The organism is Celeribacter baekdonensis B30 (assembly GCF_000299875.1).
Classification (GTDB): Bacteria; Pseudomonadota; Alphaproteobacteria; order Rhodobacterales; family Rhodobacteraceae; genus Celeribacter; species Celeribacter baekdonensis_A.
Genome location: NZ_AMRK01000004.1, coordinates 283,960 through 338,967, shown reverse-complemented (window position 1 = coordinate 338,967; position 55,008 = coordinate 283,960). Strand labels below are relative to the sequence as shown.

The 55,008-nt window shown below is 58.4% G+C and carries 60 protein-coding genes and 1 tRNA gene (2 of these 61 cut by a window edge); 18 read left to right on the top strand and 43 right to left on the bottom strand.

The window, feature by feature from the left end; translation table 11 throughout:
• Positions 1–63: the end of a tRNA 2-thiouridine(34) synthase MnmA gene (gene mnmA / locus B30_RS09775; RefSeq protein WP_009571889.1), read on the top strand. Its footprint begins 1,083 nt before the window's first position; 63 of the gene's 1,146 nt are visible here — the last part of the coding sequence; the start codon falls outside the window, past its left edge; the stop codon is at positions 61–63.
• A gap of 1 nt (position 64) precedes the next feature.
• On the top strand, positions 65–445 hold the full coding sequence (locus B30_RS09770) for a lysozyme inhibitor LprI family protein (RefSeq protein ID WP_009571888.1): 381 nt from the start codon (positions 65–67) through the stop codon (positions 443–445).
• Here B30_RS09770 and B30_RS09765 read toward each other — a convergent pair.
• The 14 genes from B30_RS09765 to pyrH all read right to left on the bottom strand — a co-directional run bounded on the left by B30_RS09765 (position 435) and on the right by pyrH (position 13,461).
• Complete coding sequence (locus B30_RS09765; protein ID WP_009571887.1) at positions 435–698, bottom strand: c-type cytochrome; 264 nt, start codon at positions 696–698, stop codon at positions 435–437. The two genes, B30_RS09770 and B30_RS09765, sit on opposite strands and share 11 nt — an antisense overlap.
• Before the next feature lie 57 nt (positions 699–755).
• On the bottom strand, positions 756–1,898 hold the full coding sequence (lpxB, locus tag B30_RS09760) for a lipid-A-disaccharide synthase (RefSeq protein WP_009571886.1): 1,143 nt from the start codon (positions 1,896–1,898) through the stop codon (positions 756–758).
• Complete coding sequence (locus B30_RS09755) at positions 1,895–2,713, bottom strand: LpxI family protein (RefSeq protein WP_009571885.1); 819 nt, start codon at positions 2,711–2,713, stop codon at positions 1,895–1,897. The genes lpxB and B30_RS09755 overlap by 4 nt, the downstream gene beginning before the upstream one ends.
• A gap of 10 nt (positions 2,714–2,723) precedes the next feature.
• Positions 2,724–3,524, bottom strand: coding sequence for an acyl-ACP--UDP-N-acetylglucosamine O-acyltransferase (lpxA, locus tag B30_RS09750; protein WP_009571884.1), 801 nt, complete (start codon positions 3,522–3,524; stop codon positions 2,724–2,726).
• 14 nt (positions 3,525–3,538) lie between these two features.
• Complete coding sequence (gene fabZ, locus B30_RS09745; RefSeq protein ID WP_009571883.1) at positions 3,539–4,003, bottom strand: 3-hydroxyacyl-ACP dehydratase FabZ; 465 nt, start codon at positions 4,001–4,003, stop codon at positions 3,539–3,541.
• A gap of 160 nt (positions 4,004–4,163) precedes the next feature.
• Positions 4,164–4,850, bottom strand: coding sequence for an OmpH family outer membrane protein (locus B30_RS21365; protein WP_009571882.1), 687 nt, complete (start codon positions 4,848–4,850; stop codon positions 4,164–4,166).
• On the bottom strand, positions 4,850–7,195 hold the full coding sequence (gene bamA, locus B30_RS09735; RefSeq protein ID WP_009571881.1) for an outer membrane protein assembly factor BamA: 2,346 nt from the start codon (positions 7,193–7,195) through the stop codon (positions 4,850–4,852). The genes B30_RS21365 and bamA overlap by 1 nt, the downstream gene beginning before the upstream one ends.
• 223 nt (positions 7,196–7,418) lie before the next feature.
• Complete coding sequence (locus tag B30_RS22650) at positions 7,419–7,550, bottom strand: hypothetical protein (RefSeq protein ID WP_269771042.1); 132 nt, start codon at positions 7,548–7,550, stop codon at positions 7,419–7,421.
• Between the two features lie 173 nt (positions 7,551–7,723).
• A complete protein-coding gene (rseP, locus tag B30_RS09730; protein ID WP_009571880.1) occupies positions 7,724–9,061 on the bottom strand; it encodes an RIP metalloprotease RseP in 1,338 nt (445 codons plus the stop codon).
• A 48-nt stretch (positions 9,062–9,109) separates the two neighbouring features.
• Positions 9,110–10,276 (bottom strand): 1-deoxy-D-xylulose-5-phosphate reductoisomerase, encoded by a 1,167-nt coding sequence (dxr, locus tag B30_RS09725; protein ID WP_009571879.1) that lies wholly within the window; start codon positions 10,274–10,276, stop codon positions 9,110–9,112.
• Between the two features lie 3 nt (positions 10,277–10,279).
• Complete coding sequence (locus B30_RS09720; RefSeq protein WP_009571878.1) at positions 10,280–11,011, bottom strand: phosphatidate cytidylyltransferase; 732 nt, start codon at positions 11,009–11,011, stop codon at positions 10,280–10,282.
• Positions 11,008–11,799 carry an isoprenyl transferase gene (locus tag B30_RS09715; RefSeq protein WP_100220084.1) on the bottom strand — a complete coding sequence of 264 codons (792 nt, stop codon included), beginning with the start codon at positions 11,797–11,799 and terminating at the stop codon, positions 11,008–11,010. The genes B30_RS09720 and B30_RS09715 overlap by 4 nt, the downstream gene beginning before the upstream one ends.
• 191 nt (positions 11,800–11,990) lie before the next feature.
• Positions 11,991–12,554: a ribosome recycling factor gene (gene frr / locus B30_RS09710; RefSeq protein WP_009571876.1), complete on the bottom strand. Its 564-nt coding sequence runs from the start codon at positions 12,552–12,554 to the stop codon at positions 11,991–11,993.
• Positions 12,555–12,723: 169 nt separating this feature from the next.
• Entirely contained in the window at positions 12,724–13,461 is a 738-nt protein-coding gene (gene pyrH / locus B30_RS09705; RefSeq protein ID WP_009571875.1) for a UMP kinase, read from the bottom strand.
• A 146-nt stretch (positions 13,462–13,607) separates the two neighbouring features.
• Between pyrH and miaA the strand changes: the two genes are divergently transcribed.
• Together miaA and B30_RS09695 are read left to right on the top strand one after the other, a co-directional pair.
• The gene (gene miaA / locus B30_RS09700) at positions 13,608–14,495 is read left to right on the top strand and encodes a tRNA (adenosine(37)-N6)-dimethylallyltransferase MiaA (protein ID WP_040402219.1); all 888 of its coding nucleotides are present in this window, start codon (positions 13,608–13,610) and stop codon (positions 14,493–14,495) included.
• Between the two features lie 120 nt (positions 14,496–14,615).
• The gene (locus B30_RS09695) at positions 14,616–15,557 is read left to right on the top strand and encodes an AraC family transcriptional regulator (RefSeq protein ID WP_009571873.1); all 942 of its coding nucleotides are present in this window, start codon (positions 14,616–14,618) and stop codon (positions 15,555–15,557) included.
• Positions 15,558–15,654: 97 nt separating this feature from the next.
• Here the strand turns inward: B30_RS09695 and B30_RS09690 are convergent, their stop codons facing one another.
• Positions 15,655–16,266 (bottom strand): lytic transglycosylase domain-containing protein, encoded by a 612-nt coding sequence (locus B30_RS09690; protein WP_009571872.1) that lies wholly within the window; start codon positions 16,264–16,266, stop codon positions 15,655–15,657.
• A 171-nt stretch (positions 16,267–16,437) separates the two neighbouring features.
• On the opposite strand from B30_RS09690, the gene ssb reads away from it, so the two are divergent.
• A complete protein-coding gene (ssb, locus tag B30_RS09685) occupies positions 16,438–16,965 on the top strand; it encodes a single-stranded DNA-binding protein (protein WP_009571871.1) in 528 nt (175 codons plus the stop codon).
• A 61-nt stretch (positions 16,966–17,026) separates the two neighbouring features.
• A complete protein-coding gene (locus B30_RS09680) occupies positions 17,027–17,239 on the top strand; it encodes a hypothetical protein (RefSeq protein WP_009571870.1) in 213 nt (70 codons plus the stop codon).
• Between the two features lie 28 nt (positions 17,240–17,267).
• Here B30_RS09680 and B30_RS09675 read toward each other — a convergent pair whose 3' ends face one another.
• Positions 17,268–18,275 carry a GGDEF domain-containing protein gene (locus tag B30_RS09675; RefSeq protein WP_009571869.1) on the bottom strand — a complete coding sequence of 336 codons (1,008 nt, stop codon included), beginning with the start codon at positions 18,273–18,275 and terminating at the stop codon, positions 17,268–17,270.
• Positions 18,276–18,658: 383 nt separating this feature from the next.
• Between B30_RS09675 and B30_RS09670 the strand changes: the two genes are divergently transcribed.
• Positions 18,659–19,483 carry a universal stress protein gene (locus B30_RS09670; RefSeq protein ID WP_009571868.1) on the top strand — a complete coding sequence of 275 codons (825 nt, stop codon included), beginning with the start codon at positions 18,659–18,661 and terminating at the stop codon, positions 19,481–19,483.
• A gap of 44 nt (positions 19,484–19,527) precedes the next feature.
• On the opposite strand, the gene aroB is transcribed toward B30_RS09670, so the two are convergent.
• Both aroB and B30_RS09660 read right to left on the bottom strand, forming a co-directional pair.
• Positions 19,528–20,661 carry a 3-dehydroquinate synthase gene (aroB, locus tag B30_RS09665; RefSeq protein WP_009571867.1) on the bottom strand — a complete coding sequence of 378 codons (1,134 nt, stop codon included), beginning with the start codon at positions 20,659–20,661 and terminating at the stop codon, positions 19,528–19,530.
• Positions 20,658–21,245, bottom strand: a complete 588-nt coding sequence (locus B30_RS09660) for a shikimate kinase (RefSeq protein ID WP_269771045.1) — start codon at positions 21,243–21,245, stop codon at positions 20,658–20,660. Before B30_RS09660 ends, aroB begins: the two co-directional genes overlap by 4 nt.
• Before the next feature lie 268 nt (positions 21,246–21,513).
• Here B30_RS09660 and B30_RS22370 point away from each other — a divergent pair, with 268 nt between their 5' ends.
• From B30_RS22370 to B30_RS09650, 3 genes are read left to right on the top strand one after another with little or no spacing between them, the layout of a single operon-like run.
• Positions 21,514–21,651, top strand: coding sequence for a hypothetical protein (locus tag B30_RS22370; RefSeq protein ID WP_085952027.1), 138 nt, complete (start codon positions 21,514–21,516; stop codon positions 21,649–21,651).
• A gap of 13 nt (positions 21,652–21,664) precedes the next feature.
• Complete coding sequence (locus B30_RS09655) at positions 21,665–23,260, top strand: hypothetical protein (protein WP_009571865.1); 1,596 nt, start codon at positions 21,665–21,667, stop codon at positions 23,258–23,260.
• Positions 23,257–24,198 carry a site-specific tyrosine recombinase XerD gene (locus tag B30_RS09650; protein ID WP_009571864.1) on the top strand — a complete coding sequence of 314 codons (942 nt, stop codon included), beginning with the start codon at positions 23,257–23,259 and terminating at the stop codon, positions 24,196–24,198. The genes B30_RS09655 and B30_RS09650 overlap by 4 nt, the downstream gene beginning before the upstream one ends.
• 40 nt (positions 24,199–24,238) lie before the next feature.
• Here the strand turns inward: B30_RS09650 and B30_RS22160 are convergent, their stop codons facing one another.
• A complete protein-coding gene (locus B30_RS22160) occupies positions 24,239–24,379 on the bottom strand; it encodes a hypothetical protein (RefSeq protein ID WP_009571863.1) in 141 nt (46 codons plus the stop codon).
• A 141-nt stretch (positions 24,380–24,520) separates the two neighbouring features.
• Positions 24,521–24,706 carry a hypothetical protein gene (locus B30_RS09645; RefSeq protein ID WP_009571862.1) on the bottom strand — a complete coding sequence of 62 codons (186 nt, stop codon included), beginning with the start codon at positions 24,704–24,706 and terminating at the stop codon, positions 24,521–24,523.
• Positions 24,707–25,040: 334 nt separating this feature from the next.
• On the opposite strand from B30_RS09645, the gene B30_RS09640 reads away from it, so the two are divergent.
• Both B30_RS09640 and rlmJ read left to right on the top strand, forming a co-directional pair.
• The gene (locus B30_RS09640) at positions 25,041–26,399 is read left to right on the top strand and encodes an HlyC/CorC family transporter (protein WP_040402113.1); all 1,359 of its coding nucleotides are present in this window, start codon (positions 25,041–25,043) and stop codon (positions 26,397–26,399) included.
• Positions 26,400–27,191, top strand: coding sequence for a 23S rRNA (adenine(2030)-N(6))-methyltransferase RlmJ (rlmJ, locus tag B30_RS09635; protein WP_009571860.1), 792 nt, complete (start codon positions 26,400–26,402; stop codon positions 27,189–27,191).
• A 176-nt stretch (positions 27,192–27,367) separates the two neighbouring features.
• Here the strand turns inward: rlmJ and B30_RS09630 are convergent, their stop codons facing one another.
• Complete coding sequence (locus tag B30_RS09630) at positions 27,368–28,984, bottom strand: helicase HerA-like domain-containing protein (RefSeq protein ID WP_009571859.1); 1,617 nt, start codon at positions 28,982–28,984, stop codon at positions 27,368–27,370.
• A 705-nt stretch (positions 28,985–29,689) separates the two neighbouring features.
• Here B30_RS09630 and B30_RS09625 point away from each other — a divergent pair.
• The gene (locus tag B30_RS09625; protein ID WP_009571858.1) at positions 29,690–30,316 is read left to right on the top strand and encodes an invasion associated locus B family protein; all 627 of its coding nucleotides are present in this window, start codon (positions 29,690–29,692) and stop codon (positions 30,314–30,316) included.
• A 74-nt stretch (positions 30,317–30,390) separates the two neighbouring features.
• Here B30_RS09625 and B30_RS09620 read toward each other — a convergent pair whose 3' ends face one another.
• The 4 genes from B30_RS09620 to B30_RS09605 all read right to left on the bottom strand — a co-directional run bounded on the left by B30_RS09620 (position 30,391) and on the right by B30_RS09605 (position 34,909).
• Positions 30,391–31,602, bottom strand: a complete 1,212-nt coding sequence (locus B30_RS09620) for a beta-ketoacyl-[acyl-carrier-protein] synthase family protein (protein WP_009571857.1) — start codon at positions 31,600–31,602, stop codon at positions 30,391–30,393.
• A complete protein-coding gene (locus B30_RS09615; RefSeq protein ID WP_009571856.1) occupies positions 31,599–31,865 on the bottom strand; it encodes an acyl carrier protein in 267 nt (88 codons plus the stop codon). Before B30_RS09615 ends, B30_RS09620 begins: the two co-directional genes overlap by 4 nt.
• A 169-nt stretch (positions 31,866–32,034) precedes the next feature.
• Positions 32,035–33,117: a UDP-3-O-(3-hydroxymyristoyl)glucosamine N-acyltransferase gene (lpxD, locus tag B30_RS09610; protein WP_009571855.1), complete on the bottom strand. Its 1,083-nt coding sequence runs from the start codon at positions 33,115–33,117 to the stop codon at positions 32,035–32,037.
• Positions 33,118–33,235: 118 nt separating this feature from the next.
• Positions 33,236–34,909: a L,D-transpeptidase family protein gene (locus B30_RS09605; protein ID WP_009571854.1), complete on the bottom strand. Its 1,674-nt coding sequence runs from the start codon at positions 34,907–34,909 to the stop codon at positions 33,236–33,238.
• A 633-nt stretch (positions 34,910–35,542) separates the two neighbouring features.
• Here B30_RS09605 and B30_RS09600 point away from each other — a divergent pair.
• Both B30_RS09600 and mprF read left to right on the top strand, forming a co-directional pair.
• Positions 35,543–36,112: a YcbK family protein gene (locus tag B30_RS09600; RefSeq protein WP_040402111.1), complete on the top strand. Its 570-nt coding sequence runs from the start codon at positions 35,543–35,545 to the stop codon at positions 36,110–36,112.
• A 256-nt stretch (positions 36,113–36,368) separates the two neighbouring features.
• Complete coding sequence (mprF, locus tag B30_RS09595) at positions 36,369–38,963, top strand: bifunctional lysylphosphatidylglycerol flippase/synthetase MprF (protein ID WP_009571852.1); 2,595 nt, start codon at positions 36,369–36,371, stop codon at positions 38,961–38,963.
• Between the two features lie 155 nt (positions 38,964–39,118).
• On the opposite strand, the gene B30_RS09590 is transcribed toward mprF, so the two are convergent.
• The 14 genes from B30_RS09590 to B30_RS09525 form a co-directional block, all read right to left on the bottom strand.
• Positions 39,119–39,195 (bottom strand) — tRNA-Arg (locus B30_RS09590).
• Between the two features lie 71 nt (positions 39,196–39,266).
• Entirely contained in the window at positions 39,267–40,484 is a 1,218-nt protein-coding gene (locus tag B30_RS09585) for a cysteine desulfurase (protein ID WP_009571851.1), read from the bottom strand.
• Positions 40,477–40,974, bottom strand: a complete 498-nt coding sequence (locus B30_RS09580) for a YIP1 family protein (protein ID WP_009571850.1) — start codon at positions 40,972–40,974, stop codon at positions 40,477–40,479. Before B30_RS09580 ends, B30_RS09585 begins: the two co-directional genes overlap by 8 nt.
• Before the next feature lie 3 nt (positions 40,975–40,977).
• On the bottom strand, positions 40,978–42,273 hold the full coding sequence (locus B30_RS09575) for a SufB/SufD family protein (protein ID WP_009571849.1): 1,296 nt from the start codon (positions 42,271–42,273) through the stop codon (positions 40,978–40,980).
• Positions 42,273–43,034 (bottom strand): Fe-S cluster assembly ATPase SufC, encoded by a 762-nt coding sequence (gene sufC, locus B30_RS09570; protein WP_009571848.1) that lies wholly within the window; start codon positions 43,032–43,034, stop codon positions 42,273–42,275. The genes B30_RS09575 and sufC overlap by 1 nt, the downstream gene beginning before the upstream one ends.
• Before the next feature lie 140 nt (positions 43,035–43,174).
• Entirely contained in the window at positions 43,175–43,444 is a 270-nt protein-coding gene (locus tag B30_RS09565; RefSeq protein ID WP_009571847.1) for a hypothetical protein, read from the bottom strand.
• Between the two features lie 153 nt (positions 43,445–43,597).
• Positions 43,598–44,164, bottom strand: coding sequence for a hypothetical protein (locus B30_RS09560; RefSeq protein ID WP_009571846.1), 567 nt, complete (start codon positions 44,162–44,164; stop codon positions 43,598–43,600).
• Positions 44,165–44,290: 126 nt separating this feature from the next.
• The gene (locus tag B30_RS09555; RefSeq protein ID WP_009571845.1) at positions 44,291–44,908 is read right to left on the bottom strand and encodes a hypothetical protein; all 618 of its coding nucleotides are present in this window, start codon (positions 44,906–44,908) and stop codon (positions 44,291–44,293) included.
• A 1-nt stretch (position 44,909) separates the two neighbouring features.
• On the bottom strand, positions 44,910–45,122 hold the full coding sequence (locus tag B30_RS09550) for a hypothetical protein (RefSeq protein WP_009571844.1): 213 nt from the start codon (positions 45,120–45,122) through the stop codon (positions 44,910–44,912).
• Positions 45,123–45,173: 51 nt separating this feature from the next.
• A complete protein-coding gene (locus B30_RS09545) occupies positions 45,174–45,356 on the bottom strand; it encodes a hypothetical protein (RefSeq protein WP_009571843.1) in 183 nt (60 codons plus the stop codon).
• On the bottom strand, positions 45,356–46,903 hold the full coding sequence (sufB, locus tag B30_RS09540) for a Fe-S cluster assembly protein SufB (protein WP_009571842.1): 1,548 nt from the start codon (positions 46,901–46,903) through the stop codon (positions 45,356–45,358). The genes B30_RS09545 and sufB overlap by 1 nt, the downstream gene beginning before the upstream one ends.
• A gap of 76 nt (positions 46,904–46,979) precedes the next feature.
• Positions 46,980–48,023, bottom strand: a complete 1,044-nt coding sequence (locus B30_RS09535; RefSeq protein ID WP_009571841.1) for a cysteine desulfurase family protein — start codon at positions 48,021–48,023, stop codon at positions 46,980–46,982.
• The gene (locus B30_RS09530; RefSeq protein WP_009571840.1) at positions 48,020–48,601 is read right to left on the bottom strand and encodes an NAD(P)H-dependent oxidoreductase; all 582 of its coding nucleotides are present in this window, start codon (positions 48,599–48,601) and stop codon (positions 48,020–48,022) included. Before B30_RS09530 ends, B30_RS09535 begins: the two co-directional genes overlap by 4 nt.
• A gap of 4 nt (positions 48,602–48,605) precedes the next feature.
• The gene (locus B30_RS09525; RefSeq protein ID WP_009571839.1) at positions 48,606–49,067 is read right to left on the bottom strand and encodes an Rrf2 family transcriptional regulator; all 462 of its coding nucleotides are present in this window, start codon (positions 49,065–49,067) and stop codon (positions 48,606–48,608) included.
• Between the two features lie 418 nt (positions 49,068–49,485).
• Between B30_RS09525 and B30_RS09520 the strand changes: the two genes are divergently transcribed.
• From B30_RS09520 to B30_RS09510, 3 genes are read left to right on the top strand one after another with little or no spacing between them, the layout of a single operon-like run.
• Positions 49,486–50,139 (top strand): alpha/beta hydrolase, encoded by a 654-nt coding sequence (locus tag B30_RS09520; RefSeq protein WP_009571838.1) that lies wholly within the window; start codon positions 49,486–49,488, stop codon positions 50,137–50,139.
• A gap of 25 nt (positions 50,140–50,164) precedes the next feature.
• Positions 50,165–50,434, top strand: a complete 270-nt coding sequence (locus B30_RS09515) for a hypothetical protein (protein ID WP_009571837.1) — start codon at positions 50,165–50,167, stop codon at positions 50,432–50,434.
• Complete coding sequence (locus B30_RS09510; RefSeq protein WP_051130604.1) at positions 50,418–51,635, top strand: HD domain-containing protein; 1,218 nt, start codon at positions 50,418–50,420, stop codon at positions 51,633–51,635. The genes B30_RS09515 and B30_RS09510 overlap by 17 nt, the downstream gene beginning before the upstream one ends.
• Positions 51,636–51,776: 141 nt before the next feature.
• On the opposite strand, the gene B30_RS09505 is transcribed toward B30_RS09510, so the two are convergent.
• The 4 genes from B30_RS09505 to ctaA all read right to left on the bottom strand — a co-directional run.
• On the bottom strand, positions 51,777–52,343 hold the full coding sequence (locus B30_RS09505; protein WP_009571835.1) for a hypothetical protein: 567 nt from the start codon (positions 52,341–52,343) through the stop codon (positions 51,777–51,779).
• A 149-nt stretch (positions 52,344–52,492) separates the two neighbouring features.
• Positions 52,493–52,918: a PaaI family thioesterase gene (locus B30_RS09500; protein ID WP_009571834.1), complete on the bottom strand. Its 426-nt coding sequence runs from the start codon at positions 52,916–52,918 to the stop codon at positions 52,493–52,495.
• Complete coding sequence (locus tag B30_RS09495; protein ID WP_009571833.1) at positions 52,918–54,399, bottom strand: carboxypeptidase M32; 1,482 nt, start codon at positions 54,397–54,399, stop codon at positions 52,918–52,920. Before B30_RS09495 ends, B30_RS09500 begins: the two co-directional genes overlap by 1 nt.
• Before the next feature lie 2 nt (positions 54,400–54,401).
• On the bottom strand, positions 54,402–55,008 hold the 3' portion of the coding sequence (ctaA, locus tag B30_RS09490; protein WP_009571832.1) for a heme A synthase. Its footprint extends 539 nt past the window's final position; 607 of the gene's 1,146 nt are visible here — the last part of the coding sequence; its start codon lies off the right edge, out of view; its stop codon occupies positions 54,402–54,404.

Genomic DNA, 55,008 nt, shown 5'->3' with positions numbered 1-55,008 from the left:
GTGTTCTACGACACCGACAGCCCGCGCATCTTTGGCGGTGGCTGGATTTGGCGGGGCTATTGAGATGCGAGCGCTGGCGCTGGCTTTGATGGCGGCTTTTCCAACAGCGGCGCTGTCTGATCCGGTGGGCGAATGCGGGGGCGGCTCTCAGGTTGAGATCGCCGACTGCCTTGCCCTGCAAGAGGACGCGGCGGAGCAGTCGATGCAAACCATCCTCGGCTTTGCCCGCGCCTCAGCGGCAGAGTTGGACGAGATCACCGAACGTTCTGTTGCCCTGCCTGCCTTGGAGGCGGCACAAACGGCGTGGGAGACCTACCGCGCTGCGCAATGTGACTTTATCGGCAGCACCTATGGCGGTGGGTCGGGCACGGGAATCGCGATCCGGTCCTGCCGGATTGAACTGACTCGCGCGCGTGAGACGGAGCTGCGCCACACTATTCGCTGAGGTCTTCAGGGGGCGACTGAGGCAAAAGATAGGCGACCAAATCCGCCCGATCCTGATCCGACCGCGTGCGGTGACGGGTCAGAAAAAGCGTCAAATCCTCTGGCGTCGCCTGCGATAAATCAAGCTGGGCCACATCGCGATGGCAGCGGGCGCAGGATTGGGTATAGATCATCGCCCCCTGCTCCGCATCGCCCAGTGGATCGGCGTAAAGCGGCAGGGTCATCAGCATCATCAGGGCAATAAAACGGATCATATCGGACCTCCAGTAAACAGTATAGCGCAGGGCGGGCCATCTGTCGTTGATCCAGAGCTACCCAGCGATGCCGTCCAAAATCGCCCGCGCCGCGCGCAGACCGGGGGCATCGCCGCCGCGACCTAGCCGCTCCATCGTCGCCGTGAGCGCATCGGTTTGCGCCTCGGGGTGCAGCAAGATGACGCTGAGCGCCGGGGCGATTTTCTCGGGGGTACAATTCTGCGCCAAAAACTCCGGCACAACCCGCGTTTCGGACACGAGATTGACCAAGGTCACCGTGTCGATCAGCAATTTGCGCTCGACAATCTTTTGGGTCAGCCAATTCATTTTATAGGCGATAACCATCGGCGTATCATTCGCCGCCAATTCCAAGGACACCGTGCCAGAGGCCGCCAGCGCCATATCGGCGGCTTTGAAGGCGGCGCGTTTCCCGGCGCGGTCGGAGGCCTCGATCAGGATCGGCGTCGCCGCCCAGTTCGAGGTCAGCTCGCGCACCAGATCCTCGACGCCCTGCGCCATTGGCAAAACGATCCTGGCGCTGGGGTGGGTTTGGGCGAACAAAGCCAAGGTCGCGCCAAAGGTCTCCGAAAGCCGCGTGACTTCGCCTTTGCGCGAGCCCGGCAGGACCAGGACCAAGGGCGCATCACCGACCTGATGTCGCTCGCGAAAGGCCGTCACCTCGGCCTCTGTGGCGATCTCATCGGTCACAACAGGGTGGCCGACAAAATCACAGCGCAATCCAACGCCGGTGAAATACGGCGGTTCAAACGGGAACAGCGCCAACACTTGATCGACCCGCGCGGCCATTTTCGCCGCCCGTTCGGGCCGCCACGCCCAGACTGTGGGCGCAACGTAATGACAGACGCGAATGTCGGAACGGGCTTTGATGATGTCGGCCACGCGCAGGCAGAAATCCGGGCTATCAATGGTCAAAACCACATCGGGTTGCCAGTCTAAAATGGCCTCGGCGACCTCGCGAATGCGGCGTTTGAGGTGGAAATATTTCGGCAGGATTTCCATGATCCCCATCAGGGAAAGCTCTGACATCGGGAATTGGCTGACCAGCCCCGCCTCCGCCATCATCGCGCCGCCGACACCGCGAAACTCCACATCACAGAGCGTTTTCAGCGCATCCATACAGGACGCGCCAAGCTTGTCGCCCGAGGCCTCGCCGGCAATGACAAAGACTTTCAGGCTCATAACGCTTTCAAGAACATGCCCGCCTCCGCAATCCGCGCTTTGACCGCATCCGCGTCCAAAACAATCACCTGCCCGGCTGGGATCACAACCCCGCCGATGCCCGCATTATGTGCCGCCGTGATCGTGTCCGGGCCGATGGTCGGCATGTCGATGCGCAGGTCCTGACCACGTTTCGGGCCTTTGACAAACACCCCCGGCGCGCGGCGCAGCGGATCGGGGGTTTGCGCGACATAGGCCAACATCGCATCCGTGCCTTGCACCGTCTCGATGCCCAACATCTGCCCCCCGGCGCAGACCGCACCCTGACCGACATCCAAGGGTGACAGCGCGTCCAAAACCGCCTTTGCCCGTGCCGCATCCGCCTCATCCTGCGCGGTCGGTTTACGACCCCAAATCGTGCCTTTTTCCAACACCAGATCCGGGCAAATCTCGGTGGCGGAGCGGATCATGAAGCCTTGGGTTTCAAACACAGAGATCACCTCGCGCAGCAGACCATCATCGCCCTTGCCCAAAGACATGGCAAGTTTGAGCGCATGGCGATCCATCAGCACCGGATTTATTTTGGGCCGCGCCATGGCACCCGCAAACGTGACCGCCACAACATCGCGCGCTTTCAAGTCCTTGAAGAGTTTACCGAGTTTTTCGACCCGCGCCGCAACATGTTCCGCGCCCTCGGGCACCGGAATATCGGAGAAGGTGACATAGACCGGATGGACCAATGCATTCGCCAGTGTCACAGGCAAGCTGCCCGATCCGGCGATGATGGCGGTGCGTTTGACCGGACGCGTCTCTGTGCGCCTTTCCGGGGAGGTCATCGGCACACCCTCATTTTGGCGTCAAAAACCCGCGGTCGCTGTCGCCCATGACAAAGGCCACCATGCGGGCGACATAATCGCTGTCGAAATCTTCGGACAGTCGCTGGGCCCGATCTTTGAACGCGCCTTCGCCCTGTTTGAGCATCTGAAACGCCGCGCGCAACTGGTTGATGTCGTCGCGGGCCACGCCTTTGCGTTTGAGCCCCACAAGGTTGAGCCCATCAAGTTCTGCGCGCGGACCTTGGACCAACGCATGCGGCAGGACATCGGCTGTGACCATAGAGAGCGCGCCGATGATGGCGCCCTGCCCGATCCGCACCCATTGATGAATGCCCGACAGGCCGCCGACGATCACATCGTCTTCGATCACACAATGCCCGGCCACGGCGACCGAATTGACCAAAATCACCCGATCCCCGATCTGGACGTCATGGGCGACATGGGCGCAGGCCATGAACAAGCCATCGTCGCCCACGCGCGTCACCCCGCCGCCCCCTTCGGTGCCAAGATTCATCGTCACATATTCGCGGATGCGGTTGCGTTTGCCGATCACAAGGCGGGTCTCTTCGCCTTTAAATTTCAAATCCTGCGGGATCGCCCCGATCGAGGCGAATTGAAACACCGTGGTCTCGTCGCCGATCTCGGTCATGCCCTCGATCACCACATGGGATTTGATCACCACCCCTGCGCCCAACCGCACCTTAGGCCCGATCGAACAAAACGGGCCAATCTGGCAGCCCGCGCCAATCACGGCCCCCTCTTCAATGACAGAAGAGGGATGGATTTTGGCGCTTGGGTCGATGAGGCTCATGAGATCGCTCCTGATCAGGTGTTGGACGCAGACAGGTCCATCATCGCGGTAAACGAGGCCTCACAGGCCACCTCGCCATCGACTTCGGCGCGGCCATCGAATTTCCACACTTTGCCACCGCCGCGTTTGACCGTGACATGCATCTTAAGCTGATCACCCGGCACCACTTTGCGGCGGAATTTACAGCCGTCGATGTTCATGAAAAACACGTTAAACACCTTATCGGCCAAGTCCATATGCACGCCGACCAACACAGCCGCCGTTTGCGCCATCGCCTCGACAATCATCACGCCGGGCATCACCGGCATGCCCGGAAAATGCCCGGTGAAATGCGGTTCATTGAAAGTGACGTTTTTGATGCCGGTGCAACCGGTGCTGGTGTCGATGTCGATCACCCGATCCACCAACAAAAACGGATAGCGATGCGGCAAAATCCGTTGAATCAAATCAATATCGGCGGTTTTCAGATGGTCCGTCATATCTCTTCCCTCGGCCTTTGATCTTATCTTTATCTGTGTCACGCGACGCCGGGTCCAAGCATACGGGCCAGATCGGTCCCATGTGCCAGTCTGGCATAAAATTCGTCCCGTTTTCTACCAACAGCGCCCCGCGGTGACAAGCGGTGTGGACGCCTCAGGCCTAGTCAGCGGTTTTGGGTTGGGTGTCTTGCGTTTCTGCGTCTTCTGCGGGCGGCTCTTTGGGCGCTGTGGCCGTGGCGGCGTCACGCTGGGCCTGAATCGCATCCAGCCGATCAATGACAACTTTTGTGACATCAATCGAACCGGACATCAGATACACCTGTTGCCGTTCAAACACCACCACCGCCCCAAGATCGCGCGCGACACGGGTCAGGACCGTGTTCATCTCGGTCTCCATCTCTTCCAACGCGCTGTCATAGAGGCGTTGCACCGCTTGCGCCTTTTCGTCCTGTTGCGCGCGCACCTCGGTGACTTTGGCGTCAAACTCGGCAGCGCGGGCGCGAAAGGCCTCTTCGCTCATCATCTTGCGTTGGTCGGAGATTTCCTGCTCTTCGGCTTCCAGATCGGCGTAGATTTGGTCGTTCTCCGCCAAAAGAGCGGCACGTTCCGACTCGATCTGGGCTTCGAGCGCCACGCCCATCTGACTTTGCGCTATGATCCGGGCCCGGTCAAAGGCCAAAATCGGAAAGATCTGCTCGGCCTGAATCTGCTGGGCCTGAGGCTGCTCAGACTGAACCTGTGGTGTTGCACGGCTCGGGGCCTCTTGGGCCAAAGCTGGGGGCGCGCCCGTCACAACGGCCAGCCCTGCCCCCAGCATTGCCAAAGACCACAGCCGCAGACCCGACATCAGAAGCTCGTGGAGATGGTCAGGTCGAAGCTCTGCTCTTTGTCATAGTCTTCCTTATCCAACGCCTTGGTAAAGTTGAACCGCAGCGGCCCCAAAGGTGTGGTCCAGAAGATCGACGCACCAATCACTGAGCGCCAGTTCGGATCATCACTCCCGGCAATAATGGCGGTTGTGTCGTCAAGACCCCAGACGGAGCCATAGTCAAAGAATACGCCACCTGTGAGGCCGTATTCTTCCGGCAAGCCCAACGGGAAATCGGCCTCAAGACGCGCCACAGCGTAATAATTGCCGCCCAAAGCCAGATCATTGGTGGTTGACCGCGGGCCAATGCCGCCCGTTTCAAAGCCACGGATGATCGACGGGCTATTGAAATAGCGGTTGGACACGCGCGTGCCATCGTCGCTTTCAATGATCCCGCCCTCAACGGTGGCGCGCAGGGTCACCTCTTCGTTCAGGACTTTCATTTCGCCGGTCAGTTCCGCCGAGGTGCGGGTGAAATCAACGTCGCCACCGATCACACCGGCATAATCCTGACCAAATTTAAACAGCAAGCCCGCATTCGGATTAAGCCCGGTGCGGCGGGTGTCATAGCTATAGCTGTAGCCCAGCGAATGCGTCACCAGCCCGCCCGCGTCGATGTCGGCTTGGATCTGAGACGGCAGATCGGCGTAATTGCTGTCAACCTCGCGGACTTCGCTCCACTCGCCACGGTAATTCAGCGTCAAAACACCGTTTTGCGAGATCGGGAAGGACAGGCGCGGCGAAAGATACGCCCGGCGCACGTCATGGTCGGCGTAGCCCGGTTGCGAGCTGCTGATCCCGGCCCCAAAGCCAAAACCGACATCACGCCCGAGGAATGCAGGTTCGAAAAAGTTGAACGACAGATTACCATCGTCAAGTTTCGTGGTCAGGTTGAAAGACAGGCTTTGCCCCCGGCCCAGGAAATTTGCCTCGCTGAAAGAGGCCACAAGATTGGCCCCGTCCGAAACCGAGAAGTTGGCCCCAAAGGTGAAAGAGCCGGTCGGTTTTTCGGTGACATTGACATCGACCACGACCTGCTCGCCAGAGGAGCCTTCGCGGGTGTTCACATCGGCGTTGGAGAAAAAGCCAAGGGCGCGGATGCGGTCCGCCGCTTCGCGAATTTCGCGCGGGTTGAACGGGTCGCCTTCGACCACTTTGAACTGATGGCGCACCACGCGGTCCAATGTGGTGGCATTGCCTTCGATGTCGATGCGTTCGACAAAGACGCGCGGGCCACGCACAAGGGCAAATTCGATGTCCAGCGTCTGGGCGCGGTCATTGCGGGTGACTCGCGGCTCGACCCGCAGGAAATCAATCCCCTTCTTCGTCGCCAGCGTTTCCATCCGGGCGATCACATTGTCCACGGCAAGCGGCGAATAGGTCTGGCCACTGCGGATATTGACAACCTTTTGGAACTCTTCCGCGTCGGCCTCATCAAGCCCGGAGACTGTGGAGATCGTGCCAAATTCGTATTTCTGGCCCTCGCGCACGTTGAAGGTCAGGAAATAGGCGTTGCGTTCGCGCGAAAATTCGGCGGCGACGTTCAACACCTGAAAATCGACATAGCCGCGCGAGGTGTAGAAATCCATCAACACCCGTTTGTCGAATTCGATGCGGTCTTCGGCATAGGTGTCTTTGCCGATGATAAAGCGGAAAATCCCCGCCTGTTTGGTTTCCAGCACGCGGCGCAGACGCGAGTCTGAAAATTCACGGTTGCCGACAAAGCTCAGCCGCTCAATCTCAACGCCTTTGCCCTCGGTCACCTCAAACACCACATCCACGCGGTTGTCATTGCGGCGAATGATTTTCGGGGTCACGGTGGCGACAAGCTGACCTTTGACCTCATAGGCCTGTGTCAAAGCGGCGGCGTCTGCTTCGGCGTTGGCGGGCGAATAGACCCGGCGCACTTGCGTCGACAACATCGGCATCAACGCATCGTCAGAGATTTTGCGGTTGCCCTCAATCGAGATGCGCGACACCACCGGGTATTCGCTGACTTTGATCACCAAAGTCGATCCGCTTGGGATAAATTCAACGGTTTCAAACAGTCCAGAGGCCAAAACCTTTTGATAAGCGTCATTCAACTCAGCAGCGGAGACGCTCTGACCCCGAGCGATTCCCGCGTAAGACAGGATGGTATCCGCCGAGACCCGCTGTGCGCCCTCAATCGTGACGTTGGAAAAGCGATAGCTCTGCGCCTGTGCCGCCGTGGGGAACATGGCATAAGACACTGATGTTGCTGCAAAAGCTGCAAAAGAGAGGGCAAAGGCACGCGCGGCAATGCGCTGTTTGCGACGGGTCGACTTTTGAATGATGGACACCATGACAGCTTTCTCGAAATTCCACAAAACGTTGTAGCTGAGTACCGGGATTACGGCCTCTTGTCAAAAGCCTAGCCCGCAGCACAGGCACCTTAACGCTGTGGCATTTACGCGAGGGGGTCATGCGCAAAACAAAAGGACCATCGCGATGCGAAAGCCCCTGCTTTGAAATCATAGAGATGCAGCTTTGTACTCGGGGGACATCCCCCACATGTTCAGCTCCCGTTCAGAGGAAAAACTGGCCAAAAAACGCTCCGGCGACCAGCGCCACGGTGATCGTTGCCGCGTACAAAAGACGATCCCAATTGAGATCGGCCAATTGCGAAAGGCTGCGATAGCTTGCACGAATTGCGGTCATCTCAGTCCCATCCTCTCTGTCACAGGCCCAAATCCTGGGCCTTTTCAGGTATTTCACGCGTCGCATCGGCGCTCTGACAGAGGGATACATTTCGAATATGGCAAGAGTTGGGCCGTTTTCTCAATCACCTTGAAAAAACAGCTCCTCAATCGCGCAGAGACCGTCTGTTTTGATCACACACAGAACAGATCCGCAGACAGCCCAAGCACCATAAAGCTCAGGATCACCACAAGACCCACGGTCATCATCACGCCCACGGCCCGATCCGGCAAAGGTTTGCCGCGCACCGCCTCATAGGCGTAAAATACCAGATGCCCGCCATCGAGCACCGGGATCGGGAACAGGTTCATCAGGCCGATGGCCGTCGACAGGGTCGCAATGGTCAAAAAGAACGAGGACACACTCACGGAAGCCGCCGAGGACACGACCTGTGCGATCCCCACGGGGCCTGACAGGTTACAGGCCGAAATCGCGCCGATCGACATGTTGTAAATCGCCGACAAGGACAACGAAATCACCGCCCACACTTGGCCCACCCCGGCGCTGATCGCCTCGCCAAAGGACACAGGCACCGAGCCGATGGTGAAATAGGTGCCGCCCGCGATGCCAATCATGTAGCGGGTCTCAAATCCGCCTTCGGGCAGCGGCAGATCGCGTTGGCGCGGCGTCATTTTGGCTTCAAAGGTTTGACCATCACGCAGCACGGTCAGGGTTGCTTCGCCGCCTTTGAAATTGCTGAAATAGGCCAAAAGATCGCCAAAGGTCGCAACCTCCACCCCGTCAATCGCGGTGATCATATCGCCGGTTTCCAGCCCCGCGTCTTTGGCGGCGGATTTCATGCTAAACTCGTCGATCCGCGCCGGAAACGGATGCGGCGCTTCGACCGTTTGTTCAACGCCATCGCGCAGCACGGTATAGGGCAAACTCATCTCATGCGGCAGGCTGGCGATAAAATCGCTATAGCCTTCAAGACCTTCGGGCACCGGGGTCCCGGCAATCGCCACGATTTCATCACCCGGTTCGATGCCCACCTCGATCGGCATTTTGGAAATCTCATCAACGATCAACACATCGCCGGATTTGCCCATGGTGAACAGCACAGCGACAAACACCAGCGCCGAAAAGATAAAGTTGAACACCGGCCCCGCCGCGACCGTCAGTGTGCGCGCCCATAGCGGTGCCCCCGGCATGGTGTGGCGGGCCTCATCCGGGCTCAGGCCCTCGACCGCATGGGCGTCGGGAGCGGAGGCGGCATTGGCGTCGCCGGCGAATTTCACATAGCCCCCAAAAGGCAGCGCAGCGAGTTGCCACACCGTGCCGCGTTTGTCCTTGCGCGACCAGATCACTTTGCCAAAGCCCAGCGAGAACACATCCGCCTTGATCCCGGACCAGCGCCCGACGATGTAATGGCCGTATTCATGCACGGTGACGATGATCGACAAGGCAATGATAAACACGATGACCGTATAGGCGGTGTTGCCAAAGCTCATCAGAAGCGTGGTGAAATCCATGGGCTGTCGATCCTCTGATCTCTTTAAATTTCTGTGGCGGTTTCCGCCTTAGAGTGTTTTTTGCACCGAGAACGCGCGGGCTCTCGCCTCTTTATCCGCTTCCAGCACATTATCCAAGCTCAAGGCGTTGACCCGCAGGCTCACACCCGATGACATGTCTTTGAGGACCGTTTCCACGATCCGCGCCATGTCCAAAAATCCAATTTTTTCGGCGATAAAAAGGTCCAAAGCCGCCTCTTTTGCGGCGTTGAACACGGCCCCGGCCAAGCCGCCAATCGCCATCACCTCACGCGCCAATCTGAGCGCCGGGAACCGGACCTCATCGGGCGCTTCGAACTGTAGCGTGCCGATTTTGGCCAGATCCAACCGCGCCACCGGCAAATCGCGCCGCTCTGGCCAATGCAGCGCATAGCCTATGGCGTGGCGCATATCGGGTGCGCCCAGATGCGCCATCAGCGCCCCGTCGCGAAACCCGACCAGCGCATGCACGTAGGAGCCGGGATGCACCAACACCTCGATCTGTTCCGGCGCAAAGCCGAAATATTCCCGCGTTTCAATCAGTTCCAGCGCCTTGTTAAACATCGAGGCGGAATCAATCGTGATCCTCTGCCCCATATCCCAAGACGGATGTGTGCAGGCCTCGGCCAAGCGCGCGGTTTTCAGACGCTCCAGAGACCAGTCGCGAAACGGCCCGCCCGAGGCGGTGATGATCACCCGCTCGACCTCGGATTGATCCTCGCCCACCAGCGCCTGAAACACCGCCGAATGTTCGGAATCCACCGGCAAAATCCGCGCGCCGTGGCTGTGCGCCGAGCGCATCAACAAAGGCCCGGCTGTCACAAGACTTTCTTTGTTCGCCAGCGCCAAGGTCGTGCCGTGGCGCAGCGCATGAAGGCCGGGAGCCAACCCCGCAGCACCGACAATTGCCGACATGGTCCAATCGACCTCGCGCTCCGCCGCTTCAAGCAGCGCATGTGCGCCCGCCGTGGCCTGAATGCCAGTGCCAGACAGCGCCTCGCGCAGCGCCGGAAGACAATCGTCATAGGCGGTCACCGCGACTTCGGCTCCAAGCGCTCGCGCGTCATGCGCCAAAAGATCGACATTGCGCCCGCCGGTCAGCGCGACCACGTCATAGGCCTCGCGGTCACGTCGGATCAGGTCAATCGTGGACTGGCCAATGGAGCCGGTCGCGCCGAAAATGGAAATACGTCGCATGACCTATCCAAACAGCAGGTTGAGCAAAAAAGCCAGTGCGCCGAGCGCCAAAAGCGCGTCAAACCGGTCCAAAACCCCGCCATGGCCGGGGATGATATTGGAGCTGTCCTTGATCCCCATCCGGCGCTTCAACCCGCTCTCCAAAATATCGCCAAGCTGTGAGGCGAAGGCCAGGATCACCGAGGAGGTGATGAAAAACCAATAGCGCACGAAACCTTCGGGCATGAATTGATGCGCATAGGCTGCCAAAATGGCCACACCAATCCAGCCGCCCAAAATACCGGACCACGTTTTTTTCGGACTGATGCGGGGCCAGAATTTTGGCCCGCCCAAGGTTTTGCCAACCAAATAGCCCATACTGTCGGCAACGATCACCAAGCCGATGATGTAAAGCAACAGAGTGCGCCCGCCTTGGGAGGACAGTTGCAACAGACCCAGACAGCCAAAGACCAGTATGACGAAATAGCCGACAAGCGCTGCGACATCGCCGGGGGCAAAGCCACCCTGCCCGCCTTTGTGGCGCGCCATGCGCACCAGTTCCCACGCCCCGATCACTCCCGCCAATATCACCAGTGCACGAAACGCCCCATGCCCGGACAGCACCGCGCCCAAACCGAGCGCGACCATCACAATCGCCGACAAAATCCGCGGTCGTAAATCGCGCCAGTTGCCTTTGGTCAGAAAGCGGGGGCCAGATTTTGATGGGGATTTTGGCTTAGTTGGGCGATCCGTCACGATTTGACCCCGCCAAAGCGGCGATCCCGATGGGCAAACCGCGCCATGCAATCGGCAAAGACCTCTGCGGTGAAATCCGGCCAGAGCGTGTCGATGAACTCATATTCCGAATAGGCCGATTGCCACAAAAGAAAGTTGGAAATGCGCGCCTCGCCCGAGGTGCGGATCACCAGATCGGGGTCGGGCAAGACCCGCGTGTCGAGGTAGCGCGTCAACGTGGTTTCATCGACCGTTTCCGGGTCCAACACGCCGGTTTTGACATCGCGCGCCATCTCTTTGATCGCGCGGGACACCTCGTCGCGACCGCCATAATTGATCGCAATGGTCAGATGCACCTTGCTGTTCTCGCAGGTCACCGATTCAAGCTCGTCCATCAGCGCAATCAGTTTGTTGTCCAACCTTGGCCGATCGCCAATAAAGCGCACCCGCACGCCTTCGGCGACCAAGCCTTTGAGTTCGCTCTGAATATAGCGGCGAAACAGCGACATCAGACCCGAAACCTCGGTTTGGGTGCGTTTCCAGTTCTCGGTCGAGAAGGCAAAGATGGTCAGGTATTTGACCCCCAGATCGGGACAGGCGCGCACGATCTCTTTGACCCGTTTGGCCCCCGCATGATGACCAAAAAGACGCGGTTTGCCGCGCGATTGCGCCCAACGGCCATTGCCATCCATAATCACGGCCACATGGGTGGCGCGTTCTGCATTCGGCTCAGATTGAGCGCCAGAGGCACAGGTCTCTGTGCTCTCGGCTGTGCCTTCCGGCGTCTGGTCTGGCCTTATTTTGGGCATCATGCCTCTCTGTCTGAACTGTGGTCCTCAATACGACCACAGTCTCGTCTCTACACTCAAAGCGCCCCCGAGGGGAGCGCTTCTCATTGAATTCAGCGCATTTTTGAGCGCAGTGGCGGGGTTTTGCCGAAAGATTGATGCCACCGCGCGCGCAAGGACGTCTTGGAAAAAGACGCCATAGAAAAGGCGCCTTAGACCTGCATGATCTCTTCTTGCTTGTGCTCAAGCATTTCGTCGATGCGTTTGATATGAGCGTTGGTGAGATCCTGAACTTCGGATTCCCAAATCTTCTGGTCATCCTCTGACATGCCGTCGCCTTTGGCGCGTTTGATTTGCTCCATGCCATCGCGGCGCACGTTGCGCACAGCGACGCGGGCGTGTTCGGCATACCCGCCCGCCACTTTGGTCAATTCGCGGCGGCGCTCTTCGTTCAACTCGGGGATCGGCAACATGATGATCGTGCCATTCAGTTGTGGGTTGATGCCAAGGCCGCTTTCGCGAATGGCTTTTTCAACCTTGTTGACCAGACCTTTGTCCCAGACGTTGATCGTCACCATCCGGGGTTCGGGCACGTTAACTGTGCCCACTTGGTTGATCGGGGTCATCGAGCCGTAGGCATCCACCATGATCGGTTCCAACATCGAGCCAGAGGCACGGCCTGTGCGCAGGGAGGCAAATTCCGTACGCAGATTGGCCAAAGCGCCATCCATACGTTTGGACAGATCGTCTGTATCGAGCATAAAATCTTCGGACATTGGGTGTTTCCCCTTATTTCTCGCATCTTCCACCCCAAGAGACGGGGCGGGTCGCAGCGCTTATAGCCGGATCACTTGACGGCTGTATAGGTCTCGCCGCACGCAAATGTCATCAGCGGGGCGAAACCTGCGGTTGGCCGCGCCTGATCGACCTGCGTGTCAGTGCACATCAGCTGACGGTGGTGTAAATCCCCTCGCCCGCCAAAATCGAGCGAAAGCCCCCCGGCGCATCCAGCGGGAACACGATCAGCGGCAGGTCATTGTCGCGCGCCAAGGCAATCGCGGAGGCGTCCATGACCTTAAGGTTCTTGCGCAGCACCTCGTCATAGCTGACGTGATCATAGCGTTTCGCATCCGGGTTGGTTTTGGGGTCTTTGTCATAAACGCCATCGACGCCGTTCTTGCCCATGAAAATCGCCTCGCAGCTCATTTCATTGGCCCGCAGCGTCGCCGCCGTGTCGGTGGTGAAATAGGGGTTGCCGGTGCCGGCGGCGAAAATGCAAATCCGGCCTTTCTCAAGGTGGCGCACGGCGCGGCGGCGAATGTAGGGCTCTGCGACTTCGTTCATGGTGATGGCTGAAATCACCCGCGTGTTGATGCCGAGGCCCTCAAGGGCGGCCTGCATCCCAAGCGCGTTCATCACAGTGGCGAGCATGCCCATGTAATCGGCCGTGGTGCGTTCCATCCCCTGCGCCGAGCCTTGTAGCCCGCGAAAGATGTTGCCGCCGCCGATGACCATGCAAATCTCGACACCCAGATCATGCACCGTTTTCACTTCGTTGGCGATCCGTTCGACCGTCGGCGGGTGCAGACCAAAGCCCTGCGTGCCCATCAGCGCCTCGCCTGAAATTTTCAACAGCACACGTTTGTATTTCGTGGCAGGATGACCCTGTTCCGCGTTGCTCATCTGATGTCCCCGGCGTTATGTCTGTGATCATGTCTGAAATCGGTGCCAAAATGAGCCAAAATCGGCAAAGGTTCAATGCAGCATCTGAGATATTTTTCCCGCTCCCCCTCTGGACAAGCCGCGCACAGAATGTCACCCGAAACCTCATGACCCTGCCCTTTGACATATCGCCGGATCAGCCGGTGCTCATCGCCGGTCCGACCGCCGCCGGGAAATCCGCGCTCGCCCTTGAGATTGCGACCACCCAAGGCGGCGTGATCGTCAATGCCGATGCGCTGCAAGTGTTTGACAACTGGCGGGTTTTAACCGCAAGGCCGGGGCCGGAAGACACTGCACTGGCCCCGCATGCGCTCTATGGCCATGTGCCCGGAGACAGCGCCTATTCGGTCGGTCATTGGCTGCGCGATGTCACCCCCTATCTGCACGGTCAGGCGCGGCCCATCATCGTTGGCGGCACAGGGCTTTATTTTTCAGCACTGACTGAAGGCTTGGTCGAAATTCCCGCCACACCGCCGGAGCTGCGCGCCGAGGCCGATCAACGGCGCGCAAATGAGGGAGGACATACCGGGCTTTTGACCGAACTGGACGCCGAAGATCCGCGCACAGCCGCTAAAATAGACCGGCTGAACCCGATGCGGGTACAGCGGGCGTGGGAGGTGTTGCGCGCCACCGGGCGAGGTCTGGCCGATTGGCAGGCCGACACACCACCACCGCTGTTGCCGCTCTCCGCCTGTTGCCCCCTCGTCTTGGACGCGGATCGCGATTGGCTGGCGGAACGGATCGCACGGCGATTCGCATTGATGCTCGATCAGGGGGCTTTGGACGAAGCACGGGCCAATTTGGCCACATGGGACCCCGCCGCCCCGTCATCCAAGGCCATCGGCGCGCCGGAATTGATCGCATATCTGCGCGGCGAGGTGACACTTGCAGCGGCAAAACAGGCCGCAACCATCGCGACCCGGCAATATGCCAAGCGTCAACGCACTTGGTTTAGGGCGCGCATGGGGGCATTCCACAAGATATCGCTACCGTAACCAGCCCTAGGATAACATCCAGACACACATGTCATTGAAATGCCTTCATATTTCCTTTGACAGCGGAGATGTGACGCTTAGTGTGGCAAAAGTTATACAAATCGAACACGTCGGATCACCATGGCCGTTTCTGAGACACGCAAAATCTTCAAAACCCTTCCGCTGGGTGAAATGACCGCCTCCGCGACCTCCACGCGCGAACCAACGGAACCGGTCTCCGTATCCCGTCCACGCAAGGCATCTGTGGCCAGAATCCCCGAAATACCCGCCCCGCCCGCCTACCGGGTTCACCCGTTGGGCCGGGGCAGCGCCTCGTTGTCGGCCAGTGCAAAATGGCGCACCGAAGCCATGCGCAGCCATCGCAGCCCGACGCTGTTGTGGTTCACACGCGGTCAGGGGCGGATTACCGTTTCGGGCGTGACCCGTGGCTTTGGACCGCACAATCTGATCTTTTTGCCCACCCGCACCATGTATGGGTTTGAACCGATCGGACAGGTGATGGGCCATGCCGTGCATCTGCCCGAGGACCCCGCTTTGGCACTGCCGCAAGAGCCGCTGCACATGCGGTTTCGTGAGGTGATCCAACAAAATGAGATCACCGGGATGATCGAGACTCTTCAGCGCGAGATTGATCAATCTCAGCCGGGCCGCGAACGCGCCATGGCGCTTCAGGCCGGAATGATTTCCGTCTGGCTGGAACGGCAAATGAGCATCATGCCCGAATATAACCTCACGCCTGACGCCTCGCGCCGATTGGCGGCTGCCTATACATCCCTGGTTGAAAATGAACTCTATGACGGCCGCACGGTGACACATTTTGCCGCTGAACTGGGTGTCACACCCGGCCATCTGTCGCGGGCGTGCAACATCGCCTGTGGTCGGTCTGCCTCTGCGATTTTAGCCGATCGGGTGCATTTCGAAGCGCGCCGGATGTTGGCCGAAACCGACCTGCCGATCAAAACGATTGCGGAGAAATTAGGGTTTCATTCGGCGGCCTATTTCAGCCGGGCGTTTCACAAACACACCGGGCACACGCCGCGCGATTTTCGTCAAAACAGTTGATCAACACGTCACTGGCGTGGTTTTGGGGATCATTGTCTTGAGGCCACGCCAGTCCCAAAGGTATAAACGCTCCCCCAGAGCATTTATTAAAGAGGCGTCAGGACCCCCAAATCACCCGAACGTAATTCATCGTTTCTTTATAGGGCGGCACGCCGTTGTATTTGGTCACCGCCTCAGGCCCCGCATTATAGGCTGCAAGGGCAAGGCGCCAATTGCCAAATCGGTTGTACATCTGACGCAGGTAACGCGCGCCACCTTCGAGGTTTTGCGCCGGATCGTTGATATTGACTCCCAACCGACGCGCCGTTTCCGGCATCAATTGCGCCAATCCGGTTGCGCCCACCGGGCTTTTGGCGCGCGGGTTCCAGCCACTTTCCTGTTGCACGAGACGCAGGAACAAATCGGTCGGCACCCCATGTTTGCGCGCGGCATTTGTCGCCACGGGCAACCATTCGCCCTTATAGGTTCCCATAAACGGCAGGCCGACAGTGGCGCCGCCAAACCGTTCCGGCTGAAGGGTCACGGAATTGGAATATTGATCCGCCGCACGGCCATCCAAAACGTCCAGTTGCGAACTGAAAATCGCCAAACGGTTTTTGGTCGAAAATATGTCTTCGGCCCCTGCTGCGCCGACAAAACCCGTCGCGCAAAGGACCCCAAAGAGGCCAACCCGAAGAGCCGCACCGCGACCACACCCCGTCACACCCATCACGCTCGTTCCAATTCTTGTGATCACTCGCGCGCAATATAGGCACAAAGCCCCGCCTTTCCAAGCGCCTCGGTGCCGCAGGCGGATTTTGGCCCTTTCCTTGCGCGCCCGGGTTTGGTGTAAGGTGCCTCTAACGTAAGATTCTGTAAAACATCTCTGGGAGTAGATCGCATGGCCGGTTCGGTGAACAAAGTCATCCTCATAGGCAACCTTGGACGCGACCCCGAAGTGCGGACATTCCAAAATGGCGGCAAAGTGTGCAACCTGCGCATCGCTACCTCTGAAACTTGGAAAGACCGTACCACGGGCGAACGCAAAGAGCGCACCGAATGGCATTCCGTTGCAATTTTCCAAGAGGGCCTCGTGCGCATTGCCGAGCAGTATTTGCGCAAGGGCTCGAAAGTCTACATCGAGGGCAAACTCCAGACCCGCAAATGGCAGGACCAGTCCGGTCAAGACAGATACACCACCGAAATCGTGCTTCAGGGCTTTGACGGCGTGTTGACCATGCTCGATGGCCGAGGCGAAGGTGGCGGTCAAGGTGGTGGTGGCCAAGGCGGTGGTTACGGCGGTGGCTCTGGTGGCTACGATCAAGGCGGCGGTTACGATCAAGGCCCCTCTGGCGGCTATGACCAAGGCCCGTCCTCGGGGGGCGGCGGTGGCCGTCCGGCGATGGACGACGACGAAATCCCGTTCTGATCCCGTTTCAAACCCCGCCCTCGTGGCGGGGTTTTTCGTATCACGACCAAAGGTTGAAAAGATGAAAAAAGTCCCGAAACCCACCACGGATGATGCCCTGATCCAAGAGTTCTTGGCCAAGGGCGGCAAGGTCAGCGTTGGCAAAACCAAACCCATGCCGCATGATATCGGGTTGAGCAAAAACGTCTGGGGAGCGAAACTCACCAAAGAAGAAAAAGCCGCCAGAGATGGCGCGTTGCCAGAGCCGCCCAAGACCAAAGCGCGCAAAAAATAACAACAGCATCCGGGCTGTGCGGGCTGGGTTACGGCGTGGACGAGATGTGGCGCGGGTTCATCACCCGATTGCGTCCAGCCTGTTTGGCCATGTAAAGATGATCGTCGGCCCGGCGCAGTGCAGCGCCCAAATCGGCATGGGCGCTGTAGCGCTCGACCCCAATTGACACCGTGACCCGTGCCTGAGCGGGCATCGCGGCATCGCTGATCACCCGGCGGATGCGTTCGGCCACCCGCATCCCCATGTCTTCGGGCAGGTTCAGCAACACAATGGCAAATTCTTCACCACCGATGCGAAACAACATGCTGCCGTCATGTAAAACGTCGCGCATCTGCGCCGCCACGCAACGCAATATGTCATCGCCCGCAAAATGGCCGTAGCGGTCATTGATCTCTTTGAAATGATCAATATCGACAAACAACAACACCCCGCCCGAACCAAGCCCGCCTTTTTGCTCCAGGGCCATAAAGGCGCGCCGATTGCGGCATCCGGTCAAGGCGTCATAATTCAGCGTGTCTTTTAATTGCGCCTGTAGACGACCGATGGTCACCAAGGCGTAGCGCATGAACAGGATCGTGGTGATCAACGCCATGCCAAGACGAAACGAGAACCAAAAATCCTGTGCCGCCCAATAGGACACCGCGACGTCCAGCACCACAACCACAGCCCCCAACATCAGTGCCGTCCGATGGGCACAGAAAAAGAACCCCGCGATGGTGATGGGAAAGGCCCAAAAAGCCGAAGAAACCCCGTGGCCAGCGACCAAGATCAAGTCACCGAAATAGACCGCGCTCAAGACCATGACCGCGTTGATCGGCAGGGATCTGGATTTCATATGGGCCCAAAGATCAAGAGCGATAATCGCGCTCAAAGCCACAAAATAGGCGGACAGCCCATAATTGCCTTTGATCGCGTATTTCACAATCGCGACCGGCAGGATGAACAATGTGATCGTCGTGATATATTTAGCAATCAAAGGCGCTCCAAGAGCACCCGGCGCTTTGAACCCGTTGATAAATCCCGATTTAACCGCCATTTAACCACCATTGGTGCGCACTCACATTTACGCTAGGTAAACTCTGTGGTAGGGTTTGATACTACCAAAAATTTTACCGGCTTGTGCGCAAATATACGTCAAATTGCGTCTTTTCAGCCCTCGCCACTTTTTGTCTGATACGTTGAGGGGGGAGCTCTTTTCCTGCCACAGAGAGGCCCAAGACCTCTGTCCAAATGGCGCGCGGGCTGGTCAAAAAGACCAATCAAAGCGGCGCGGGAGGGAGCGAATTTGTCGCAGTCACAAGACGGACAAAACCATCGAAACGGATCGGACAGCCCTCAAAAACCAGACTGGTGCTTCCTACATAAAAATGGATGGGTGCATCAAAAGTGCCACCCTCGCTGACATTTGAGGAGGATTTAATGAAGCGTATTCTGGTGACCACCGATCTTTCGATCCGTTCAGACCGCGCCATCGAGCGCGCAGCACAGTTGGCAGAACAACATGGGGCGAAACTCATCGTGCTCCATGTGATTGACGAGGACCTTCCCGCCACTGTGGCGACAAGAATGCGCGATGCAGCAAAAGAGACGCTTGCTGCGGTCCTCGCGTCGCAACATGTGCCCGACAGCGCCGAGGTCATGATTGAAACCGGCGATCCGGTTCAAACCATCATTGAAGTAGCCGATGTCATCGACGCCGATCTTGTGGTGGTGGGGGTGCACAAGCCGCGCCCGTTCTGGGACATGTTCTCAGGTACGACGATGGAACGGATCGTGCGTGCCCTCACCCGTCCGGCGTTGCTTGTGACATCTCCGGTCGCCGGGCCTTACGCTTCGATTCTGTGTGGGATCGACCTGTCACCGTCCTGCCTGGCCGCGGCGCAGACCGCGCGCACCCTTGCGCCTGACGCCCCGATCACAAGTTTCCATGCCATCCATGTGCCCTATCGCGGTATGATCGCGCGTGATGCGAGCGAGAAACAGCTTGCCCCGTTTGTCAACGATGCCACCAGCCGATTGGAGGACTGGTGGAACAGGTCTGAGATTCCCGAAGGGATGCAAAAACCTGTGGTGAGCGTCGGCAGTCTTCACACCGAGTTCCAAGCAGCGCTGGACAGGTCTCACGCAGATCTTTTCGCGCTGGGGGCACATGGCAGAACACCGCTGTCGCCATCGCTTTTGGGTGGGTTCACCGAAGAGCAGCTGCGCAATCCCGTGATGGATGTCTTGGTCGTGCGCGGCTGATCCAAAGCAAATGGCGCGGGACCACCGCGCCATTTTCGTCCGCGTTAGCGTGCGGCCAGCCCGTCCGCCACGACCTTGACCACCGCGTCGCGCGGCACATCTGCGGTCACGAAACTGTCGCCAATGCCGCGCGCCAAGATGAAGCGCAATTGACCATCCACGACCTTTTTATCCTGTCCCATCAGGTCCACCAAAGCCTCGGCCGAAGGCAATGCGCCTTCGATGTCGCTCAGATCGCATTTGGTGCCCATGGCCTTAAGATGCGCGCGCACCCGGCTGGGCACTTCTTGCGAACACAGCCCCAGACGCGCCGACAATTCAAAGGCCAAAGCGCAACCAATGGCCACGCCTTCGCCATGCAACAGCCGATCCGAATATCCGGTCGCCGATTCCAAAGCGTGACAAAACGTGTGCCCCAGGTTGAGCAAGGCCCGATCCCCCTGCTCCGTTTCATCGCGCACCACGATGTCGGCTTTCATCTGCACCGACCACCGCACCGCCTCGGCGCGTTTGACCATATCGCCCGCCGCCAAATCCGGTCCGTTGACTTCAAGCCAGTCAAAAAACGTCTCATCGCCCAAAAGCCCGTATTTCTGGACCTCACCGTAGCCCGCCAAAAAATCGCGCGCCGTAAGCGTGCCCAAAAGCGCAATATCAGCCAAGACCAGAGACGGTTGATGAAACGCACCGATCAGATTTTTGCCGTGGCTGGAATTGATCCCGGTCTTGCCGCCGACCGAACTGTCGACCTGCGCCAACAGCGTGGTTGGGATTTGCACGAACCGCACGCCCCGGCGCAGCACGGAGGCGGCAAACCCGGCCAAATCGCCAATCACACCACCGCCAAAGGCCACGACAATATCGCGGCGTTCGCATTTTTTCGCCAAAAGCCATTCGACCGCGCGGGTGAAATGTGGCCAGGCTTTGGTGCTTTCCCCGGCGGGCAGCGCAAGTGACACCATCTCGATACCAGAGGCCGCCAATCCGGCCTCAAGGGTTTGCAGATGCAGCCCGGCGACGGTTTCATCCGTGATGACAAAGACCTTTTTCTTTGTGCCCAACAGCGGTGCAATATGCGCGCCCGCCTGCGCCACAAGCCCCGCCCCGATGCGCACATCATAGGCGCGATCGCCCAGAGGCACATGCACGGTTTGAAAGGGTACAGATCCGTATATCATTGGTCTTCCTTCAAAATTCCACCATGCCGCGCGAGCGCGTCAATCACTTTGTCGGCCATGGCTTCGATGCTCAGATTCGGTTCGGCGTCCACGATGATCCCGGCTTTGGCATAAAACGGCTCGCGCGCTTTGACCAAGGATTTGAGTGTCTCGTAAGGGTTTTCCGTACGCAGCAAAGGCCGTGTCGATTTATGTCGCACCCGGTTCCACAGAATGTTCAAATCGGCCTTGAGCCAAACTGCCACGCCATTTTTCGCGATGATATTGCGGTTGACCTCGGCCAAAAACGCCCCGCCGCCAGTCGACAAAACCGCCTGTTGCGTCTCAAGCAGGCGCGCGATCACTTCCGCCTCGCGTTGGCGGAAAAACGCCTCACCATCGCGGCTGAAAATTTCCGCCACGCTCATCGCCGCCGCTTTTTCGATCTCCGCATCCGAATCGAGAAACGGCACGGACAGGCGCGCGGCCATGGCTTTGCCGACCGCAGTTTTGCCCGCCCCCATCATGCCGACCAAGGCGACCGTTTTTTTTAGCCCTTTTGCCATCGTCTCTCCCACAAGAGCGTGTACAGTGGTGTCAGGCAGAGCATGAAGGCTCTTGTGCGTCTTGGCGTCGTCACCATGGCGTCCCCCTGATCCTCATGGCAACATCTTGCCGACAAAAATTTAGCCCCTTCAATGGCGTGATCTTGCCGGAAATACCATATATAAAACGGATAAAACCAGCCTGGGTCGGTAATCAGCCGCGAAACCCTGACAAATGCAAACAAAAATACAGGCCATATCAACTCGGGCATATAAATGGGACTGATCGTCCTGTCATCGCCCACCACCCTGAACGGAGCAGACAGCAGTGCGCAAATTCCTTTTTCGTCTTTTGGCCGTCATCATCTTACTTGGGATTTTGGGCTTCATCGGATTCGCCTATGTCGGCGATCTCTCGCCGGAGCGGGTTGAACATTCGGTCCCCGTGCCGATTGATGCCAAGTGAGGGAGGTTTCTCCGTGATCCCCTCCTCCCTCAGCGCCCGGTCCAGTGCCTCTTTTGGATGTGGTCTTTGCCTGCTGGTTGCGCTTGCGGGGGCCGCACAGGCACAAACGCCAACTGTGCCCGCCGCCGACAAGCCGATCTCCGCCATCGACTGGCTCTCGGACACGTTGGACGCCCCGCGCGCGCCTGTGGCAACCGTGCCACAGCCCAGCGACATCGCAGAAAATGCCCTGCCCGAGGATGTCAGCGTTGCCCCGCTTGACACCCCCGGCCCCGATGCGGCGGGGCTTTTGCCAAGTGCCGTGACCGGACTGCCGCGCGATCTATGGGGCGCCTCGACCGCCACCGATCTGGCGCGACGGATCACCACGATTTCCGCCCGTCCCGATCTTTTGCCGGCCTCGCGCCGCTTGCTCAACACGCTGGTTTTGGCCGAATTGAACCCGCCGCTGCAATCGCAAGCGGACGGTCGGCTGTTTCTGGCGCGCATTGACGCGCTGCTGAGCCAGGGTCTGTTGGACGAGGCCGACGCGTTGATGGAGCTTGCCGGGCTCTCTTCTCCGGCGATTTTCCGACGGGCTTTTGATACAAAGCTACTGCTGGGCACCGAAGACGAAGCCTGCGCCCGGCTCACCCACACGCCTGGCCTCTCGCCCACCCTTCAGGCGCGGATTTTCTGTTTGGCACGCGGCGGCGATTGGGGGGCGGCGGCGTTGACGCTTGAAACCGGTGAGGCTTTGGGCCTCATCCGCAAAGATCAAGGCACGCTTTTGGCGCGGTTTCTTGATCCCGAATTGTTTGAGGGCGAGCCGCCCCTGGCGATCCCGGATCACCCGACGCCTTTGACCTTTCGTCTGATGGAAGCGATCGGTGAGCCGCTGGCAACCTCGTCGTTGCCTTTGGCCTTTGCCCAATCCGATCTGCGTGCCACCACCGGGTGGAAAGCCCGCGCCACCGCCGCCGAACGGCTGGCCCGTGTCGGCGCGTTGTCTCCCAACCGCTGGCTGGGGATTTGGTCCGAACATCTGCCCGCCGCCTCTGGTGGGATTTGGGATCGGATCGAAGCCTTGCAACGGTTTGAAACCGCACTAAGCACCAATGATCCGGGGGCTGTGTCTCATGCGCTGCCGCCCGCGTGGTCGGCGATGCGGGTGTCCGGGCTGCAACCGGTCTTTGCCGAATTGTTCGCGGCGCGCTTGGCGCTTTTGCCACTCAATGGCGAGGCCGCCGACATCGCTTTTGAGGTCGCGCTTTTGTCGCCCGACTATGAAGAGATCGCGACGAAATGGGCCCCGGCGCTGACCCGAAATCAGGCATTTTTGAAAGGCATCGCATTGGGCGATCTCCCGACACAGCGCCCGAGCACCGACATGGCCCGTGCCATTGCATCCGGCTTTCGTGGCACGGGAGTCCCGGTCCGTTTGACCAGTTTGGTCAGTGAAAAGCGGCTGGGCGAGGCCATTTTGCGCGCCATTGAGGTGTTGGAAGGCGGGGCGGCGGGGGACCTTGATGAGCTCTCTGATGCGCTCCAGTTTTTCCGCGCGGTCGGTCTTGAGGCCACCGCCCGGCGCGCGGCTTTGGATCTGATGCTATTGGAGCGGCGAGGATGAGTGTTGCGCCAAAAGATGCGCGGTGGATTTCAGGATTTGCCGAGGCGCAGATGGCGGAACTGGGTGCGGCGGAGAACACACAGCTCTCTTATGGTCGCGATTTGATTGGGTTTTCTGACTGGCTGTCCGGGCAGGGGCAATCGTTTGAAACGGCCGAGCGCGCCGATATTGAGGCCTATTTGATCTCCTGCGAGGCCGAAGGTCTGGCGCAATCGACCCGTGCGCGACGGCTGTCCTCGATCAAGCAACTCTACCGATTTGCCTATGAGGAAGGCTGGCGCGCGGACAATCCGGCGATCCAGATCAAAGGACCCGGACGCGCGAAACGTCTGCCGAAAACCCTCTCTGAAGACGAGGTTGGCGCGCTTTTGGCAGCCTCGCGCGAGATCGGTCGCGCCCCCGCAGATCGGCTGCGCAACATCTGTTTGATGGAGCTTTTATATGCCACCGGGATGCGGGTGTCCGAACTGGTGTCCCTGCCCGTCTCAGCGGCGCGCGGTGATCCGCGGATGCTGTTGATCCGTGGCAAAGGTGGCAAAGAGCGGATGGTGCCCCTGTCCGAACCGGCCCGCACGGCGCTGACAGCTTGGCTTGTGGCGCGCGATCAGGCCGAAGACCTTGCCAAGATCGAGAAGGGCAAAAAACCCTCGGGGTTTGTCTTTCCCTCGCGCGGCAAACTCGGCCATTTGACCCGCATCGGCTTTTATCACCTGATCAAAGACATCGCGGTTCAGGCCGGGATCAGCCCGGACAAGGTCACGCCACACACCCTGCGCCATGCCTTTGCCACCCATCTTTTGGCGCATGGGGCCGATCTGCGCGCGATCCAAACGCTTTTGGGCCACGCCGACCTGTCCACCACCGAAATTTACACCCATGTCCTGGACGAACGGCTCAAAGATCTGGTGCTCACAAGGCATCCTTTGGCGGGGAAATAACGGCACCTGTGGCACATCCGCTTCAGTCGGCCTCTGGCGATCAGGACACGGCGGGGGTGGTGACGATATGATCGGGATATTTCATGTCGCTTGAGCGCGAATAATGCACGTTCAACAGCGCGATCATCGGGGTGGGTTGGGTGAGAAACAAATCGAACCGGGAGCCCAACTGGATACGCATGATCAATGTCCTAAACGGGGCAACGGCACCAAGACGGTAGCCATGTCAATTGGAACAGGCGATTTGGACCCATTTTCTCAAGTCTTCATCGTAAATCTTTGGCCGATCAGATTTTTTTTGAGAAACCTATTTTGCGTGATCTTATTTTCGCTTCGGATTGAACCGTGTCCAGGCCTTGCGCAGCTCCGCGCCGACCGGAGCATAAGATTCATCGAAAATCGAATGGCGCACCGGCGTTTGTGCCTGTTTTTCTGGCGATGCTGTGGGCGCGGGAACAGCTTTCGCTGCGCGTTTGGGCGTTTCGGGCTCAGATTTCAACGTACTCATGTGACAGATGTCCTATTGGGGAAAGGAAGTAGGATAGAAACAGGGAGAGGAAGAGGTCTTGAAAAAGAGAAAAGCGGTGCTTCGCTGTCGATGACAAGGGACGCACACGGCACAAAACAAGCAAACGGGACGGAAAAGCGCACAGGTGAGGCGCGCCAAAACAGGCCCATGTCAGGCCTTATTGCGCCAACCATACGCCTATCGGCGCGCAATAGCGAGCGTGTCGTTTGACAAAGATGCGCGGTGACTGTCCAATCGCATAAACTACGCCAAATTCCTCCTCCGCCCCCTTGCGCGGCCCCCGGACGCTCCCCATAACCATCACATGACCGATATGACCGACCCCACCCCGCTTCTTGATGCCGCCTTTTGGATCACCGCCGCCGCGATTGCGGCGCTTTTGGTGATGTCGGCGTTTTTCTCCGGCTCCGAAACTGCGCTGACCGCCGCGTCGCGCGGCAAATTGCGCAGCCAGGCCGATAAGGGAGAAAAAGGCGCCGAGCGCGCTTTGAAAGTGACCGAGGACAGCGAACGTCTGATCGGCTCTGTGTTGCTGGGCAACAACCTTGTGAACATCCTGGCCACCTCTTTGGCCACCGCTTTGTTCACCAAAGTGTTTGGCCAAAACGGCGTGGCTTTGGCGACCTTGATCATGACGCTTTTGGTGCTGATCTTTGCCGAGGTGCTGCCGAAAACCTATGCCATCACCAACCCGGAATCTGCCGCCGCCCGCGTCGCCGCCCCGATTGCATTGATCGTGACGATCTTTGCCCCGGTGGTCGGTTTCGTGCGGCTTTTGGTGCGCGGCATGTTGCGGATGTTTGGGGTTGAGACCGACCCGGAGGCCGATGTTTTGGCGGTCAAAGATGAGATCGCCGGGGCCATTGCGCTGGGCCATGTCGAGGGTGTGGTGCAAAAGGAAGACCGCGACCGGATTTTGGGCGCGCTTGATTTGGGCGAACGCACGGTCGAGGAGATCATGTTGCATCGCTCACAAATCGAAATGATCGACGCCGATTTGCCCCCCGCCGAAGTGCTCGCGCGCAGCCTCAAAAGCCCCCACACCCGTTTGCCGATTTATCGCGATGATCCCGAAAACATCATCGGCGTGATCCATGCCAAAGACCTGTTGCGCGCCATGCATGCCGAACGCGAAGTGCACGAACGCCAAGGCCGCGAGAGCCAATCTCTCGACGGTGACACGCCGCTTGTGTTGATGGATTTCAGCGGTTTCGACGTGTTGGCCGTGGCGATGAAGCCCTATTTTGTGCCCGAAACCACCACACTTGACGACCAGATGCGGCAGTTCTTGCACCGCCATACGCATTTTGCCCTCGTAGTCGATGAATATGGCGCGCTTCAGGGCCTGATCACGCTTGAGGATATTCTCGAAGAGATCGTCGGCGAGATCACAGACGAGTTTGACCGCTCGGAGGTCAGTCCCGTGCGCTCGAAAGACACTGGCGATTGGGTGGTGGATGGCGGCATGACGATCCGCGATTTCAACCGCTCGACCGAATGCAACCTCCCCGATGAAGAGGCCAACACCATCGCCGGTCTGGTGATCCATGAGGCGCAGATGATCCCCAATCCGGGTCAGGTGTTTTCCTTTCATGGTTACCGTTTCGAGGTCGCCAGTCGCAAAGACAATCGCATCACCAAACTTAAAATCCGCCCTTTGGGAGACAGCTGAATGCTCTCTTATCAACACGGCTTTCACGCCGGAAATCTCGCGGATGTTCAAAAACATGCGCTCCTTGCCGTTATGCTCGACTATATGACGCGCAAGGACAAACCGATCTCTTACATCGAAACCCACGCAGGTCGCGGTCTTTATGATCTGACCAGCGCGCAGTCGCAAAAGACCAAAGAGGCGGCGCAAGGCATCGAAAAGGTTGGGAGTTGGTTCAAACCGGATCACCCCTATGCCCGTGCGCGCAAGATCATCGCCGAGGCTCATGGCGCCACCACCTACCCCGGCTCTCCGGCGATTGCGCAGGCTTTGTTGCGTGCCAGCGATGCAATCCATCTGGCCGAATTGCACCCGGCCGAATTTGCCGCTCTCGATGAGAACACCAAAGCCAGCCCCGGCCAATCCGTGCTCAACGTCAAACAGATCGACGGGATGCAATTTGCCCAATCCATCTGCCCGCCCGATCCCAAACGGGGCCTGATGTTGATTGACCCGTCCTACGAGATCAAAACCGAATTCGAGACCCTGCCGAGCGCGATCTACAAGCTGCACCGCAAATGGAACGTCGGTGTCATTGCGTTGTGGTATCCGGTGTTGAAAACCGGGCAGCATATGCCGCTGGTCAATGGCATGCTCTACGCCAATTTTCCCGGCTGCCTGCATCACGAAGTCCGCTTTCGCCCGGCGCAAAAGAACCATGGCATGATCGGCTCTGGCCTGTTCGTGATCAACGCGCCCTTTGGCCTCAACGATGAAGCGGCGCGACTGACACGGTTGTTCAACGCGCTGTGAGCCCAGGATCGGGCGTAAGCCTGTGGCCCGCCTCAAGGTCGTCGACGTCATCCTCGCGGCCTAACCTACAAAGGCATAGGTTTCCTGATCTGCATCATGAGACAGGTTTGGCGGGAGGGGTGGACCCCTTCCCGCCCAATCGTCATTGTGCCCAAATCCGTGCTTGATATTTCACCTCAGCGCGCTTTGAAAATACCGCCCAAAATACCACGCACGATGCGTTTGCCGGTGGTGCCTTTGAGTTCCTGAATCACCATTTTCGTCACCGTCTCGCCAATGCTGTTGGACTTTGAGGCGCGGCGCGAGGATGTGCTGCGCTCATAGTTCTTGCCGTCATAGCGTCGGGCTTTGGCAAATTCGCGCTCCAATTTGGCGCGTTGGGTCTCTTCGGCTTTTTGCGCTTTTTGAGCGGCCTTCTCGGCCTCCAATTTGCGCTCGGCTTCCTCTTCGGCGCGCTCTGCCGCCTCGGCTTCCTCTGTCGCCGCATTGGCGCGTTTCAACAGGATTTCATAGGCGCTTTCGCGGTCCAGAATCGTCTCGTATTTGCCGGCAATCGGCGAGGTGGTGATGACCTCTGTGCGCTCAGCCACCGTGATCGGCCCAAGCTGCGAACTGGGCGGGCGGATCAGCGTGCGCTCGGAAATCCCCGGCACGCCTTTGGCCTGCAAGAACGAGGTCACCGCCTCACCGGTGCCGACCTGTTTGATCGCTTCCTCGATGTCAAAGCGCGGATTGGGGCGATAGGTTTCCGCCGCCCGCACCAAGGCCTTTTGATCGCGCGCGGTAAAGGCGCGCAGGGCGTGTTGGACGCGGTTGCCCAATTGGCCGAGGATGTCTTCGGGGATGTCATCGGGGTTTTGGGTGACGAAATAAACGCCGACACCTTTGGAGCGAATGAGGCGCGCGACCTGTTCGACCTTATCGACCAGTGCTTTCGGCGCATCGTCAAACAACAGATGCGCCTCGTCGAAAAAGAACACCAATTTCGGCTTGTCCGGGTTGCCGATCTCCGGCAGCTCCTCGAACAGCTCGGACAACAGCCACAACAGGAACGTGGCATAAAGCCCCGGCGCGGACATCAAGGTGTCGGCGGCCAAGATATTGATCCGCCCACGCCCATCCACATCGGTGCGCATCATGTCGGACAGTTCCAGTGCCGGTTCGCCAAACAGGTTCGCCCCGCCTTGGTTTTCCAACACCAACAGATCGCGTTGAATCGCACCGATCGAGGATTTGGAAATATTGCCGTAGCGCAGGGTCAGTTCGTCGGCATGTTCGCCGCACCAGACCAACAACGCCTGAAGGTCTTTGAGGTCCAAAAGCGGCAGGCCCTGTTCATCCGAGACGCGGAAAGCGACGTTGATCACGCCCTCTTGCGCCTCGGACAGTCCCAACAGGCGCGACAGTAACAACGGCCCCATTTCCGCCACCGTAGTGCGGATCGGGTGGCCCTGTTCGCCGAACAAATCCCAAAACGTGACCGGGAACCGATCATAGACCAGATCAAGCCCGATGGTCTCGGCGCGCGATGTGAAGGCCCCGTGCAATTTGCCCTCGGCGCTGCCGGATTTGGCCAGCCCGGACAAATCGCCTTTGACATCCGAGAGAAACACCGGCACGCCCGCGTTGGAAAAGCCTTCGGCGAGGATTTGCAGCGTGACGGTTTTGCCCGTCCCCGTGGCCCCCGCAATCAACCCGTGGCGGTTGCCGTATTTCAACAGCAAATCCTGCGCCTCGCCATAGGCCTCGCCGCCGCCGCCGGTGAAAATGCGGTCCACAATACCTTCGCTCATACCCAATGTTCCCCTTAGATGCGTGTTTCTCCCAAGGTTTAGGAGAAACACCTGACGTTTCAAAGCCGTATGATAAAGCGGCACAGTAAAAACCCAAATCAGGGTCTCGTTGAGTGGCCCCCCCTTTATCTGTCACGCAGAGTTTTCACTCACACCGGCCTCAGTTCAAGGAAACGCACTTTAGAACAATACAATTTTAACCTTTTCCTGCCAGTCTCTCCTGTATTCGAACCCTTTCCTCTTCGGTTCGAATTGACTTCCTCCCTGTCAGACTGGCCGCCCGGGTGCGTTTTTGCCCCGGTGCGGCCTCTTTTCTGTCAGATCGGTCTGTCTGGCCACAAAATCAGGGCCCCTTCCCCAAAATCGGCCGGGATGAGCCCATCACATCCCTGTGAAAATTCTCGTTGACGAGGCCGATTCTCTGTCATACCGTTGTCGCAATAAGTCGGCCAAGTCCGACAGGGAGTGATAAGATCGCGAGATCTCTGGATCAACAGATCACAAAAGCCTCGGTTTTGCCGGGGCTTTTGTTTTGACCAATCTGCCCGGCTGTCTGCCCCGACTGTCTGACCGATGTCTCTGCGGAATTCCGCCGCCCTGTGCATCCCTCCCCGTCTTCACACGAATTTTTGCCAATCACGCCTGACAGCTCCTCAGCGACGTGTTAAAGCAGGGGCGAATTTGCAAATAACATATGGACAGATAATGCCTTCCATCGCCCGCAAGACCGCCGCCTTCGCCACCGCTGCCCTGATTGCCTGCGGCGCCGCTCTGCCCGTCCTGGCACAAGACGCAGCCCCCTCCCTCTCTGCCGGCACGCCGATTGACCCCGAAAGCAACATCGGGCGGCCCTACACGCTTGAAACACAGGGCGATTGGGAAATCCGTTGCGTCAAAGCGCCCGAAGGGTCGGTTGATCCGTGTTCCATGTACCAGTTGTTGAAAGACGACGAGGGCAACGAAGTCGCGGAAGTCACCATGTTCTATGTCGGCTCTGACACGGTCGAAGCCGCCGCGACCTTCACCACACCGCTTGAGACGCTTTTGACCGCGCAATTGGCGTTTTTCGTCGATGGCGAAAACGGTCGGCGCTACCCTTATTCGTTTTGCACCAAAGTCGGATGTTTCGTGCGCGCGGGCATGAGTGCCGCCGAAGTTGAGCAATTGAAAAAGGGCGTTGAGGGTCTGGTTGGCATCGTGCCCGTCGGGCGCCCCGATGAGCCGGTGAAATTGAAACTCTCGCTCAAAGGTTTCACCGCCGCCTACACGAAAGTGACCGAATTGAACATTGCGGCGAAGGATGGCAAAGGCCCCGAGGCGCCGGCCGAGTAAGCTCAGACCTATTTCAATACCAAACGCCGCGTAGATAAAACTCTACGCGGCGTTTTTGTGTGTGATAACAGGGATTAAGGCGCTTTTCGCAGCGCAAGCACCGCGTTCAGCCCGCCAAAGGCAAAGGCATTGGACAGCGCCACATCGACCTTCGCATCGCGTGCCTCGTTGGGCACGACATCGAGGGCACATTCGGGATCAGGTTCCTCATAGTTGATCGTCGGTGCGATGATCCCGTCCTTGAGCGCCATGATACAGGCCAAAAGCTCCACAGCCCCGGTGCCGCCGATCAGGTGGCCGTGCATGGATTTGGTCGAGGAGATCATGATATTGTCGGCATGGGCCCCAAGCGCATCCGCCACGGCAGCGCATTCGGTTTTGTCATTGGCTGCCGTGCCGGTGCCATGGGCGTTGATATAGCCGATCTCATCTTTGTTGAGCCGCGCATCGGTGATGGCCCCGGAAATGGCCCGCGCCGCGCCCTGTTTCGAGGGCATCACAATGTCGGACGCGTCCGAGGTCATGGCAAAGCCGATCACCTCGGCCAAAATTTCGGCCCCGCGTTTTTGCGCATGTTCCATCTCTTCAAAGACAAACACCGCAGCACCTTCGCCCTGCACCATGCCGTTGCGATTGAGCGAGAACGGACGACAGGCGTCTTTCGACATCACCCGCAGCCCTTCCCATGCCTTCACCCCGCCAAAACACAGCATCGACTCGGAGCCGCCAGTGATCATCGCCGTGGACATGCCACAGCGGATCATGTTGAACGCTTGCCCCATGGCGTGATTGGACGAAGCGCAGGCGGTGGCGACCGTATAACATGGGCCTTTGATGTTATATTCCATCGACACATGGCTACAGGCGGCGTTGTTCATCAGCTTGGGCACAACAAAGGGATGCACCCGGTTTTTGCCCTCTTCATAGACCATGCGGTAATTGTCGTCCTGGGTGGTCAGACCACCGCCTGAAGTGCCCAAAATCACCCCGGAACGCAGCGCCAGTTCCCCGGCAAACTCAAGCCCGGATTGGCCAATCGCCTGTTGGGCGGCGACCAGTGTAAATTGAGTAAACCGGTCATAGAGCGCCATTTGTTGGCGGTTGAATTGGCCTTCTGCGTCCCATGCATGGATCTGGCCGCCGATTTTGATCGCCAGCCGGTCCACATCGCGGAAATTGAGGTCGCCAATGCCACATTTCCCCTCGGCCATCGCGGCCAAGGTTGAGGGCACATCAAGGCCGAGCGCATTGACGGTCCCGGCACCGGTGATGACAACCCGTTTCATGCTTTTTGATCTTCGATCAGCCCTTGCACCGCTTTGACAATGGCGGCGACAGACGAAATATCGAACTCCGACTGGTCGGGTTCGTTGGCATTGAACGGCACGGTGATGTCAAAGGCTTCTTCGATGGCGAAAATGCTTTCGACCAGACCCAGACTGTCGATCCCCAGCGCCTCCAGCGTTTGATCCAGCGACACATCGGAGGGGTCAAGCACCGCTTGCTCCGCGATGATCTCGATGATCTTGTCTTTCACATCCAATGCCATGTCGCTCTCCTCACCTTGCCCCGTATCGGTGGAAATGATCGGTTTCTCTATGCCACAAACCTGCGGCTGTCTGCGCACCGATTTAGTCTGAATTGCCCGGCTTTGAAACAGGTTTTTGTGACAATTGCATATCGTTTGCGCCCCAACCCCCTGTTCCGTTACGCCAAATTCACCCGTCGCCGCGCAGTTTGCCGATCCACCGCGGCAGGCGTCGCAGGGCTTTATACATCTCGACATGGGTCTGCATCGCCACCGCCGGATAACCCATCATCGCTTTGCCCTTGGGCACATTGGACAAAACGCCCGTGCCCGCACCGATGATTGCGCCCGCACCGATGGTCAGATTGTCGGCCGCGCCCGCCTGACCGCCCATGACGCAGAAATCGCCGATCACGGTGGAGCCGGCGATTCCAACCTGACCGCAGAGCAAACAATGCCGCCCGACCACAACGTTATGGCCAATGTGGACCTGGTTATCGAGTTTGCAGCCATCTCCGATCCGTGTGGCCCGGATCGTCCCCTGGTCAATCGTGACATTGGCCCCGAGTTCGACATCATCACCAATGACGACAGAGCCGACCGAGGCAATGCGCATCCATGGCTGACCGGCCGCCTCGACCGTTTCGCCCAGGCTTTCGCGGGCTTCTTCGACGGCGGATTTTTCCTGAGTGACAAAGGAAAACCCATCCGCGCCGATCACACCACCGGGTTGGGCAATCAAGCGGTCACCAATGGTCGCGCGCGCACCGATTTTGACGCCGGGATGGATCAGGGCGTCATCGCCAATCGTCACCTCCGCACCAATGGACACTTGGGCGGCGATCCGGGCGTTTTTGCCAATGCGTGCACCCGCACCGATCACGGTCAGCGGGCCGATGGCCGCGCCAATGCCGATCTGCGCACTCGGATCAATCACCGCCGTGGGGTGAATGCCCGGCGTCAGTCCAAGGCCGGGATCAAAGGTTGCCGTCACCCCGGCCATGGCCAATCGCCCACGCGAGACCAGAATGGCGGCTTTTAACCCGAAGCTCTGCCAATCCGCCCCCTGCCAGAGCACAGCGGCCAAGGCGCGGGTCTGCGCCAGTGCGGGCGCGAATTTCGGGCTCATCGCCAGCGCCAGATCGCCCTCGCCCGCGTCCTGCGGCTCAGCGGCCTTGGAGACGATCACATCGCCCTGCCCCTCAAACGGTGCGCCAAGGCGGGCGGCAAGATCGGCGATGGTGATGGCGGTGCCGGGGATGGGATTACGCATGGGGCCTCCGAAAGATTGCTTTGATGGACATAAGCGCTTTGTGAGGATTTGCAAAGCAAAGGGCGCCCAAAGATCAAACCAAGGACGCCCGAAACCGATGAAAGTCTTGTCTCAGAGATCAGCCACCAACCGCGCGCAGTTGCACACCTTTCTTCTGAAGTGCGGCCCAGATTTTGGCATCACGGCCGTAGATGTCGCGGCGGTATTCCATCCCGCCTTTCGGCAGGGTCACAGCCGTGCGGTAGACCAAATGCACCGGAACATGGTGTTCGAGTTCCACCACGTTCTCGGCACCCGTGGCCAAACGCGCCTTGAAGAATCCTTCGGGATCGGAGGTCTGTTTGGACAAAAGTGCATAGGCAAAGTCAAACGGCTGTTGCAGGCGGATACAGCCATGCGAAAACGCGCGGACCTCACGGCCAAACAGGCTTTTGGAGGGCGTGTCATGCAGGTAGATGTTGTATTTGTTCGGGAACATGAACTTCACAAGCCCAAGCGCATTGCCATCCGAGGGTGGCTGTTTGAGGTTAAACGGGAAGGTCTTGGTGGTGTATTGGCTAAAATCGACATTGGCGCGGCTCACGGTGCGGCCCCGGCTGTCGACCAGTTTCAAATGACCCGCCGCATTCGGGTTGCGCTGCATCATCGGCAAGTATTCTTTGACGGCAATCGACCGCGGCACGTTCCATGTCGGATTGATGACCATATGCTCCATTTCGTCGGAGAATTCCGGGCTACGACGGTCGCCGGTGTTCTGACCGACCACGGAGCGGGTTTCAAAACTCACCTTGCCATGATCAATGATCTTGGCAGTGAAATCGGTCAGGTTGACCCAGATATGGCGATCGCCGCGATCAAAATTGGTCCAGCGTTCGCGCTCCAAAGCCACAAGGATGGAGGCCAGACGGCTTTCGGGCGCGACGTTGATCTCTTCAATCGTCGCGGCCCCGGCCACACCGTCCGGGCTGAGCCCATGTTGCATCTGAAACAGTTGAACCGCTTTTTGCAGGCTGGCGTCATAGCTGGTTGCGGCCGAGCGCGGCAGATAGCCCATCGCCATCAACCGATTGCGCAAAATGATCACGCCATTGCCGGTTTGACCGGGTTCATATTTCGATCCGGGCACGGTCTGGCCCCAACCACCCTGCCCGCCACTTTGCCCCAAGACACGCTCCAAATTGGCTTTTTCTTTCAAAAGCCGTGCGTATTCCGGCGAGGTTGGTTCGAGTTTTCTCAAATAAGCCTGCGGCGATGATTTGACGAAATTGGTCAACACCGACACGCCATCGCGATAGGGCACCTGCCGAACAATGCCGCTGTCGATGCGCGAGGGGACCAATTGGCCGGTTTGGATGTCGCGGGCGTATTCAAGGAACAATTGCGCCATCGCCACTTCGGCCCGCCCCAGATCGCGATCCGATGTGATGGCGCGCAAATTGGCCTCCAACACCGTGGTGTCATAGGGTGCAAGCCCGTGGTTCGGAGCGGCCTGAACGGCGCGCAACAAGGCTTGGCGACGGGCTTTGGCGCGTGATGAATTCTCTGCAAAAATGGGTTTGTACCCGGTCGAACGGTAGAATTCCGACAGGTCCTTCGAGGCAGATGCGGCCTCGGCGATGGATTGCATCAAGGCGCTGACCTGTTGCGCGTGCAAGGGTGCGGGCACCACCGTGATCACCGACGCGGCGGTCAGCGACAAAGCGGTGGCCATCGCGACAGACCGCACGCCACGGCGCAGGTGGACCATCGCCACAGAGGGGGTGGAAAACCGGGAAAACGGGAAACGCGTCATGTCTGTCCTCGAACTTTGTCAGCAGTCAGTCGGACGAAGATAGCGTATTTTTTGACCGGTGTGAGGGGGGAATGAACCGCCAATGCCCTCCTGTGCCCAAAGCACAACAGTCGGCACCAAAGGGGAACGGGTCGTATTTTTCCCCTTAATTGACGGATTTTAGCACACACCCCTCACCTCCTGCACTCCGATTTTGCGCGCGTCTGACACCCGCAGCCTGCCTGCCCCGAGATCGCCCAGATGGGGCGCTAACAGGCAAATAAGTAAGGTTCTCCTTACTGATTTGCGCAAAAACCCGCCGATTTCACCCCTCCTCCCCCCTTCGATCGAATCCAAGGCTTGGCCCAAGAATCACATTGTGCCATAAGGTTTTCAGATCATTCATGAGGGGATGATTTGAGTATTTTTGGCGTCCGAAAAGATGGTCAAACGGTGCTTCTGCTCGCTAAAATGTGACTATAACCACATGGTCCATGGCGAAAAGGGGCGAGATTAAGTCTGATTTTTCTAGGCTTCGTCTGATTTTGATCAAAGTGTCGTCGAAAAAATGGTTAAGAATGCCGCAATAAGCGGCGCATGACAACGAAAGCCGCGTGAGGCGGGAACAGATCAGCGACGGGACGCTTTGAGAGAATGACCAACACTGCATCAAGCGGATTAACGCGCCGAGGACTTTTGCGCGGTTTCGCAGCTATCACATTGAGCGCCACCCCGGTGTATGCCAATGCCGCAGGTTTTTTGCGCGGCGCGGGCGACATTCGACGCATCAATATGTATTCGGGTCGGACCGGCGAAAGCATCGACACGATTTATTGGATCGAAGGCGAATATATCCCTGAGGCTCTCAAAGAAATCACCTATTTCTTCCGCGACTGGCGCAACTCTAAAATCAAAGCTGTAGATGCCCGCACCGTTGACATCCTCGCCGCATCGCATGGCTTGATGGACGTGGACGAACCTTACATGCTTTTGTCCGGCTATCGTTCGCCGGAAACCAATGCCATGTTGCGCTCGCGCTCCAGAGGAGTGGCCAAAAATTCCCTGCATTTGCAAGCCCAAGCTGCGGATTTGCGTCTGAAATCGCGCTCGATCCAGCAAATGGCGGCGGCGGCGAAATCCTGTTCGGCTGGCGGCGTTGGCACCTATCGCGGCTCCAACTTTGTCCATATGGATTGCGGCCCGGTGCGCACATGGAACGGCTAAACAGGCCTGATGCAGCGGGTCAATCTGACCAGTGGCGCATCCGGTGATGTCATAGAAAAGGCCGCCCTTTGGCGGCTTTTTTCATGCGCGAACGTCTGACGTAAAGGCGCGCAAAAGCCATCTGTCGAAAGGCCCGGTGCTTTTTGAGACGCGATCTCTTCACATTTTCTGTGAAGGCGCAAAATTTCTTGCGAGAAGCGCGTGACAGTCCCCTCCCTCTGGCGTCATAAGACGCAAAACAAAAGGACGGCCCCGGATGCATCGCCTCTCAGATAAAACCCGCGCCCTTTTGCGCCGGAGCGTGCCGCTGATTTTGGGACTGGCCCTGTTTGGTCTCGGCATTGCGGCGCTGTCGCATCTGTTGCATTCGGTCCATCCCAAGGATGTGATCGCACAGGCCCGCTCGATCCCGCTGTCCACCTTGCTCCTGGCCGTGCTGTCAACCTTTGTCGGCTACGGCGCCTTGACGGGCTATGACTGGTGGGCCTTGCGTTTTATTGATCGCCGGTTGCCGCTGCGCGCCGTCGCCATGGGTAGTTTTTTGGGTTCGGCCTTTGGCAACACCGTTGGCGTCAGCATCGTCTCGGGCGGTGCTGTGCGCTATCGCATCTATGCCGCTTTGGGGTTGGACGCGTTTGAGGTGGCAACCGTCTCAACCTATATCGCCGTCTCGGTCGGCATGGGGCTGACCTTCATCGGCCTTGGTGCCTTGGCGCTGCATCCCAGCGTGATCGGTGGCACGGTCTTGTCGCCGGATGTGATCCGCTGGGGGGCGACCGCACTGGTGGGTCTTGCACTCGCAACGCTGATGACCCTCTCGATCGGACGCAAAACCCTCAAAATCCGCCGCTTTGAAATCACCATGCCGCCGCCCGCCGCCATCCTTGGCCAGCTCGGCTTTAGCCTGATTGATGTTTTGGCCGCCGCCCTGTGCCTGTGGCTGTTACTGCCCGAAGGCCGACCCGATTTTACCACTTTCACCGCCATTTTTGCCGGTGCAATGATGTTGGGCGTGATCAGCCATGTGCCCGGCGGCATTGGGGTGTTTGAAACCGCGATCATCGCCGCCCTGCCCGGAGACACCCCGGTTGGCCATATCGCCGCCGCCTTGCTGTTGTTTCGCGCGATCTATTACCTTTTGCCCTTCGCGCTGGCCTTTCTCATTGTCTCGCTCAACGAATTGCGCATCGCGGGCGGCGCTTTGTCAAAACTCTTTTCCGCTCCCCGCGCCGATCTGCGACCGGCCTATAACGCGCTCTCGGGCATCGTGCCCTCGCTCGTGGCCGTCACCGCCTTTGGCTATGGCGTGTTCTTGCTGGCCGTGGCTTTTGTCCCGTCGTTTCAGACCGGGGCTTTGAATGAGGGCGATCTGAGTGCCGCACTTTTGCTTGAGATTGGGGTTTTGGGCACCGCCGTGATGGGGGTGGTGTTGTTGATCTTGTCGCATGCGCTGTTGCGGCGGGTGTCGGCGGCGTTTTGGCTGATGATCCTCGCCATGGCCATGGGCATCCTTGCCGCCATGTTCAACAATTTCGACTTTGAGAGCATGGATATTTTGGCCGTGGGCCTATTGGCCATGCTGCCGTTTCGCCGCGCTTTTTATCGTCAGGCCAAGTTGACCGATGGGGTATTCACCCCCGCCTGGATCGCTTTGGTTCTGGCCTCGTTGCTGGCCGGTGCGGCATTTTTCTTTTTCCTGCACCGCGCCACGCCCTACTCCTTGAGTCTGTGGACCGAGTTTTCCGCCAATGCCAACACGCCGCGCTCCTTGCGCGCGGGCGTTGCGGCCTCGACGCTGTTGCTGGTCTTCACGGTGATCCAGGCGCTGCGCCCGGCGCATACCCACAAAGCGGACGCGGATCGCGATGGCTCCATTGCCCGCACCAATGCTGTTTTGGCTCAGGCCTCTGATCCACAGGGGTGTTTGGCGCTTTCGGGCGACAAGAGATTGATGTTTTCTGACCAAAACAGCGCCTATCTGATGTATGGTGTGCAACGCTCGGCCTGGGTGGCGCTTGGCGATCCAGTTGGCCCGGCCTCCGAGGCACATGATCTGGCTTGGGAGTTTTTCGAACAGGCCCAACGCGCCAATGGCCGCCCGGTGTTTTACGAGGTCAGCGAGATCTATTTGCCCTTGTGGATCGAAATGGGGCTGTCGCTGCACAAGATCGGCGAAGAGGCCGTGGTGGTGTTGAAAGACTTTTCCTTGTCGGGTTCGAAATTCAAAACCATGCGTGCCGCCTACAACAAAAAACAACGCGAGGGCTTGGCCCTAGAGATGCTGTCGCCGCCGCATTCTGACGCGGTCTTTGCCGAAATTGAGGCGATTTCCACCGCGTGGCTTGGTGGCAAGACCGGTCGGGAAAAGGGCTTTTCGGTGGGTCGGTTTGACCGCGCCTATTTGGATCATTTCCCCCTGGCTGTGATCCGACGCGAGGGTCGCATTGTCGCCTTTGCCAATGTCTTGGCCCCCGGCGACGGCAAACGCGTGGCAATTGATTTGATGCGCTATTTGCCCGCTGAGGCCTCTGGCATGATGGAGTTTCTGTTCCTCTCGCTCATTGAGCATATGCGCGAGGCGGGGGCGGAAGAATTCAGCCTTGGCGTCGCACCTCTCTCCGGCCTGTCACCGCGCCCGACCGCGCGGATGTGGAACAGCCTTGGCCGGATGATGTTTGAACATGGCGGCGCGTTTTACAATTTCGAAGGCCTGCGCAGTTTCAAACAAAAATTCCGCCCCGATTGGCGTCCGCGCTACATCGCCGTGCCGCCAGGCTATGCGCCGATGCGCGCAATGGCGAATGTAGCCTTGTTGATCTCCGGCGGCCCGCGGGGGTTGATTGGCAAGTGAGACTTGGCAAAGGGTCAGTTGCTCTCGATGTTTAAAAAACCCCTGCCGCTTGGCACCGTTATTGAATTTGGAGAGTTCGTCATTCCTTTTTTCTTCGAAAAAAAGGAATTTGACCAAATTGGCCTCAAGTAGCGAAGCGGTAGGCTAAATAAAAATGGTGCACCCGACTGGATTCGAACCAGTGGCCTCTGCCTTCGGAGGGCAGCGCTCTATCCAGCTGAGCTACGGGTGCCTGTGGGGGACCGTATAGGCGATGAAAAAAGGCGGCGCAATCTGTTTTCGCGCCGCCTTGTGCAATTGAGTTCAGGCGAAAAATTCGTGGCACAATTCCAGCGCCTCGACCAAACGATCCACCTCTTCAAAACTGTTGTACATGGCAAAAGACGCGCGGCAGGTGGCGGTTTGGCCAAGGTGCTCCATCAAAGGCATGGCGCAATGCGACCCGGCGCGCACGGCGACACCTTTTTTGTCCAAGACGGTGGACAGATCATGGGCATGCGCCCCTTCCATGGTGAAGGAAAAGATCGCCCCCTTCCCCGGAGCTGTGCCCTGTACCGTCAGCCAATTGAGATTCTGCAACCGCTCGGCGGCATAGGCGCCCAGTTTCGCCTCATGCGCGGCAATCTTGTCCATGCCGATGGCCATCAGGTACTCCAACGCCACACCCATGCCGATGGTTTGCACGATGCCGGGGGTGCCCGCCTCGAATTTCAGTGGCGGTTTGGCGTAGGTAATCGTGTCCTTGGTCACCGTGTCGATCATATCGCCGCCGCCCATGAAGGGGCGCATTTCGGCCTGACGTTCAGCACGGATATAGATCGCGCCCGACCCCGACGGACCGTAAAGTTTATGGCCGGTGATCGGATAGAAATCACAGCCGATGTCTTGGACATCTACCGGACCATGCACGGCCCCTTGCGAGCCATCGACCAGCGTGGCGATCCCGCGCGCGCGTGCGGCGTGACAGATGGTTTTGACATCGACACGGGTGCCGGTGACATTGGACATTTGGGTGATGGCGATGAGTTTGGTTTTGGGGCCAATGGCGTCAATCACCGCCTGCGGATCAAGGCTGCCGTCCATGGCGCAATCGACCCATTTGATCACTACGCCCATGCGGTCGCGCAGGAAATGCCAGGGCACGATATTGGCGTGATGTTCGAGCACGGATAGGATGATTTCATCGCCGGGTTTGAGCCTCTCAGCGCCCCAGCCATAGGAGACCAGATTGATCCCCTCGGTGGTGCCGGAGGTAAAGACAATCTCATCCTCCGAGCCCGCGTTCAAAAAGGTCTGAACAACCCCGCGCACGCTCTCATAGCGTTCAGTCGACAGGTTAGACAGAAAGTGCAACCCTCTGTGAACGTTGGAATATTCCTCTGAGTAGGCGCGCGTGATTGCGTCGATCACCACCTGTGGTTTCTGCGCCGAAGCGCCATTGTCGAGATAGGTCAAAGGCGCGCCATTGACCGTTCGGGACAGGATCGGAAAGTCGCGGCGGATCGCCTCTACATCATACATTTTTTGTCTCTTTCGAAAAGGCGACCTCAGACAGGCCCATGCCCCAGAAATACATCAACGCCACCAACGCAATCACACCGACCAAACTGGTCGCCGCCCCTGGTCCAACGAACCCCGCCGTCAGCCCCCAAAGGAGCCACAAGGGCGCGGCGCAGAGCAGGCCCCAAAACACCGCCATACGGGTTTCATAGCCCGTGGCAGTGCCGCCCAAAAGCGAGAGGACAAAGCGGATAAGACCGGCGATGACGTAAAACACCAGCGGCATGATAAAGAGCCAGCCCAACAGCGTGGCCCCCATCAACATTTGCACCTCTTGCCCGGTCTCAAAGGCCACGCGCGACAGGCGCGGCCATTGGGCGACAAAGATCAGGCCACAGGCGAGCATGAGCGTGACCAAAGCCCCGCCCTCATTCTCACCCTGGCCCAACCTGTGCCGCAGCACCGCCCGCGGGGCGCGGTAGCTACGGGCCATATCGGTGACGACACCCATGGTTTAGCCCCGACGCCGGGCAAGCCAGCCCTCAAGACGGTCGAGAATATCGGCGCTGATCGCTTCGTCCTCGATCTCGTCAATCGCTTCGGCCAAAAACGCCAGTGTCAAAAGATCGGTGGCCTCGGCATGAGGCACGCCGCGCGATTGCAGGTAAAACAGCGCATCTTCATTGATTGCACCCACGGTCGACCCATGCGAACAGGCCACATCATCGGCGTAAATCTCAAGCTCGGGTTTGGCAAGGAATTGGCTGTCGTCATCGAGCAAAAGCCCCTGAGAGATTTGATAGCCATCGGTTTTCTGCGCCGCTTGTTTGACCAAAATCTTGCCTTGGAACACGCCTTTGGCACCGTTGCGCAGCACCTTTTTAAACACCTGACGCGATTCACAGCGCAGGCCCGCATGGGTGATGAACACGGTGTCATCATGCAGGAAATCACCGTCCCCCATCGCAGCCCCCGCGACATGGGCCACCGAGTCATCGCCCACGATGTCGATGAAGACTTCGTTGCGGGTCAAGACGCCGTTGGCGGTCATGGTGAAGGATTTAAACGCCGCATCCGAGCCGACGGAGGCAAAGAGATGAGTCACAGCCCGGCGTTCATGGTCGCGGCCTTGGGCACGGACATGATGGAAGCGCGCGCCATCGGCAACCTCGATCTCCATCACCTTGTTGAACCGCGCCGCCGCCGGACCGTTTTCCAACAGCGTCAGCTCCGCGCCCGCATCGAGTTTGATCACATGGTGCAGGATCGCGTCCGAGCTCTCATCTTTGTGCAGATAAATCAGCGACACCGGGCGGCTCACCGGCCCCGTGGCGCGGATCACGATACCGTCGGTGGCAAAAGCGGTGTTGAGCGTGGCCAACGGCCGATCGACCGGATCTTGGGCACGCTTTTCAAGTGCGCCATACGCGTCTTTGATCCAATGGATGTCGCTGGACAGCGCATCGGTCAGTCGCATGACCTCAAGGTTCTCGCCTTCAAGCGCATCCGAGGCGGCTGCGTCAAACACCCCATCGACAAAGACCAGTTTCAGCCGATCCAGCGCAGTGAAAATCGGTGTGTCATCGGAGTGAAACACCGCCGCTTGGGTCGGAGTTTCCGCCGTCAGACTGTCAGGTTTGGTCCAGCGCCAATATTCATCGCGGCCCTGCGGCAAGCCCATGGAGAGCAAGCGGTTCAAAGCGTCCTGACGCAGGTCATTGGCCCAAGGCGCGCCCTGCGGCATCACCATGCCCAGGACCCGCTCGGACGTGGCGTCGAGTTTGCGTTGTTTCATCTCTGCGCGTGTCATCAGGCTTGCTCCTGCTCCGCCAACAAATCGGCATAGCCATTGTGTTCGACCTCAAGCGCCAATTCCGGCCCGCCGGATTTGATGATGCGGCCTGCGGACATGATGTGAACGACATCGGGTTTGATGTGGTCCAAAAGACGTTGATAGTGGGTGATCACGACGAAAGACCGTTTGCCGTCGCGCAGCGCGTTGACGCCCTCGGAGACCAATTTCATCGCATCCACATCAAGACCGGAATCGGTTTCGTCCAGAATGCAAAGTTTTGGCTCAAGCATCGCCATCTGAAGGATTTCGTTGCGCTTTTTCTCGCCGCCGGAAAAGCCAACATTGACCGGACGTTTCAACATATCGGCGTCGATTTTCAACGACTTGGCCTTTTCGCGTACGACTTTGAGAAACTCTGTGGCGGACAATTCATCTTCGCCGCGGGCTTTACGTTGGGCGTTTACGGCGGTGCGCAGGAAGGTCATGTTGCCGACACCGGGAATTTCGACCGGGTATTGGAAGGCCAAAAACAGACCGGCCGCCGCGCGTTCTTCCGGCTCCATCTCCAACAGGTTTTGCCCGTTCAAAAGCGCCTCACCTTCGGTAACCTCATAGCCATCGCGGCCCGCGAGCACATAGGAGGTGGTCGATTTGCCCGACCCGTTCGGGCCCATGATGGCGTGGACCTCGCCCTCGCCGACCGTCAAGTTGACGCCTTTGAGAATTTGTTTGTCTTCTTCTTCAAGTTTGACGTGGAGGTTTTTGATTTCCAACATTTTATTGTCCTTTCACGAGGAATGGCCCGCGCGCGGCAGAACCGCGGCAGGCGCCAGTGTTTTATATGTGCGTTGTTGTGGTTTAGCCCCCGAGCGCATCACAGAAGAGCACGCTTTGGGGTGGAATTGAGAGGCGGCTTTTACAGGCCGACGTAGCGCAGGTAGAGCAGTAAAAACAGCCCGAGCGCCGTGGTTTGCATCAGCCCCGATTTGAGGCCCGCGCGCATCAAAACGCGCGCCGAGGGACGATCTGGATGTTGCGGCGTCAGATGGGTGACTCCGGACACTTTCTTGCCCCTGGGCGTGTCTGCATCTTGGAGACCGGTGTAGACCGTCGAAAACGTGTTCGGTCCGCCCCGTTCGATCCGACTGATCCGTGAGGCGAATTGCGCGTGCTGTGCATGCTGCATCTGATCCCTGCCCTTTTTTGTCTGCCTGCTTGTTGTAAGCCTCAGATTGGTTCGGGAATTGGATCAGATCATGGCATTCCTGCGGTAATCCTGCGCCTTTTGCGGCGGACGCAGGGTCATCTTGACAGGGTTCTCCGCAGTGGGTTTCCCCGACTAGATTTTGTAGCTTTGTCCACGGAAATTGAGCGTACCGGGTTCGGTGGTTTGCATCACATGCTCGACCCATTGCGTCGAGAACAGCCGCGCAAACATGTCCGGCATGTGATGGACGACATTGTGCATCGTCGCCATCGCCAAAAGAATCCCAGCACACTGTGCGCCCATCCGTTTGACCGCCGACAAAGACACCGCCTCGCGCAAAACAAAGGCGATCACGATGGCGAAAATCACGTCGAGCGCCAAATCGAAATCCGCGTTGGGGGTCACTGTGCCAGAGATTTGGCCGGAAATTTGATAGCGTAGCGCGCGCGCGATCACTGCCGCCATCCCGCCCATACCAAAGGCAATCACATAGGAGATCACTTGCGTGGCCATCAGCCGTGGCTCGCCCATCGGACGGCCGTGAACGCCCAGATTTTTGTGCCGTTGAAGCATCTGCGTCAGACGGTGATTGCGGCCAACATTTTGCGATTGCGCTGGCCCGATCATACTCACCCCGTTTTGCGGCGCGCGTGCGACACGGCCCAAACGATTGAGAAACTCCTGATGCTGATACGTCATAACCAAACCCTTCGATACGCCCCATACGCGTTCCGTTTACCACGCTAAAATGGCAAAATTCGGGCATATCCTGCGAAGCCGGAAACACTGTGTTTCGAAAAACATCGCTATGGTCACGCGCATACATCACAGTTTCACCTGAAAGGTTTTCAGCAGGGTATAAAGTTGGGCGGCGGGCAGCGTGTTGATCGGCTCAAGATCAAACTGCGCCATCCGGCCATGCAGGGCTGTGATCGTGGCAAAGTCCAAAATGGCACTGTATTTCTCTTCGCGCCCGACATAATCGTCCAAAAGCACGGTGGTCGGCTTTTGGATCGACGTCAGCGTGGCCAAGAAACACCCGGCCCGGAACCGTCCGTCGATCAGCACCAAATCCGGCGCAATCAAATCGTCGCGCTGCCACACACCGAAACAATAATCCGGGTAGCGGTGCCATTTGGCGTTGTTTTTCGGCCAGCTCCAATCGCCGGTGGGACCGATGTCGGCATAGATCAAATTCACCTCGGCCTTGGGCGGGTGCGCCGCAAAATGCGCCTGCATCGCACCGTGCCAGTCCTTTGATCCCTCGACCGAATAGATCACCTTGCCGGGCTGCGCCGCCGCATAGGCGGTTGAGCCGCCGGAGCCGTATTCAAGGATCACGCCCGCCTGATCATATTGCCCACAGACAAAGCTCATGACCTCCAAAGGAAAGGTCAGCTCTGGCCCTTTTGGGTCAAATACATATGTCGGCGTGCTGCTCATCTCAGCCCTTGAACGTGATCAAACGGATCAGTGTCATCGCCGCAAAGGCCAGCATCGAAGCGAGAAAGGCGGTGGCATAGACGCTGTCTTTGTAAAGCCCCTTGGTGCCCGCACGTTTGGCGCGCACGGACAGGCCGATGATCGCCCCGATAAAGACACCGACGGCCACGCCGAGGCTTTGCTTGGCAAAGAGAGGAAGGAGTTCAAGGTGCATATCAGGTCCTATTCGAAAGAACGTGGAGGATGTGAGCGGGGAGGCGCGGCGTCATTTCTGGGACCGTTTCGCAAGGATCAGGCCAATAATCCGCCCAATCCCCCAATAGACGGCGGCGAAAAACACCATCGGCGTGAGAATTTCGGCGCGCGGCCAATCAAAGACCAACACCATGCCAAGGCCCCACAGGACCGTGGCAATCAGCGTTTGAATCAGAAGCCCGCGCGTCGACATCAGCCTACAGACCCCTCAAGCGAAATCGCCACCAATTGCTGCGCTTCCATGGCGAATTCCATCGGCAGAGCTTGCAACACGTCTTTGCAGAACCCGTTGACGACCAAGGCCACGGCCTCCTCTTCGTCCATGCCGCGTTGACGGCAGTAGAACAGTTGATCGTCATCGACTTTCGAGGTGGTGGCCTCATGTTCGACCCGCGACGAGTTGTTTTTGACCTCGATGTAAGGCACCGTATGAGCGCCACAGTTCGAACCGATCAACAAACTGTCGCATTGGGTGTAATTGCGCGAGTTTTTCGCTTTTGGGTGCATCGTCACCTGACCGCGATAGGTGTTTTGCGCCTTGCCCGCAGAGATGCCTTTCGACACGATCCGGCTCTTGGTGTTTTTGCCAAGGTGGATCATTTTCGTGCCAGTATCAGCCTGCTGCATGTTGTTGGTGATGGCGATGGAATAGAATTCGCCTTGAGAGTCATCGCCGCGCAGGATGCAAGATGGGTATTTCCACGTCACCGCCGAGCCGGTTTCGACCTGTGTCCACATCACTTTCGCCCGATCGCCACGGCAATCAGCACGTTTGGTCACAAAGTTGTAAATCCCGCCCTTGCCGTTCTCATCGCCCGGGAACCAGTTTTGCACGGTGGAATATTTCACCTCGGCGTCGTCCAGAATCACAATCTCGACCACGGCGGCGTGAAGTTGGGCCACGTCGCGTTGTGGTGCTGTGCAGCCTTCGAGGTAGGACACGTAGGAGCCCTTGTCGGCGATGATCAGCGTGCGCTCAAACTGGCCGGTGTTTTCGGCGTTGATGCGGAAATAGGTCGAGAGTTCCATCGGGCAACGGGTGTTTGGCGGGATGTAGACAAAGGACCCGTCCGAGAAGACCGCAGAATTCAAGGTGGCGTAATAGTTGTCCGAGACGGGCACCACGGAGGCCAGATATTTCTGAACCAACTCCGGGTGTTCCTTGATCGCTTCCGAGATCGAACAGAAAATCACCCCGGCTTTTTCAAGCTCTTTTTTAAAGGTCGTGCCGACAGAAACCGAGTCAAACACCGCGTCCACCGCCACTTTGCGCTCGGAATTGGCGCCGTCGGCAGGCACCTCGCCCGCGCCTTCGACACCGGCCAAAATCATCTGTTCTTTCAAAGAGATGCCGAGCTTTTCATAGGTCGCCAAAAGTTTCGGATCGACGTCGTCCAAAGACTTCGGCTTGTCTTCCATGCTTTTCGGGCGGGCGTAATAATACTGATCCTGAAAGTCGATTTCAGGATACTCGACCATGGCCCAATTCGGCTCTTCCATGGTCAGCCAACGACGATAGGCCTCAAGCCGCCAGTCCAGCATCCATTCCGGCTCTTCGTTTTTGGCCGAAATCAAACGCACGATGTCCTCGGACAGACCTTTGGGGGCGTAGTCCATTTCGATATCGGTGTCCCAGCCGTATTTATAGGTGCCAGCCAGCGCCTGAACGGCATCAACAGTGTCCTGTTCCACCCCGTCCTTGACTTGAACCGCGTCTTTAACCTGAACGTCATCCGTCATCGGATCACTCCTTCGTCTGTGCCAAATGGCATGTGCGTCTTATGGGGCTCTCGTGTCGGCCCCTCTTAATATCGGGTTAGGCCGCTCGTTTTTTCCAACGGCCATAGGCGGCAAGCCATGCTGTGGCAAACCGCTCAATCTCTTGTGTCGTCGTCTGCGGGCCGATGGACACGCGCAGCGCGCTCATCGCCTCAGTCTCATCATATCCCATGGCGCGCAGCACCTTTGAGGCTTTGACCTTGCCGCTCGAACAGGCCGATCCGGCACTCACCGCAAACCCCGCCAAATCCATTTGCATCACCTGTGTCTCGCCCTTCCAACCGGGCGTGATCAGGCACATCGTATTGGGCAGGCGCGCATGCGGTTTGCCAACGAACATCGGCGTGTCGATCTCTTGTGCCAACAGATCTTCCAACAGATCGCGCTTTTGCGCCACCTCGTCCCAAACCCCGTTTGCCAGGGCCTTGGCCGCCGCTTGTGCCGCCGCCCCAAAGCCCGCAATGCCGATCAGGTTTTCCGTGCCCGAGCGACGTCCCATCTCTTGCCCGCCGCCGCGAATGCCCGCCACAACGTCCAACCCCTGACGCAGCACCAAAGCGCCGACACCTTTGGGCCCGCCGATCTTATGGCCCGAGATCAGCGCCATATCGCAGCCGATCCAATTGAACGCCACCGGCAGTTTGCCAAACCCCTGAGTCGCATCGCAAAGTGCCAATCCGTCCGGCAGCTCCTGCACGATTCCGGTCTCTGAATTCGCCAGTTGCAGCGCCGACATCGCTGGATTCAAACAGTTCACCGCACCGTCTGAGGTCACCGGAAGCGACCCGCCCGACCAGGATGACACCGCCTCATGTTCCACATCGGCACAGTGCAACCCCCGTCCGGCCATCGCCAAAGCCGCCGCCTCAGTCGCCCCAGAGGTGAACACAATATCCGCGCCATCGGCCCCGAAAGCCTCGGCCACCTGCGCCCGCGCCCGCTCCATCAGGCCTTTGGCCGCACGGCCCTCGGCATGGACCGAAGACGGATTGCCGACCACATCCATCGCCGCCATCATCGCCTTTCGCGCCGCCGCACCAAGCGGTGCCGTTGCGTTGTAATCGAGATATGTGCGGCTCATGATGCCCCCTTGGCCGCGCCACGTTTGCCCGCCCACTTGAGAAGCGCCTTGCGCTGATCTTCGGAGGTGTTGCGCAGCGATCCAATCAGGCGCACCTTGGCCTTCATGCCGGTGAATTCAAGGATCGTGCGCTTCATCCGGTTGGGTCCAGCATTGCGGTTCATCATGCGGTAATACAGCGCGGGCGTGTCCATCGTGGTGATCGCCTCCGCGGTACGGCCTTTGAGGAGCTTGTCCCAAAACGGATCGTTTTCGTGATACTTAAACGCCGTTCCGGGCAAGAATGTGCGTTCAAAAAAGCCCTGCAACAGGGCGGGATGCCCGCCCCACCATGTGGGATAAAACAGGGCAAAATGATCGCACCATTCGATCGCCTCAAACGCGGCTTCAAGATCCGGCTCAAGGGGTTGCACCTGAGCGTACCCATTGTGCAAGATCGGGTCGAATGCCATGTCACGCAGCACAATCCGTCTGATGTCGGCCCCGGCCTCTTGTGCCGCGGTGGCATAGCTGTCCGCCAGCGCAGTACAAAACCGCCCCGCCCCCGGATGCGCATCAAGAATGGCGATACGTGGCATTGCCTTAGTCCTCATCCACAACCGCAAACAGGGTCGGCACCGCCGGACAGGGCCGCAATTCGTTGCGGATCACGTCCGAAAGCCGGGTTTGATGCAAGAACACATAGACATGCGCCGACAGGCCCTCCCACAACCGGTTGGTCATGCTCTGCGCCCGTGACCCGGAGACACCGCCCGAGGCCCCGGCCCCGGTGTGCATCGCCGACACGGTTTCATCCACCGCCCCCATGATGTCAGAAACCCGGATTTCCGAGGCCGGTCGCGCCAATTTATAACCGCCGCCCGGACCGCGCACCGAGATCACCAAATCGGCCCGGCGCAGTTTGACGAACAGTTGCTCCAGATAGGGCAACGAAATGTCCTGGCGTTTGGAAATCTCCGCCAGCGACAATAGCGCATTGTCCGGCTGCAACGCCAAATCCGCGAGCGCCACCATTGCATAACGTCCTTTGGTCGACAACTTCATGTCAGTGTCCCTCTTGATGCGATCCGAAACCATTTTGGCCCGATCATCGCGGCGTAATCCGCTTCTTAAACGCTCCAAACACCGCATCAATGACGACACGAGCGGTCACAGGGGCCGTTTTGGCGCATTTCCGCGCGTTTCCCCTTCGTAATGAGGCGAAAAACGGCGCAAATACATTGACGTATGCGGCGTGGAGCCTTACCTCCATACCACTCCCGCGCGGTCGCTCACGCAGATTTAGAATGTTTCTAAATTGCCCGAGAGATTTCGTCAACTATAAAGGCAGCGCGGTGGAAAAACGAGAGCAAAAGCGACAGCCCGACAGGGCTCGTTCCGCTCGGGCCCTCCTTGCGCGCCACATAATTCGGTGTGTGCAACGTAAGCTGGCCCGCGGAACGGAACAGGAGACAGGGACCCAATGCCCGAAGTGATTTTTCCCGGCCCAGAAGGCCGGCTTGAAGGCCGCTACCATCCGCAACGCGCTAAAGACGCCCCCATCGCCATCATTCTTCATCCCCATCCGCAATTCGGCGGCACGATGAACAATCGCGTGGTCTATAATCTGCATTATGCCTTCCACCAAATGGGCTTTACCGTTTTGCGGTTTAACTTCCGTGGCGTGGGCCGGTCGCAGGGCGAATATGATCAAGGTGTGGGTGAGTTGTCAGATGCCGCCTCCGCGCTCGATTATCTGCAATCCATGAACCCCAATGCCAAACATTGCTGGGTCGCGGGCTTTAGCTTTGGGGCCTGGATCGGGATGCAGCTTTTGATGCGCCGCCCGGAAATCTCCGGCTTTATCTCGGTCGCCCCACCCGCCAATATGTATGATTTCTCCTTCCTCGCACCCTGCCCGGCCTCGGGTCTGGTGATCAACGGCACGGCCGACCGCGTCGCCCCGCCAAAAGACACCCAGTCCCTGGTCGCCAAGTTGCATGAGCAAAAGGGCATTACCATCACCCATGAAGAGGTCGAAGGTGCGGGTCACTTCTTTGAAGATCCGCATATGGAACATATGATCAGCTCGGTCGACGCCTATGTCCGCCGCCGTCTGACCGAAACCAGCCGCTAATCCGCCGCTTTCAGAGGGTCCTACGATGAGCATCATGGAAGATCTGGCCGACGCCTTGGCCAAGGACACAATCGACGCCTTGGATATTGTCGGCACGGACGAACTCATTCAGGATGTGGCCCGCGTCATCGGCGCCTCCTCTGTCACCACACAGGAGGCGTTTTTGACCTCTGCCCGCGTGCGCCTGTCGGAAAAACGGGCGCGCGTTTACCTTGAAAAACGCATTGAAGAGGCGAAAAAGGGACTGGCTGCCTCCGTGCCCCCGCCCAGTGCCGAGGATGACATTGAATATTGACGCCACCCTGCCCGCTTTGCCCGAATTGACGGTGCAAGAGTCCACCCGACTGAATGCCCAATATGCATTTTTGCGGGAGGCGGATCGGCTTAAAACCGTGTTGCGCGCCAATCAATTGATGGATCGCTCGCGGTTTGAAAACTCCGCCGAACATTCCTGGCACGCCGCCCTTTTGGCGCTCCTGTGCGCGCCCATGGCCGGGCCGGACGTGGACATCTCCCGCGTCATCGAAATGCTGATGCTGCATGATATTGTTGAGGTCGATGCGGGCGATCATCCGATCCACATCACCCACAACCCCGCCTCTGTCGCCGCGTTGGAAGAGGCCGCCGCGGATCGCATTTACGGCCTCTTGCCCGAGGATCTGCGCCGCCGCTTTCGCGCCACCTGGGAAGAGTTCGAAGCGATGCAAAGCCCGACCGCGCGCTATGCCAAGGCAATTGATTTCCTCGCCCCCGCGCTGCAATCCATCGGCGCGCCGGAACAGCAAGACGACGAACGTCACATCGTCGCGACCAACCTGACCCAAGGCCGCGCCACCAAGACCAAAGACATCCTGCCCGACCTGTTCGAATTCACCCGTGCCGGGTTTTATGGCGAGCCGGTGGACCCCGCCCTCGCCGCCCGCTTTGCCTTTTGGTGTGAGGCGGATCGGCTGAAATCGGTCTACCGCGCCACGCCCATTGCCGATGGCTCGCGCAAGGAAAACACCGGTGAACACTCTTGGCACATCATGCTCTACGCCCTAACGCTTGCGGATCAGGCGCAGGACGGCGTGGACATTGCTATGGCGCTCAAGATGTTGTTGCTGCACGATATTGTCGAGATTGATGCAGGCGACACGCCGATCCATGGCGCGGTGACGCCCGAGGCGCAGAAGGCACAAGAAGAGGCCGAGATCAAAGCCGCAGACCGCCTGTTTGGCCTGTTGCCACCTGAGCAAGGCGCCGAATTCCGCGCCATTTGGGAAGACTTCGAAGCCGCCCAAACCCCGACCGCGATCTTTGCCAAATCCATCGACCGGGTCCAACCCGTGCTGCACAATCTGGCCGATGACGGCGGCTCATGGCGCACCTATGACGTGAAACTGCACCAACTCGATGCCCGCGTCGGCGTCAAAATCGCCAAAGGCTGCCCCAAACTCTGGCCCTACATCCGCAGCCAATGCGAACCCTGGTTCGTGGCGCGGGGGGCGCTTTGAGGAGCATAACTGGGGGATTTCGTGCTGGGTGTGAAGGTCGGACGAAGCGGGCATTGGGGCTTAGGCTTGCCAAGTCCGCCTACGGCCCAAATGGACCATCCACCTGATGGCAGCAGGTGCCAGCTCCCAAGGTTGCCGCTGCTAACCTTCCCGACCAACCGTCTCAGATTCCAGCCCACGTTCGATATGCTCTGCGCATGGATCGATTATGTCGAGGAGAGGAACCCATTTAAAAAATGGACCAGGCTTCACTTCTCGCCTCTTTCCGTCAAACCAAGACTGGCTTTCTTGGTCAAAGGTCCATGAAACATCAATTACAACTTGATTTCCCCAGTGGGATGCCCCGGACCAATACCACAACCAACCGTCTATAGGTTCTGAAGCGACGCCTTTGGAGCTGGGAACATCTTCGTCCTTATTTCTTCTCACTGCATGCTTGGTTGCATTCGACGCCTGTCGGATGAGGCGAAATTTCCATGCATCATCATGTAGGTCATCTTGCAGCCGATCTTTAAATCTCTCTTCGATTTTGCCGCGTTGGGATTGAGTGAGTTTTTGCATATCACGACATTGGAATGCGCAGTGTGACGCGTAGGAATCCAGCGACCAAATGGCGCAAAACCCTTTGTGGAGCGAGTGGGGTTGTTCCCTAAACTCAGTAAGTATCGGCTCAAGAATTTCCGCTTTGAACGTAAGCGCATCAAGCATTCCTGAATTTCCTTTTGAACATAACAGGGGGGGACGGTGACAGGTGCCTACACATAGCGGACATTTGTTGAACTTGCAGCATCCGTCGTTTTGGCCTCAAACCGGACATTCTGCCCTCCAGAAACCAATCCCTCGCCCCCAACTCCACCTCACGCCCTGTTCGGCGGAATGGCATAGGTCAGTGACGCCTGCGCCAAGACCGTGTCCGAGCCGGGATTGCGAATTGCAACCTGTCCCACGGCCAAGGTTTTGCCGAGTTTCAACAACCGCGCTTCGCCCAAAAGCGGCAGATCGGCGGCGGGTTTGCGCATGAAATCAATGTGGGCATTGGTGGTCACGGCCAAGGCGACCGGGCCGATTTTGGCGAGGATGGCAAAGTAAAGCGCCACATCGGCCAGGAGGAACATCGTGGGACCTGAGAGCGTGCCGCCGGGGCGGATATGGCGCGCGTCGGGGGTGAGGCGCAGGGTCACGGCGTCGTTTGTAACGGTCTCGACGCTCAACACATCGCCCACTTCGGTAAACTCCCGCGCCAGAAAGGCCTCCAGCGCGGGTTTGTCCATCACATTCGCCATCAGAAACCGTAAATCCCGGCAAACTTTGCCTCAAGATACTCCAAAAGCGGCGCTTCGGTCGGCTCAAAGCCACAGGCATGCACGATGGTGTCGCGCGGCTCGCGCAGACCGCCGAACTGTTGCAGATGCTCGGCCAACCACGCGGTCGCGGGCGCGGTGTCGCCTTTGACCAAGGCGCTGTCCAAATCCGGCACGTCGGCGCGCAGGGCTTGGTGCAGACAGCCGGCGTAGACATTGCCCAGCGAATAGGTCGGAAAATAGCCAAACAGGCCCACCGGCCAATGCACATCCTGAAGACAGCCATTTGATATTTTATCGACTTTGACGCCAAAATCCGCCTCAAATCGCGCATCCCATGCTGCGGGCAGATCGGCAATCTCCAAATCGCCGCCAATGATCTGACGCTCCAAATCAAAGCGCAGCAGCACATGCAGGTTGTATTGCACCTCGTCGGATTCCGTGCGGATATAGCCCGGCAGGACGCGGTTGACGGCGGCATAGAACCCTTCGGCGCTGTCGATGCCGATGTCGCCAAAGCTGTCGCGCATCTGGCCGAAAAGATATTCGGTAAAGGCACGCGAACGGCCGAGTTGGTTCTCGTAAATCCGCGACTGGCTTTCGTGCACGCCCATAGAGACGCCCTCGCCCAGAGGCGTCAAAAGATAGTCGCCATTGATGTTTTGCTCATAGCACGCGTGGCCGACCTCGTGGATGGTTGAGTAGATCGAATTGAACGGGTCTTCGGGGTTGGTGCGGGTGGTGATGCGCACATCCTGGCCCGACCCCGACGAGAACGGATGCACCGCCTTATCAATCCGTCCGCGCGCGAAATCATAGCCAAAATTCGCCGCCAGCGCCGTGGTCAGCGCCATTTGTTTGGCCTCATCAAAGGTCCCGGTGAGACCCTTGGGCTGATCCGCCCCCATGATTTTATCGCGCAGCGCCACCAATCGGGGCCGCAGCGCGCCGAACATGGCGTCCAATTCCGCCCCCGACGAGCCGGGTTCGTAATCTTGGTGCAACGCGTCCCAAAGATCATGATCCGTGCCCTGCTGCAACGCCGCCGCCTCTTCGCGGCGCAGCGCCACGACCTGTTCAAACATCGGGGCGAAATGGGCGAAATCATCGCGGGCGCGGGCCTCGGCCCAGACCCCTTGGGCCATGGACGTGACCTTGGCCAATTCCGCCGCCAAACGCGCCGGAATTTTGACCGCGCGTTCATAAGACCGGCGGATGTGACGCAACTGCGCCTGAGACACCGCGTCCAAAGAGCTTGGATCAATCGAGGACAGCCAATCGCCCAAACGGGGATCGGATTTGCGGGTATGAAGCACGTTCTCTAGCGCTTCGAACTCCTCACCACGCTGCTCGGCGGCTCCTTTGGGCATCATGGTTTCCTGATCCCAATTCAACCGGCCCATAATGGCGCCAAGCGCACGGGTTTCACGGGTAAAACCCATCAGATCATCAAATGCGGACATGATTAAAGGCCCTCCCGGACCGATTGAGGTTTGGGATAAAAGCTCAGGAACCGGGCGCGCAAAATGGCGACAAACAGCGCCACCGCACCGATCTGATGCGCGATACCAAGGTGCAAAGGTGCGCCGTTGAGAACGGTCACGATGCCCAAGACCAATTGCAAAAACAGCACCGCTGCCATTAGGTTAAACGCCCCTGCCGTGGTGCGATTGGCGGATTTTCGGCCCTTGGACCACAAGACGATGCCGTAGATCACCAATAGATAGCCCATGACACGGTGGACAAATTGCACCAAAGCCGGGTTTTCAAAGAAATTGCGCCAGATCGGCGTGATGTAAAACGGGTCCGGTGGCAAGACCTGCCCGCCCATCAGCGGCCAATCGGTATAGCCTCGGCCCGCATCAATCCCGGCCACCAAAGCGCCCAGAATGATCTGAAGAAAGGCGAAATGCAGCATGCCGGTGGACATGCCAAAAAGCTTTTTATCGGTGGCGCGCCGGGCCTGCATCAAGTCGGGTTCGGTGCGCCCCAACAGGAAAACAAACCACGCGATAAAGCCCAGGATGATAAAGGCCAGCCCCAGATGGGTGGCGAGGCGATAAGAGGCGACA

What these genes read in the sequence shown, in the direction of transcription:
- B30_RS09560 (WP_009571846.1), bottom strand. Translation starts at nt 44,164, where the DNA reads ATGACGTATCAGCATCAGGAGTTTCTCAATCGTTTGGGCCGTGTCGCA.
- B30_RS09690 (WP_009571872.1), bottom strand. Translation starts at nt 16,266, where the DNA reads ATGGGTGTGACGGGGTGTGGTCGCGGTGCGGCTCTTCGGGTTGGCCTC.
- pyrH (WP_009571875.1), bottom strand. Translation starts at nt 13,461, where the DNA reads ATGAGCAACGCGGAACAGGGTCATCCTGCCACGAAATACAAACGTGTG.
- miaA (WP_040402219.1), top strand. Translation starts at nt 13,608, where the DNA reads ATGACCCTGCCCTTTGACATATCGCCGGATCAGCCGGTGCTCATCGCC.
- frr (WP_009571876.1), bottom strand. Translation starts at nt 12,554, where the DNA reads ATGTCCGAAGATTTTATGCTCGATACAGACGATCTGTCCAAACGTATG.
- B30_RS09620 (WP_009571857.1), bottom strand. Translation starts at nt 31,602, where the DNA reads ATGAAACGGGTTGTCATCACCGGTGCCGGGACCGTCAATGCGCTCGGC.
- B30_RS09650 (WP_009571864.1), top strand. Translation starts at nt 23,257, where the DNA reads ATGAGTGTTGCGCCAAAAGATGCGCGGTGGATTTCAGGATTTGCCGAG.
- lpxB (WP_009571886.1), bottom strand. Translation starts at nt 1,898, where the DNA reads ATGAGCCTGAAAGTCTTTGTCATTGCCGGCGAGGCCTCGGGCGACAAG.
- B30_RS21365 (WP_009571882.1), bottom strand. Translation starts at nt 4,850, where the DNA reads ATGTCGGGTCTGCGGCTGTGGTCTTTGGCAATGCTGGGGGCAGGGCTG.
- dxr (WP_009571879.1), bottom strand. Translation starts at nt 10,276, where the DNA reads ATGCGACGTATTTCCATTTTCGGCGCGACCGGCTCCATTGGCCAGTCC.
- bamA (WP_009571881.1), bottom strand. Translation starts at nt 7,195, where the DNA reads ATGGTGTCCATCATTCAAAAGTCGACCCGTCGCAAACAGCGCATTGCC.
- rlmJ (WP_009571860.1), top strand. Translation starts at nt 26,400, where the DNA reads ATGCTCTCTTATCAACACGGCTTTCACGCCGGAAATCTCGCGGATGTT.
- B30_RS09670 (WP_009571868.1), top strand. Translation starts at nt 18,659, where the DNA reads ATGAAGCGTATTCTGGTGACCACCGATCTTTCGATCCGTTCAGACCGC.
- rseP (WP_009571880.1), bottom strand. Translation starts at nt 9,061, where the DNA reads ATGGATTTCACCACGCTTCTGATGAGCTTTGGCAACACCGCCTATACG.
- B30_RS09575 (WP_009571849.1), bottom strand. Translation starts at nt 42,273, where the DNA reads ATGACACGCGCAGAGATGAAACAACGCAAACTCGACGCCACGTCCGAG.
- lpxD (WP_009571855.1), bottom strand. Translation starts at nt 33,117, where the DNA reads ATGCGTAATCCCATCCCCGGCACCGCCATCACCATCGCCGATCTTGCC.
- B30_RS09555 (WP_009571845.1), bottom strand. Translation starts at nt 44,908, where the DNA reads ATGAGCAGCACGCCGACATATGTATTTGACCCAAAAGGGCCAGAGCTG.
- aroB (WP_009571867.1), bottom strand. Translation starts at nt 20,661, where the DNA reads ATGATATACGGATCTGTACCCTTTCAAACCGTGCATGTGCCTCTGGGC.
- B30_RS09605 (WP_009571854.1), bottom strand. Translation starts at nt 34,909, where the DNA reads ATGACGCGTTTCCCGTTTTCCCGGTTTTCCACCCCCTCTGTGGCGATG.
- B30_RS09675 (WP_009571869.1), bottom strand. Translation starts at nt 18,275, where the DNA reads ATGGCGGTTAAATCGGGATTTATCAACGGGTTCAAAGCGCCGGGTGCT.
- B30_RS09625 (WP_009571858.1), top strand. Translation starts at nt 29,690, where the DNA reads ATGCCTTCCATCGCCCGCAAGACCGCCGCCTTCGCCACCGCTGCCCTG.
- B30_RS09755 (WP_009571885.1), bottom strand. Translation starts at nt 2,713, where the DNA reads ATGACCTCCCCGGAAAGGCGCACAGAGACGCGTCCGGTCAAACGCACC.
- B30_RS09500 (WP_009571834.1), bottom strand. Translation starts at nt 52,918, where the DNA reads ATGGCGAATGTGATGGACAAACCCGCGCTGGAGGCCTTTCTGGCGCGG.
- B30_RS09530 (WP_009571840.1), bottom strand. Translation starts at nt 48,601, where the DNA reads ATGCCACGTATCGCCATTCTTGATGCGCATCCGGGGGCGGGGCGGTTT.
- sufC (WP_009571848.1), bottom strand. Translation starts at nt 43,034, where the DNA reads ATGTTGGAAATCAAAAACCTCCACGTCAAACTTGAAGAAGAAGACAAA.
- B30_RS22160 (WP_009571863.1), bottom strand. Translation starts at nt 24,379, where the DNA reads ATGCGTATCCAGTTGGGCTCCCGGTTCGATTTGTTTCTCACCCAACCC.
- B30_RS09510 (WP_051130604.1), top strand. Translation starts at nt 50,418, where the DNA reads ATGACATTGAATATTGACGCCACCCTGCCCGCTTTGCCCGAATTGACG.
- B30_RS09645 (WP_009571862.1), bottom strand. Translation starts at nt 24,706, where the DNA reads ATGAGTACGTTGAAATCTGAGCCCGAAACGCCCAAACGCGCAGCGAAA.
- B30_RS09580 (WP_009571850.1), bottom strand. Translation starts at nt 40,974, where the DNA reads ATGGGTGTCGTCACCGATATGGCCCGTAGCTACCGCGCCCCGCGGGCG.
- B30_RS09550 (WP_009571844.1), bottom strand. Translation starts at nt 45,122, where the DNA reads ATGCACCTTGAACTCCTTCCTCTCTTTGCCAAGCAAAGCCTCGGCGTG.
- B30_RS09600 (WP_040402111.1), top strand. Translation starts at nt 35,543, where the DNA reads ATGACCAACACTGCATCAAGCGGATTAACGCGCCGAGGACTTTTGCGC.
- lpxA (WP_009571884.1), bottom strand. Translation starts at nt 3,524, where the DNA reads ATGAGCCTCATCGACCCAAGCGCCAAAATCCATCCCTCTTCTGTCATT.
- B30_RS09515 (WP_009571837.1), top strand. Translation starts at nt 50,165, where the DNA reads ATGAGCATCATGGAAGATCTGGCCGACGCCTTGGCCAAGGACACAATC.
- B30_RS09630 (WP_009571859.1), bottom strand. Translation starts at nt 28,984, where the DNA reads ATGAGCGAAGGTATTGTGGACCGCATTTTCACCGGCGGCGGCGGCGAG.
- B30_RS22650 (WP_269771042.1), bottom strand. Translation starts at nt 7,550, where the DNA reads ATGACCGCAATTCGTGCAAGCTATCGCAGCCTTTCGCAATTGGCCGAT.
- fabZ (WP_009571883.1), bottom strand. Translation starts at nt 4,003, where the DNA reads ATGACGGACCATCTGAAAACCGCCGATATTGATTTGATTCAACGGATT.
- ssb (WP_009571871.1), top strand. Translation starts at nt 16,438, where the DNA reads ATGGCCGGTTCGGTGAACAAAGTCATCCTCATAGGCAACCTTGGACGC.
- B30_RS09520 (WP_009571838.1), top strand. Translation starts at nt 49,486, where the DNA reads ATGCCCGAAGTGATTTTTCCCGGCCCAGAAGGCCGGCTTGAAGGCCGC.
- B30_RS09765 (WP_009571887.1), bottom strand. Translation starts at nt 698, where the DNA reads ATGATCCGTTTTATTGCCCTGATGATGCTGATGACCCTGCCGCTTTAC.
- B30_RS09495 (WP_009571833.1), bottom strand. Translation starts at nt 54,399, where the DNA reads ATGTCCGCATTTGATGATCTGATGGGTTTTACCCGTGAAACCCGTGCG.
- B30_RS09695 (WP_009571873.1), top strand. Translation starts at nt 14,616, where the DNA reads ATGGCCGTTTCTGAGACACGCAAAATCTTCAAAACCCTTCCGCTGGGT.
- mprF (WP_009571852.1), top strand. Translation starts at nt 36,369, where the DNA reads ATGCATCGCCTCTCAGATAAAACCCGCGCCCTTTTGCGCCGGAGCGTG.
- sufB (WP_009571842.1), bottom strand. Translation starts at nt 46,903, where the DNA reads ATGACGGATGACGTTCAGGTTAAAGACGCGGTTCAAGTCAAGGACGGG.
- B30_RS09640 (WP_040402113.1), top strand. Translation starts at nt 25,041, where the DNA reads ATGACCGACCCCACCCCGCTTCTTGATGCCGCCTTTTGGATCACCGCC.
- B30_RS09585 (WP_009571851.1), bottom strand. Translation starts at nt 40,484, where the DNA reads ATGTATGATGTAGAGGCGATCCGCCGCGACTTTCCGATCCTGTCCCGA.
- B30_RS09615 (WP_009571856.1), bottom strand. Translation starts at nt 31,865, where the DNA reads ATGGCATTGGATGTGAAAGACAAGATCATCGAGATCATCGCGGAGCAA.
- B30_RS09535 (WP_009571841.1), bottom strand. Translation starts at nt 48,023, where the DNA reads ATGAGCCGCACATATCTCGATTACAACGCAACGGCACCGCTTGGTGCG.
- B30_RS09545 (WP_009571843.1), bottom strand. Translation starts at nt 45,356, where the DNA reads ATGTCGACGCGCGGGCTTCTGATTCAAACGCTGATTGCCACGGTCCTG.
- B30_RS09565 (WP_009571847.1), bottom strand. Translation starts at nt 43,444, where the DNA reads ATGCAGCATGCACAGCACGCGCAATTCGCCTCACGGATCAGTCGGATC.
- B30_RS09505 (WP_009571835.1), bottom strand. Translation starts at nt 52,343, where the DNA reads ATGCTTGATGCGCTTACGTTCAAAGCGGAAATTCTTGAGCCGATACTT.
- B30_RS09715 (WP_100220084.1), bottom strand. Translation starts at nt 11,799, where the DNA reads ATGCCCAAAATAAGGCCAGACCAGACGCCGGAAGGCACAGCCGAGAGC.
- B30_RS09680 (WP_009571870.1), top strand. Translation starts at nt 17,027, where the DNA reads ATGAAAAAAGTCCCGAAACCCACCACGGATGATGCCCTGATCCAAGAG.
- B30_RS09525 (WP_009571839.1), bottom strand. Translation starts at nt 49,067, where the DNA reads ATGAAGTTGTCGACCAAAGGACGTTATGCAATGGTGGCGCTCGCGGAT.
- B30_RS09770 (WP_009571888.1), top strand. Translation starts at nt 65, where the DNA reads ATGCGAGCGCTGGCGCTGGCTTTGATGGCGGCTTTTCCAACAGCGGCG.